Here is a 56005-nt window from a genome sequence, read left to right as displayed (position 1 = left end):
CCGCGGGAGCTTGCTCTCCATCAGGATGTACGTGGCGCCGGGGATCTGCTCGCCGAAGAGGATGCGGAAGAAATCCGGGATGGTGAACGTGTAAGTGCCGAGCAGGACGTAGACCGCGAAGAGGACCAGCACGGCAGCGCCCAGCAGCGACGGGACCAGGACACGGTGCCTGCGGGCGTGCTTGCGGGCGGCGCGGACGGCCTCGGCGGCGCCGGCGGGTGCGGTCCGCACGGCGCGGGTTTCGGCAGCAGTGTTCGTTTCGGCAGCGGTGTTCACAGTTCGGCCAGCTTCCGACGGCGGACCAGCCAGATGAAGACGGGGGCGCCGATGACGGCAGTAGTGATGCCTACCGGGATCTCCCCCGGCGGCAGCAGGACCCGTCCGATGACGTCCGCGATGACAAGCAGGGCGGGGGCGAGGAGCATGGAAAAGGGCAGGATCCAGCGGTAGTCGGGACCGGTGAAGCTGCGCACCACATGGGGAATGACCAGGCCAACGAAGGCAATGGGACCGGCGGCGGCGGTGGCGGCACCGCACAGCAGCACCACGCCCAGGGCAGTGATGCCGCGGCTGAGCCCCACGCGCTGTCCCAGCCCGCGCGCGACGTCGTCGCCCAGGCTCAGCCCGTTGAGGGCACGTCCGGAGAGCAGCGCAATCAGGGCGCCTGCGGCCAGGAAGGGCAGCACGGCGAGGATGGTGTCCCAGTCACGGCCGGAAACGCTGCCCACCCGCCAGAACCGGAAGGTATCCAGCGTCTGCTGGCTGGAGACCAGCACGGCGCTGAGCATGGACATCAGTCCGGCGCTCAGCGCGGCTCCGGCCAGGGCCAGCTTCACCGGGGTGGCGCCCTCGCGTCCAATGCTGGCCACCATGTACACCACGACGGCGGCAAGGGCGGCGCCGGCAAGGGCAAACCAGATGTAACCGGTGAGGTTGGTAATGCCGAAGATGTAGATGCCGAGCACCACGGCAAAGGCCGCTCCGGCATTAACGCCAAGGATGCCGGGATCAGCCAGCGGATTGCGGGCCACGCCCTGCATCGCGGCACCCGCGAGGCCCAGGGCTGCGCCGGTTACCAGGCCCAGGACGGTGCGGGGTACCCGGGACATCACCACGGCGTGGTCGCCGTTCGCGGGGTCGAAGGCGGTGAAGGCGTCCCACACCGTGCCGGGGGCTATCGGGCGGGCGCCGACGGCCACGGATGCGGCGCAGGCCAGCACCAGAACGGCGACCGTGAGAAGCAGCAGCATCATGCGGGTGCCGGGGCGCTTTCGCCCTGCGGGGGCGGGACGTCCCTCTGCTGCCCGGGTCTGTCCGGGTGCGCCGGAGGGAACGCCGGCGGGGCGTGCGGCAACGCTCACGTAGGCACCTCCCCGGGCAGTAGCAATGCGATTTGCTTAAGTAAGGCTAGCCTATGCTCAGGGTGTTTAAGAAACGTTTATGTTGCGTATTAGGACCCGGCGCGGATTCCTTTTCCGGCCGGGCCCTTCCGCCCGGCCCGCCCTAGTTTCCGCCGGCCCCGTGCCCGGGGGTCACGCGCTCGGATTCACGTACCGGTCCCGGCGCTGTTCCGTTCCCAAACGGCCTTCCGCCAAGGGCCTCCCGGCCGTGTTCCGAAAGCCAGTTGGAGGTATCCGGGCCCTTGGGGATGATGCCGGTGGGATTGATGTCCTCGTGCACCACGTAGTAATGCGCCTTGATCTGCTCGAAGTCCACGGTGTCACCGAAGCCGGGGGTCTGGAACAGGTCCCGGGCGTAGCCCCACAGAGCCGGCATTTCGGTGAGCTTGTTCCGGTTGCATTTGAAGTGGCCGTGGTAAACCGGGTCGAAGCGCACCAGCGTGGTGAAGAGCCGGACGTCAGCCTCGGTAATGGTGTCCCCGATGAGGTAGCGCTGCGTTGAGAGCCTGTCCTCCAGCCAGTCCATGGCAGTCCACAGCCGGTCATACGCGGCGTCGTAGGCTTCCTGCGATCCGGCGAACCCGCACCGGTACACGCCGTTGTTCACCTCGGTGAAGATCCGCTTGTTCACCGCCTCCATTTCCTCCATGTGCTCGGCAGGCAGCAGGTCCGGCGCACCCTCGCGGTGGAAGTCCTTCCACTCGGTGGAGAAGTCCAGGGTGATCTGGGGAAAGTTGTTGGTAACCACCGCGCCGGTGGGAACATCCACTATCGCGGGGACGGTAATGCCGCGCTGATAGTCGGGGACGCGCTTGAAAAAGGCTTCCTGCAGGCGTTCGATGCCCAGCACCGGGTCCTTGCCGTCCGGGTCCAGGTCGAAGGTCCAGCTGCGCGCGTCATGGGTGGGGCCGGGCAGCCCCAGGGAAATCGCGTCCTCGAGTCCCAGCAGCCGGCGGACAATGATGGTCCGGTTGGCCCACGGGCAGGCCCGCGCTGCGACCAGCCGGTAGCGGCCGGCTTCCACCGGATAGCCGTCCCGGCCGTCGCGGGTGATCCGGGTTTCTATGTAGTTGGTATCCCGGGTGTATTCGGTTCCGCCGGTAACGTAGGCACCCTTGGTGCTGTGGGAAGTCATGGCAATCAGACTACGCGCCCTGCCCCTCCCCTGCAGGCCTCTGCGTCCCTGAGGCTGCCGCAAACCGGAGGCACCGGTAGAGTCGGTTTCAACGCCGGCAGCAGTGCAACGGAAGGACCTTCACCATGCGAGTAGCCGTAATTGGAGCGACCGGGAATGTCGGGACTGCGGTGCTGCGCCGGCTGGCGGATGCCCGCCGGGAACGCGGCGGGGATTTGGAAGTCGTGGGCATTGCCCGCCGCATCCCCGACAAGCAGCAGCCGCCCTACAACGACGTCGAGTGGCACAGCATCGACATTGGCGACCGGGGGAACACGGCCGCCCTGACCGAAGCACTAAACGGTGCCGATGCAGTAATCCACCTGGCCTGGCTGATCCAGCCCAACCGCGACGAGGCCGAGCTGCACCGGGTCAACGTCGGGGGAACGGAAAACGCCCTCGCCGCAGCTGCCTCAGCCGGGGTACGCCAGTTTGTCTGCGCCTCCTCGGTGGGTGCCTACAGTCCCGCCCCCAAGGACCGGCTTACTGACGAGTCCTGGCCGGCCCGCGGCATTGCCAGCTCCCACTACAGCAGGCACAAGGGTGAACAGGAGGCCCTGCTGGACCGGTTTGAAACGGAGTATCCGGAGATTCCCGTGGCCCGCCTGCGGCCCGGGCTGATCTTCTCCTCGGATGCCGGCAGCGAAATCGGCGATTACTTCCTTGGCCGCCTGGTCCCGAAGTTCTTCCTGAACAGGCTTTCACTGCCGCTGATACCGCTGCCCTCCTCCTTTATCTTCCAGGCCGTGCATGCCGACGATATTGCCGATGCGTACTGGCGGGTGGTGGACCGGCGGGCCGAGGGAGCGTTTAACATTGCCGCGGATCCGATCATCACACCGGACCTGCTCGCCGGCGTGCTCGGTGCAAAGCGGATCCTGGACGTGCCGGTGAAGTTCATCCGCGCCGTCGTCGGCCTTACCTGGGCGGCCGGCCTGCAGGCCACCGATCCCGGCTGGGTGGACATGGCGGCCGGAGCGCCAGTGATGGACACTTCACGGGCCCGCGAAGTGCTGGGCTGGGAACCGCGCTGGACCTCGCTGGAATCCCTGCAGTTTGTCCTGAACGGGATGAGCGGGGGCGACGGCGTGGCCGGCTCGCCGCTGCTGGCCCCCCGCAACCGGCAGCGCTAGCCGGCAGCTGCCGGTCCGGGAAGGGTCAGACGGCTTCCCGGATCGCTGCTTCCTCGAGTCCGGCCGGCTCTTCCGGGCCGTCCTGCTCCCCAGCGCCGCCCTGCTCCCCTGCGCCGTCCTGCTCCCCTGCGCCGTCCGCAGCCGATGCCACGGCCAGCCCGAGGTCCTCTTCGAGCAGCTTTGCGTTGACCACCACGGCCAGCCGGTAGGCGTCTCCGGCTGCGGCGACCACCTGGGCCGAGGGGTCGGTGGCATTGCCGACGGCCCACACCCGCTCCTGGCTGGTGCGGCCGAGTTCGTCAGTAACTATGCAGCCGTCCCCATCGAGCTCAAGGTGTTCCGTCAGGCCCGGCTCGAGCTCAGCCTCGGGTTCAAGGAACAGCGCCTCGCAGGGGACCGTACGGCCGTCCGCAAGCACCAGTCCGGCCAGGGCGCCGCCTTCCGTTGCCAGACCGGCAACCTCTCCGCGAAGTGTCCGGATGCCCATGGCGGCAAGCCCGCCCGCGTCCTCCTCCCCCAGCTCAATGTCCCCGGGCAGCACCAGTGTCACGTCCTCGGAGAAGGTACGTACCAGCTGGGCCTGCTGGATGGATGTCCGGGCAGTGCCCAGTACGGCCAGCACCTTGCCCGCCACCTCGTACCCGTGGCAGTAGGGGCACTGCAGCACGTCCACTCCCCAGCGCCCATCAAGACCGTCAACGTCCGGCAGGACGTCGCGCAGCCCGGTGGCCAGAATCAGCTGCCGCCCGCGGAAGCTGCGTCCATCTGCGGTCCGCACCGCAGCCGGGGGTTCCAGGCCGGTGACGGTTGCGTCCACCAGATCGACGCCGTAGCCGGCCACCTCCGCCCGTGCCAGCTCCAGCAGTTCAGCCGGAGGAACCCCGTCCCGGGTCGGAAAGCCGTGGACGTGGCCGGCCGGCGCGTTGCGCGGGCTGCCCGCATCGATAACCAGCACGCGGCGGAGAGCACGGGCGAGGACCAGCGCGGCGGTGAGGCCCGCCATGCCTCCGCCGATAATAACGACGTCGTACTCTTCGGAGAGGGTTTGCGAAGTTGCCATAGGAAATTTTTACCGGACGCGGACGCGATCATCAGCATTCTTAGTAAATTCTTTACACTTTCCTTCATGGGAGAAATTACGCAGGAGAAGCCTGCATCCAAACTCAAGCAGGGCATCACCGGCCCCATGCTGTATCTGTTCATCCTTGGCGACGTTCTCGGCGCAGGCATCTATGCACTGGTGGGAGAGGTCTCTGGCGAAGTGGGGGGCGCCATCTGGGTGCCGCTCGTTGTTGCGCTGGTCCTCGCGCTGCTCACCGCGGCATCCTACGCGGAACTTGTGAGCAAGTATCCGCGCGCCGGAGGCGCGGCTGTTTTTGCCGAACGGGCGTTCAAGGTGCCGGCTATTTCCTTTCTGGTGGGCTTCGCGATGCTGGCCGCCGGAGTCACCAGCGCAGCCGGACTGGCACTGGCTTTCACCGGGGACTATCTGGCGCCCTTCCTGGATGTGCCGGCCGTTCCGGCCGCCATCGTGTTCCTGCTGCTGGTGGCTCTGTTGAACGCCCGCGGCATTTCCGAATCAGTGCGCAGCAATGTCGTGATGACCATCATCGAGGTCTCCGGGCTGGTCCTGGTGATTGTGCTGGTGGGCCTGATGCTGGGCAAGGGTGAGGGCTACACCGAGCAGATCACGCAGTTCCCCGCCGGCGTGAATCCGGGTACCGCCGTCCTGGCCGCTTCGGTGATTGCCTATTACTCATTTGTGGGATTCGAAGTGTCCGCCAATATCGCCGAGGAGGTTCGTGATGTCCGCCGGGTCTACCCGAAGGCCATCTTCGGCGCCATGCTTACCGCGGGCCTGGTCTACGTCCTGATTGGGCTGGCCGCGTCCGTGGCTCTGCCCACGGAAGACCTGGCCGGATCCTCCGGGCCGCTCCTTGATGTAGTCAGCGCCACCGGATTCGGTATCCCGGACTGGACCTTCAGCCTGATCGCGCTGGTGGCAGTGGCCAACGGTGCCCTGCTGACCATGATCATGTCCTCCCGCCTGACCTACGGAATGTCCGAGCAGGGGCTCCTGCCCAGTGTGTTCGGCAAGGTCCTGCCCAACCGCAGGACCCCGTGGGTGGCCATCGCCGCCACGACAGTGGTGGCCATGATCCTGACCACCACCGGCGGCCTGGCGTCCCTGGCCGAAACGGTGGTCCTGTTGCTGCTGTTCGTTTTCCTGAGCACCAACATTGCCGTGATTGTGCTGCGCAGGGACAAGGTGGAGGAAAAGCACTTCCGCACCCCCATTGTGGTTCCTTACCTCGCCATCGCCTCCTGCATCCTGCTGCTTACCCAGCAGGACGCCGCCGTCTGGCTGCGGGCCGGGATCCTGATGGCCATCGGCCTGGTGCTGTTCGCCGCCCGCCGGCTGACCAAGGGCAAGACCTTGGGCTCAAAACGCCCCGGAGCCAAGGAAGCCAAGGGGAAGGAATCCGCGGCGCAGCAGTAAGCCCCGCACATCGAGAAGGCACGACTTACCGTTTTCGAGCCGGAAAACGGTAAGTCGTGCCCTCTCGTTTGGCAGACCTGCACTTTGTGCCTTTTCGATTGAGGCCAGGCGCCCCCGCACCATGGAGAACGCCCCGGACCGCGTGGTCCGGGGCGTTCCCTATGCGTGGTTACTCATGCAGGTCGTCGTCGTAGTCCTTGCCGGCGTGCTCCTGGCGCAGCTTCCGGCCCTCCGCGATATCCTCTTCCTCCTGCTCCTGCCGCTTCTCCGTCTGGCGGGTGTCGCGCGGGGGCAGCTGCACGGATTCCTCGGCCTGGATCCCGGCCTGCAGTTCGCGGCCGCGCTCCACCTCGGCGTCGAACTCGGCACCGAAGAGCAGGGACAGGTTGGCCAGCCAAATCCACAGCAACAGGACAATCACGCCGCCGATGGCTCCGTAGGTAGCGTTGTAGTTGCCGAAGTTGCCGACGTAGAAGCTGAACCCGAGGGTGGCCACGGCCAGGATCAACAGTGCGATCAGCGACCCCATGCTCATCCAGCGGAACTTGGGCTGCTTCACGTTCGGCGTGGCGTAGTAAAGGATGGCGATGATCAGCACGGCGAAAAGCACCATGACCGGCCACTTGGCAATGTTCCAGACGGTCACGGCCTGGCTTCCCAGTCCGATCACGTTGCCGATCGCTTCGGCGATCGGACCGCTGATCACCAGCATCAGCAGCAGCGCCGCTGCCAGCAGGATCATGACCAGGGTGACCAGCAGCTGCGTGGGAAGCAGCTTCCAGATGGGCCGGCCCTCGTCGATTTCGTAGATGCGGTTCATGGACCGGCCGAACGCCTTCACATAGCCGGAGGCAGACCACAGGGCACCGAGAATACCGACAATCAGGGCGAGCCCGGCACCACTGGATGAGGTCAGCTGCTCAATCGGGCCCTGGATCACCTTCACGGCATCCTCCGGGGCGAACTGCCGCAGCAGGTCCAGCATCGCGTTGGTGGTGGCTTCGGCCTGCACCACCAGGCCCAGGATGGACACCATGGCCAGCAGGGCCGGGAAGATCGCCAGGACCGTGTAGTACGTCAGGGCCGCGGCCAGGTCGGTGCACTGATCCTTGGAGAATTCCCTGATGGTCTTCTTCAGGGTGTATTTCCAAGTGGGCTTGGAGACCTCGGTGGGATTGTCCGGTTTGCTCGCATGGTCCGGACTGGGAGCTGTCTCGGCCTTGCTGTTGCTGTCCTGCGCCACTACGGCCTCCTGGGTGGATCGGTGTTCAGACCCCCATCGTATTAGTAAGCGTCCTTAGCACCAACACGGTGCCCGCACCTGAAAGCCGGTTACCGGGCAGTGCGCAGGCCGTAATAGTCCATCAGGACCGCTTCCTCTTCGGCGCTCAGCGGGTTTTCCGGATTCGCGCCGGGGGAATCGGAAATCTGGTCCTTGGAGTAGTTCACGAAGATGTCCTGGCCGTCACGCCGGGCCGCAGCCAGGGGCACGTAGTGTTCGCCGGTGTCGAAGAGCCCCAGATCCACGGTGATCCACGCCGGCTGGCCCGTGGCACGGTCCAGGTGAACTTCGCCCACCAGGCCCAGCCGCTCGCCGTCGTTGGCCCAGACGTTTGATCCCTGGATCTGGTGGAGCACAAAAGCGTCCGTCATAACCCCTCCCTTCCCGGACCCGGCGGGGATGCCGGGCTATCCCATTGGTGCGCGCGGCACCGGCCGGTGTCAACAGCGGGAGGGTTCCACCGGTCCCCGACAACGGAAATCGGGATTAGCGCCGGGCGTCCTCCCCCGCGTTCTCCTCACGCTCGGCGAACACGTCCTCGCCGGGGCCGGAGAAGACCTGCCGGCGTTCCACGGCGTCGATACTGCCGGTGAAGAGCTGCGAATCGCTGGTGTCCGAACTGCGCGGCAAAGGGAGCTTTGGGGAAGCAGCACGGGTCTCCGGTGCAGGGTTGCTGATGCTGACTTCCTCCCACCGCTGGCGGGGCAGTGCATCCGGATGCCGCTCCTGCAGATAGGTCACCATGGTTTCCCGGATCAGGCAGCGCAGGTCAAACAGGGTGCCGCTGTCTGCAGCGCTGACCAGGATACGCACGCGCACCAGCCCGTTCACCGCCTCCGTCACCTGCAGCACGCTGGTGCGCCCGTCCCACAGCTCGGTGCCGGCCAGGGTCTCCTTCAGCTTGGCGCGCAGGTCACCGACGGGCACCCGCCAGTCCAGGTCCAGTTCCACGGTCCCCAGGATTGCAGACTGGCGGCGGGTCCAGTTCTGGAAGGGTGTGGTGGTGAAGTAGGTCGAGGGCAGGATCAGCCGGCGGTCATCCCAGATATGCACCACCACATAGGTCATGGTGATTTCCTCGATGGTGCCCCACTCGCCCTCCACCACCACGACGTCGTCGGCGCGGATGGCGTCGGTGAAGGCCAGCTGCAGTCCGGCGAAGACATTGCTCAGGGTGCCCTGCACGGCGAGGCCGGCCACAATGGAGAGCAGGCCGGCGGAGGCGAGGATACCGGCTCCGAGCGCGCGGACCTCCGGAATGGTCAGCAGCACAAAGGCCACGGCAATGGTGATCAGCACGGCAATGCCGATCCGCCGGCCCAGGATCACCTGGGTTTTCAGGCGCCGCAACCGGCGGTTATCCCGGGTGTCCGTGCTGTATTTGGTGAGGATCATGGCCTCGATGATCAGCAGCATCACGACGCCGAACCAGGCCACGGCGCCGATCAGCCCCACCACCAGCAGGTAGTCCAGGGTGGGCAGCCAGGAGGCACCCGGAGCCGTGGCTCCGAGAGCAATCCGGATGCCGATCAGGCTCAGCACCAGCCGCAGCGGATTGCGCGCGCGAACCGAAACATCCCGGATGCCGGGCACCTTCCGGAATGCCTTGTTGGCTGCCACACGGGCGGCAAAGGCAATGATCAGGGAGACACCTACCGCCACGAGTACGGCGAAGAGCGGTTTCAGTCGAACAGCAAGCTCAAGCAGGTCTTCCATGCAATCGATGATTGCAAACCCCGGTGGGGGGCTGTCCAATCCGCTGTTCGTTGCCGGCTGAAAACAAACGGACGCCCCGGGAGGTTCCCGGGGCGTCCGTTTCTGCTGCCGTGGCGCTGCTACTTGGCGTTGTCCGCGGCGGTGGCGGCGTCCGCGATCATCGGCACCACGTTGTCCAGGGCGTAGGGAATACTCAGGACGTTGATGGCCGAGGTGGAGAAGACACGCGTTGCATCGGCATCCGCCACGAGGCTTCCCTTCTTGGCAGCGGGGATCTGGCTGAGCAGCGGATCCGAGGCGATGCTCTCCGCCACCTCTTCGCTGGCGACCCAGCTGACAAAGATGTCGGAGTCCAGCTGGTTGAGGTTCTCGTCGGACCAGGCGATGTAGAACTCGTCGCCCTTGCTGTTCTCGGCCACCACCGGAGCCTGGGTCAGGCCCAGCGATTCCATGAACCGCGGCCGGTTATCGAGCGCGGTGTAGACGCCGTTCTCGGCGCCCGGAGCCAGGTTGCCGTAGATGAAGGTTTTCCCTTCGAGCTGCGGGTACTCGGCGGCCTTGTCGGTGATGCTCTTTTCAGTCTCGGCGACCAGTTCGTCCGCCTTGTCGCTCAGTCCCAGCGCCTGGCCCGTCATCCGGGCGGTGTCCTGCCAGGAGGTGCCCCAGGCAGCGTCCGGGTAGGCGACCACGGGAGCGATCTTGACCAGCTTGTCGTAGTCCTCCTGGGAGAGTCCGGAGTACGCGGCGAGGATGACATCGGGGTTGGTTGCGGCAACGTCGTCGAAGGCGATGCCGTCAGCCTCGGAGTACTGCGCCGGGGCATTGTCCGAGCCGATCGGCGCGTCCAGTTCTTCCAGCGCCTCGTCGATCCAGGGTGTGGTTCCCTGCTCATTGCCGCCGAACTCGATCAGCGGCATGCCCACCGGAACCACGCCGAGGGCCAGGGCCGTTTCAGCGTTGGCCCAGGACACAGCGGCTACCCGCTCCGGCGCCTCTTCAATGACGGTCTCACCGAAGGCATGTTCAATGGTGACGGGGAACTGATCGGCGGCGGCAGCGCTGCCGGTCGATTCGTTTTCCCCGGAGGCACCCGTGGAGCAGGCGGAGAGGGAGAGGACGGCGACGGCGGCCGCGGCAGCGGCGCGGCGCATCCGGGACAGGGCCATAGGGGGCTCCTTGTAATGAGAATTCACTGTTAACGGACGAAGCGGATCCGCTCAGGCGTGGACCCAAAAGTAAGGTTAGCCTAGGTTGAGCCCAATTACGCAACGCTAACGTTGCGTAATGTGCCACGCCCCCGAATGAGTCCCGATTCAGGGCCTCGCGCGGGCCATCCGCCGCAGGTCCGCTCCGGCATCCGCCAGTGCCGCAGGATCGACAGCCCGCCCCGACTCGATCAGCCTCCGGGCCGCACGGACGCTGGTTCCGGCGTCGACGGCGGCCACTCCGGCCAGCGTCCCGTCATCGGCCACACGGAACGTCATAAAACCGGGGCCGGGTGCCCCGCGCAATATTGTCCGGCCCGGCACTGAAAGGCTGCCTGCCACTTCAAGGTGCACGCCGTAACGGTCGGACCAGAACCAGTCCGCGCCGGGGGCGGGCGGTGTGTCTGCAAGGATTCCGGCCGCCGCTGCCTCGCCGGTCCGCCTGGCGGCATCCCAGTGCTCGAAGTGCCGTCCGGACAGGCTGCCGCCACCCCTCAGGCGTGCCGAGTCGCCGGCGGCGAAGACCCGGGGATGCGAAGTGCGGCCTGCCCGGTCCACCAGAATGCCGCCGTCCACCTCCAACCCGGCGTCCTCGGCAAGTGCGGTGACCGGCTCACCACCCACGGCCACAAGCACCGCTGTCGCCGTCAGCCTGCGGCCATCTTCCAGATCCACCGAAAGGGCACGGCCATCCGCCGCGATTCCCACTGCCCGGCCCCGGACATAGCCGGTGCCGTGCGCTGCGTGCAGACCGTGCAGGTATCCAGCCATCTCCGGCCCCACCGCCCGCTCAAAGGGGAGCTCCGCCGGGTCCACCAGTGTCACTTCGGCCCCCAGACCGCGCGCCGTCGCAGCGGTTTCGGCACCGATCAGCCCCGCTCCGAGGATAACCAGCCGGGCCTCCGGCCCCATCAGTGCACGCAATTGCCCGGCATCCCCTGCAGTGCGCAGCGTCAGGACGCCGGGAAGGTCCATGCCTGGCAGTGGCAGGCGGCGGGCACGCGCTCCGGTGGCCAGCAGCACCACGTCGGCCGCCTGCTCCTGGCCCGAGGAAAGTGTCAGGACAGATTCAGCGCTTCCGGGATTAAGCTTGCAGACGCTCTCCGCGAGCAGTTCAACGCCGTTGTCTGCATACCACCGCGCCGGCGCCAGCTGCAGCCGTTCCCGGTCCAGGCTGCCGGCGAGGAAGGCCTTGCTCAGCGGCGGGCGGTCGTATGGCAGTCCGTCCGGATCCACCAGCTGGAGCGTGCCGGCATACCCTCGGCGGCGAAGCTCACGGACCGCACTGAATCCGGCTATGCCGCCGCCTACCACCGCCACCGAGGCGGGGCCTGCCGCCTCGCTCAAGCGTCCTGCGGCGTCTCGTTGGGGTACAGCCATACTTGGTCTTCGCGTACTTCCACGCGGTGCGCCTTGGCATTCACCATCGCCGGCAGGCACAGTGCTTCACCGGTGCGCAGGCAGAACCGTGCCGAGTGGATGGGGCACTCCACCTCGTCGCCTTCGATCCAGCCTTCGGCCAGAGAGGCTTCTTCGTGCGTGCAGGTGTCATTGAGGGCGTAGAAGCGCCCGTTGTCGCTGTGGAACACTGCAATGTCATCAGCGGTGCCGGCCTTTTCGGCATCCACCACCAGGGCCTCGCCCTCGCTTATTTCATCGACATCGGCAACGCGGATACCCTCGCTCATGCCATTTCCTTCCCCGGCGCCATGCCACTAACGTGTTGTGCTGCTCTTACCTCAACACGTTACCCCGGTCCGGCCTGCTCCCCGGCGGGGACCGTCGGGGAGGATCCGTTCCCGACGCTTTCCGGCCGCAGTACTATGGCTTCCTGCGTTGTGGCCCCGGGCTCAAGGCTTCGAATCAGCGTGATCAGCTCCGCCCTCAGTTCCGGACCGATCCCGACGGTGGAATTATCCTGTTCGAGGTTCTCCGCGTCGGCCAGCAGCTTCTGCCCGCGCTCGGAGATGGCCATCAACCGGCCGCTTTTCCCCGCAGCGATGGCCACCTCTTCCACGAGGCCCTGCCCCGCCATACTCACCAGCGCCGTCCCCAGTGTCTGCGCCGTGACGCGCAGACGCCGGGCCAGCTCCGCCCGGCGCATGGGCCCGTCCACCAGCAGGACCCGCAGAACGGTGACCCGCTCCTGCGTCAGGCCCACGGCCCGCAGCTTGTTGTCCACTTGGCGCCTTACCAGCCGTGCGGCGGTTGAGAGCAGCCGCACGGGTTCCCAGTCCCCCTCGTTCTGCATCATCCTGCTTCCCTGATACGTCGTCGGTAAGCGATCCAGCTCGTCTGAAACAATCAGCGTGCTTACTATTTCAACGTGACCAGGGGTGTGCTTGTCAAGCCGGGTGGGGGTTACCGGGCCGCCCACTCGCGGAAGGCGCGCACGGCATCCCCGCCGCCTTCAATGCTCACATTCGCCGCTGCACGCCGGCCCATGGCATGAAGCGCCAGCTCCACCACGTCGGCAGAAACCAGCACCGAGGGCGATCCGGCCTTGACCCGGCGCCGCCCGAACCCGGGCAGGGCAAGCTCAACGCCGACCGGGCTGCTGCGATAGCCCATCCGGGCCATCATGCCCAGCTGCTTCCACAGCGCCTGCTGCTGCCCGGCCGGCAGCTGGCGTGCGGCGGCCGCCCCTGCCCCGCGCCGGATGTCCTCGTGATGGATGACGTATTCCACCAGGTTGGCTGCGTCTGTCCGGAAAGGTGACAACCGGCCCGGCCCCGCAGCGAACCTGTCCACCAGCGCTGCGTAGCCCTGCGGGGTGCCGGCGGCATTGGCCTCGGCCCCCAGGTTTTTCTCCTGTCCGGGTTTGGGCCGGCGGGCCACGTCGGCGGCAATCCGCCACGGAGCATGTTCCCGGAGCACCAGATGCGCCAGCAGCCTGCGAACGTCCCACCCTTCACACAGGGTTGGCGCGAAGGGGTCCGTCTCCCGCAGCGTCCGGACCAATTGCGCGCGTTCCGTTTCCACCCATGCCATGACTGTCTCCTTCGGATTGGTCTGCCGGGATACTCGCATCCGTTCCAGCGGATTTCCACGGCAATACGGTCTGCGCCCCACATTAGCCGCGAACCCCCTTTACCCTTACCTACCGCGGCGTAGCATGGTCCCCACAGCGAGCCGAGGCTGCGAGCACGGTGCGGCCCTGAACGAGGAGAAATCCCATGAGTGCCACCGATATCCAGGATGCCCAGGACGCCGGCCGAAACGGCAGTGCCCGCAAAATCAAGGACCGTGTCGTCACCGAGCAGGATGCACGCAATGCCACCGAAGCGGCCCGGGACACCGGTGAATCCCGGCCGAGTTTTGCCAAGGGCATTTATCTCGGCAACTACAACCTGGACCTGATCCGGTCCCTGCCCGACGCCGACCCGGACGAGGAAGCCCGCGCCGAGCTGTTTCTGGAAGCGCTCACCGAATACTGCCGGACCCTGGACGGCCGGCTGATCGAGCGCACGGGCGTCATTCCCGACGAGTACCTGCGCGGTCTGGCAGACCTGGGCGTTTTCGGCATCAAGATCCCCCGGCGCTACGGCGGACTCGGCCTGTCGCTGCTGCACTACGGCCGGGCACTGATGATCCTCGGCACGGTACACCCCAGCATGGGCGCACTGGTCTCCGCGCACCAATCCATCGGCGTGCCGGAACCGGTGAAGGTCTTCGGCAATGACGCGCAGAAAGAGGAGTACCTGCCCCGCTGCGCCGCCGGAGCGGTAACCGCCTTCCTGCTCACCGAGCCCGACGTCGGCTCCGACCCGGCACGGCTGCGGACCACGGCCATCCCGTCGGAGGACGGCAGCGAGTACATCATTGACGGCGTGAAGCTGTGGACCACCAACGGCGTGATCGCAGAACTGGTGGTGGTAATGGCCGCCGTCCCGCCGCACGGCGGGAACAAGGGCGGCATCAGCGCATTTGTCGTCGAGATGTCCTCCCCCGGGATCACCGTGGAAAACCGCAACAACTTCATGGGGCTGCGCGGCATTGAGAACGGGGTTACCCGCTTCACCAATGTGCGTGTCCCGGCGGCAAACCGGTTGGGCCGGGAGGGACAGGGGCTGAAGATCGCCCTCACCACGCTGAACACCGGCAGGCTGTCGATCCCTGCCATGTGCGCGGCGGCGGGCAAGTGGTCGCTGAAGATTGCCCGCGGCTGGGCCGGGGCACGTGAACAGTGGGGCCGGCCCATCGGCCGGCACGAGGCCGTTGCCAAGAAGCTCGCCTACATCGCGTCGACCAGCTTCGCCCTCGAAGCGGTCTTCGAACTCTCCGCCGAGCTGGCGGACGCCGGCACCAAGGACATTCGGATCGAAGCGGCCCTCGCCAAGCTCTGGGCCAGCGAGATGGCCTACAACATTGCCGATGAGCTGGTTCAGGTGCGCGGCGGCCGGGGGTTCGAGACGGCCGATTCCCTTGCAGCCCGGGGCGAGCGCGCCGTCCCGGCGGAACAGCAGCTGCGGGACCTGCGCATCAACCGGGTTTTCGAAGGGTCAACGGAAATCATGCACCTGTTCATCGCCCGCGAAGCGGTGGATGCCCACCTCACGGCCGCCGGGGATCTGGCGGTGGCCGACGCACCGCTGAGCGCCAAGGGCCGTGCCGCCGTAAAGGCCAGCGGCTTCTACGGCAAGTGGCTGCCCACGCTGGCCGTAGGAAAGGGCAGCGTGCCGACGTCGTACGCCGAGTTCGGTATCCTCGGCAAGCACCTGCGCTACGCCGAACGGGCCTCGCGCCGGCTCGCCCGGTCAACGTTCTACGGGATGGCCCGCTGGCAGGCGGGGCTGGAGCAGCACCAGGTGTTTTTGGGACGGATAGTGGACATCGGTGCGGAGATTTTCGCGATTTCCGCCTCCTGTGTCCGGGCCTTGGCTATCCGCCGGGAGGATCCGGCGGAGGGCCAGGGTGCCTTCGAGCTCGCGGATACATTCAGTGCCGAGTCCCGGGTGCGCATCGAATCGCTCTTTGACGAACTGTGGCGGAATTCGGACGACGCCGACCGGCAGCTCGCCAAGGGCGTCCTCGCCGGACGGTACACGTGGCTCGAGAAGGGTGTGCTTGACGCTTCCGAGGGCACCGGACCGTGGATCTCCGAAACGGCGCTCGGATCCGAGCCCAAGGAGAACCTGCACCGCTGGTACCGCTAAACCGCCGGTACCGCTGAGGTTCTGCCTGAGGTTCTGCCGGATGGTGGCCGGCAGGACGGCAGGCGGCGTGACAGGCGGGGACCGCTACCGCGCCTGGACCGTGCCCCGGCAGATCTGCACGTAGCGCGCCGCCAGTTCCTCCGGGCTGAGCGGACCGCCGGCCCGGTACCACTGGGCAACACCGGTGCACATGGTGGTGACCGCCCGGCTGGCGTCCTTGGGATACCGGGTAGCGAACCGGCCCAGCCGGGACCCTTCGGCCACGACGTCGTCCAGCAGCTTCTGCTGCCGGTCGCGGGCGGCAATGTGGCCGGCGCGGGCGGGGCCTTCCAGGCTGCGGATCTCGCTGGCGGCAATAAAGGCGTGCTCCCAGCGGTAGGCATGGACCAGCACCAGGCATTCGACCAGCAGTGCAAACCGAGCCTCCACGTCTTCCCCGGCCTCGCGGAGCGCCGCGCTGCTGCGGGCGTAGAGGTCCGCCATCGCGGATTCCGCAATGCCCACCAACAATGCCTGCTTGGACGGATAGTGATGGTAGAGACCCGGGACCGAGAGTCCGGCATGGGTAGCAACGGTGCGGATGGCGGTGCCGTGGTAACCGTGCTCGACAAAGCAGTCCAGGGCCGCGCCCAGCAGGGGCGGCAGGGCAGGAACGGAGAAATCGCGCCAGTTCGGCGGCGTCCCGGCGGCTGTCATGGCACCCTTTCGATGGATTCTCCGGCACTCTGTGACTCTTGACACAGCTGCGGTGTCTCCATCAGACTACCCATACCGAGCGGTCGCTCGGTAGTGGATGACGGAAGTTGGCGGAGCAGATGACGGAACAGACACCGGAGCAGCACATACCCGGAACCGGCGCACGGTTGGAAGGCAAAACCGCCATTGTCACCGGCGCCAGCCGCGGTATCGGACTCGCCATCGCCCGCCGTCTGGCCGCCGAAGGCGCCCGCGTCTGCATCACCGCCCGCAATATCGGCCCGCTCAAGGAAGCTGCCGCCGAGTTCCCGGAAGGCAGCGTGCTGGTGGTTGCCGGCAAGTCCGATGACCCGGACCACCGCGCCGAGGTACTGGAGACGGTAACCCGCGCCTGGGGGCAGCTGGACATCCTGGTTAACAACGCCGGCGTTAATCCGGTCTACGGTCCGCTGACCGAGCTGGATCCGGCCGCCGGCCGGCGGATCCTGGACGTCAATCTGCTCGGCACGCTGGGCTGGGTACAGGACGTCTGTGCCTACGCGGCCCTGGATTTCACCGGCCGCCGCGGGGCCATCCTGAACCTCTCCTCCGTCTCCGCCCAGACCCCGGCGCACGGCATCGGGTTTTACGGCATCAGCAAGGCCGCGGTTGAACAGCTCACCCGGACCCTCGCCGTGGAACTGGCCCCCAGCGTGCGCGTTAACGCTCTGGCGCCCGCCGTCGTCAAAACACAGTTTGCCCGCGCCCTGTACGAGGGCCGGGAGGAAAAAGTCAGCGCCTCCTATCCCCTCAAACGGCTCGGCACCCCCGAAGACATTGCCGGCGCTGCGGCCTTCCTGGTCTCCGAGGACGCCGCCTGGATCACCGGGCAGATCCTGAACCTCGACGGCGGCCTGCTCGCGGCCGGTGGCTCAGCCTAAACGCCGCTGGTTCCGCATTCTCCCCCGCTTCCTTCGCCGCGTTCCCGCCGCGTTCCCCGCCAAACCCAAAGGACCCGCCATGAGCCCCGCATCCCTGCCCCCGGAGATCGAAGACCTGCGCCTGCGCACCCGTGACTTCATCCGCGGCACGGTGATGCCCGCAGAGCCGCGTCCCGGCGAGGTGGTGCCGGAGCCGCTGCTGAAGGAACTTCGCGAAGCCGCGAAGGCGGCCGGCGTCTTCGCCCCGCATGCACCGCGCGACTACGGCGGCCAGGGAGTGCCGCTGGAACACTGGTCCCCCATCTTCCAGGAGGCAGGCTACTCGCTGATCGGACCGTCCGCATTGAACTGCATGGCACCCGATGAAGGGAACATGCACATGCTGCACCTGATCGGCAGCGAGGAGCAGAAGCGGCGCTATCTCGCCCCGCTGGTCGCCGGGGATGCCCGCTCCTGCTTCGGCATGACCGAGCCCCATCCCGGCGCCGGATCCGATCCGGCGGCCCTGCGCTCCCGTGCGGAGAAAGTCGACGGCGGCTGGCGGATCACCGGCCACAAACGCTTTACCAGCGGGGCCAACAACGCCACCTTCTGCATCGCCATGGTCCGCACCGATGCCGTGGACGGCGCACCGGCCGGAGCCACCATGCTGCTAGTGGATATGGACGCCCCCGGGGTACGGATCGGCGAGCAGCTGCACACCATGGACCGGGCCATCGGCGGCGGACATCCGCACGTGCATTTCGAGGACGTCTTTGTGCCCGACGGTGCCGTCCTCGGCGCGCCGGGCGAAGGCTTCCGCTACGCACAGGTACGCCTGGGCCCGGCACGGCTTACCCACTGCATGCGCTGGCTCGGCCTGGCCCGCCGCTCCCTGGACATAGCCCTGGACCGCACCAACCGGCGTGAAATTTTCGGCTCCGTCATGAACGAACTCGGCCTGGCGCAGGAAATGATCGCCCAGTCAGTCATTGACATTGAAACCTCCGACGCCATCATCACCAAGACCGCCGCCCTGCTGGAGGCCGATGCCAAGGCGGGCTCCGCCCTGTCCTCCGTGGCCAAGGCACACACCTCCGAGGCGGTCTACCGCGTGATCGACCGCAGCCTGCAGCTCTGCGGCGGCGACGGCGTCACCGACCGGCTGCCCCTGGCCTCCTACCTCAACGAGGTGCGGGCGTTCCGCATTTACGACGGCTCCAATGAAACCCACAAGTGGGCCATTGCCCGCCGGGCCTCGTCCGGCCGCCGCCGCGAGGTGGAGCACGGCGCCCCCTATCTTGCCGACGTCACGGACGCGGCCGGTCCCGCGGCCGGCAGCACACTGACCGACGACGCCGCGTTCCCCGCCGATGCGAAAGCCTGAACCCATGCACACCACCCCTGACGGCACCGAAGTAGTAGCCACCCGCGCCGAGGCAGAGGCTCTGGCATCCCCGCCGCTGCTGATCCTCGACGAAGTCACCGCGTTTTTCGACACCCACGGTCTTGGCGCCGGGCCACTGGCCTGGGCCTCCATTGGCGACGGGCAGTCCAACGTCACCTACCGGATCCGGCGCGGCAATGAAGACTTTGTGCTGCGCCGCGGCCCGCGTCCGCCGCTGCCGCGCTCCACCCATGACATGGTCCGCGAGGCACGGATCCAGCAGCTGCTGCGCGTGCAGGGCGTACCCGTGCCGGAAATCCTGGCCGTCTGCGAGGACGAGTCGGTGCTCGGCGTGCCCTTCTACGTTATGAACTACCTCGACGGGCTGGTCATCACCAACACCATTCCGCCCGCCCTCTCCTCGCCCGAGGACCGCCGGGCCACCAGCGCCGCCGTCGTCGACGCGCTGGTCCGCATCCACTCAGTGGACGTGAGCAGCGGGGATCTGGCCGGTTTCGGCAAACCCGAGGGATACCTCAGCCGCCAGGTGTCCCGGTTCTCTTCCCTCTGGGAGGTCAACACCATGCGCACCCTGCCCGACGTGGCACGCATCGGCGGCTGGCTGGCCGACAACGTGCCGGACAGCCAGGCCGCCGCGGTGCTGCACGGCGACTACCGGCCGGGAAACCTGATGTTTGCCCCGCAGTCCCCGGCCCGCGTCATCGCCATCCTGGACTGGGAGATGTCCGCCATCGGGGATCCGCTCGCGGATCTGGGGTACCTCACCGCCACGTATTCCGAGCCCGGCAGCGAATCCACCCCGCTGGAGCTCACCGGCGTGACCCGGCACCCCGGGTATTTCACCCGGGAGGATGTCATTAGCGCCTACCGGGAGCGGATGGACCTGGACCTGACCGCGCTGCCCTGGTACCAGGCGCTGGCGCTGTGGAAGGCATCCATCTTCTGCGAAGCCATCTACACCCGCTGGCTCAAGGGCGAGCGCCCGCATGACACCGTGTTCGGCCCCTCGCTGGAGGAAGGTGTGCCGCAGCTGCTGCGCACCGCAGCGCAGTTCGCCGGGCTGGACCGCGCTGCACTGTAGCCGCCACGCGGTCCGCGGCCCGGCGTTGGTCAGGGAACGACGACGGCGCGGCCCAGCAGCTGGCTGTTCTTCAGCTTCTCGTAGGCGGCCGGGGCATCATCCAGGCTGAAGGTCTCGGTGTGCACGTTGATTCCTTCGCTGCGGGCGAGATCCAAAACCTCAAACAACTCCGAGCGGGAGCCCCAGTAGGGGGCACGGATGGAGGTTTCCCAGGCAGAGGTCGCCGCCATGCCCACCGGCAGGGTGCCGGCACCGACACCCACCAGCACCTGATCCCCCTGCGCCGCAAGCATCCCCTGGCCCAGGTCCAGGGTGGCCTGGTTGGTCACGAAGTCAAAGACGGCGTCCACCCCCCGGCCGCCGGTCAGGTCCCGGACCAAGGCCACCGCCCCGGGCTCGGACGGGAAGGTGTAGTGCGCTCCGACGTCGGTGGCCAGGTTCAGCTTGGCCTCGTCAATGTCCAGTGCCACCACGGTGGCAGCCGTCATGGCCCGCAGGATCTGCACCCCCACGTGGCCCAGCCCGCCCACGCCGATCACTACGGCGGTGGAGCCTGAGGGCAGCTTATCCAGCGACCCTTTGATCGCGTGGTACGGAGTGAGGCCGGCGTCCGTCAGGGAGACATTCTGCACCGGGTCCAGGTCCCCCAGGGGCACCAGGTGCCGCGGGCTGTCCACAATCAGGTATTCCGCCATGGCCCCGGGGGCGCCCAGCCCGGGCGGGGCGATGCCAAGTGCCGCGGCGTTCCGGCAGTAGTTCTCCTTGCCGCTGGAGCATTCGTAACACATCCCGCAGCCCCAGGGACCGTAGACGGCCATGGAGGTGCCGACGTCGATGTTTTGCACGCCGTCGCCGATCCGGTCCACTACCCCGGCGGCCTCATGTCCCAGCGTCAGGGGCAGTCCGTAGATGTATTCGCCCTCCGGCAGGCTCATGATGAATTCATCCGAGTGGCAGACCCCGGCGGCGGTGATCTTCAGCCGCACCTGGCCCGGTCCCGGTTCGGGGGTTTCGATTTCCACCACTTCGGGCGGCGCGCCCAGGGTGCGGTATTGAAGAGCCTTCATGGCGTGCTCCTACTCTCCGCACCGGCGAAGCTCCGCCGCAGGTACGGGTGGATGGCTTTAGCACCTTAATCGTTGCACCCGGGCTCCGGTTGCACAGCCCCTACGCGGCCCCGGTACCGTGAGGGGCATGAAGAATCCGCCGCTTTCCCTTGCCCTTGCCGCTGTGTCTGCTGCCGGTACGCTCAGCCGGCCCGCCGACTGGTCCCCGTCCCTGCGCCGCCTTTACATCCTGGCACCGGGCGCAGCCATCGGCGCCATCAGCGTTGTGGCAGTGCAGAAGGGCACCCGCAAGGGCAGGGAACTGGCGGCCGCCTCAACGGTTGACCTGGTTACCCCGTTCACGGCCGCGGCTGAGGACGGCGCTGCGGGTGAGGCAACCGCGCCTTCCTATCTGCGTGCAGCCGGTTCCGCGCCGCGAACCCCGGCCATCGCACTGGCCGGCATGGCTGCGCTCGTGGGGGTCACCGTCAGCGGCGTTTTGGCACTGACCCTGGCACTGGATGAACAGGTTGAGAAATGGTTGGTCCGGCGCGGGGTGGCCCGTCCCCGGTGGGTGATGGCGGCGGCCGCCGCCGTCTCTTCCCTGCTTCTGGACCAGGCAACGGACTCCGGGGACTCCGGGAAGTCCAAGGGCTGACCGGCTCCCCCCTATCCGCACACCGGGCAGCCGTCAGCCGAACAGTGCCGCTGCCCGGCTGAGGGTCTGAAAGACGCCGTACGCCAGCGGAATTCCCACCAGCAGCCAGCTCACTGTGACCATCGCTTTGTTGCTCATGCGTGCTCTCCGTCCGGGGTTGGTGTCTGCGCCGGAGCCTCCGGCCCGGACTTCGGTTCGTGGTGGCGGGAGTGGACCGGTGTCACCAGCAGATTCGCGATGAACCCGACAATCAGCAGGCCCACCATGGTCAGCAGGGCGGGATAGTAGGCCCCCGCGGTCAGCTCGCCGGGAGTGCCCTGCGCGTCCAGGAATGAATTGACGATGAGCGGTCCGGCAATCCCGGCCGCGGACCAGGCGGTGAGCAGCCGGCCGTGGATGGCGCCCACTTGGAAGGTGCCGAACAGGTCCCGCAGATAGGCCGGAACCGTGGCGAATCCGCCGCCGTAGAAGGACAGGATCACGAAGGCCAGCGCTACGTAGAGGATGGTGGAGGTGTCTCCGAAGAAGGAGAGCAGGGCGTACAGGATGGCGCCGCCGCCGAGGTAGAGCATGTAGATGCGTTTGCGGCCGATCAGGTCCGAGGTGGCGGACCAGACAAAGCGGCCGCCCATGTTGCCGATCGAGAGCAGGCCCACGAATCCGCCGGCAACGGCGGCTGTGACCAGGGACGCGCCGTCGGGCTGGCGGAAGAAGTCCTGGATCATCGGCGCGGCCTGTTCCAGGATGCCGATACCGGCCGTCACGTTGCAGAAGAGCACAATCCAGACGAGCCAGAACTGCCTGGTCTTGATGGCGTTGGCTGCCGAGACGTGGTTGGTGGTGACCAGGGATTTGGCGGCGACGGCGGAGGGATCAAAGCCCGCCGGTTTCCAGTCCGCGGCCGGAACCCGGATGGTCGCGGCGCCGTACAGCATGTAGATCAGATAAATGGCCGCCAGGGTCAGGAACAGCTTGCCCACCGCGTCCCCGCTGGCCACCCATCCCGGGGTACCCGAGGCCGGATCGTAAAAGGCCAGCAGCGCTGAGGACAGCGGGCTGGCAATCAGTGCACCACCGCCGAATCCCATGATCGCCATGCCCGTGGCGAGCCCTGGCCGGTCCGGGAACCACTTGATCAGGGTGGACACCGGGGAGATGTAGCCGATGCCCAGGCCGATGCCGCCGATCACCCCGTATCCCAGATACAGCAGCCAAAGCTGGTGGGTGAAGATCCCCACCGCTCCCACCACGAAGCCGCCCACCCAGAACATGGCCGAGACAAACATCGCCTTGCGGGGTCCGTTGGCATCCACCCAGGTACCCATCACAGCTGCGGAAAGCCCCAGCATCACAATGGCAATCGAGAAGATCACGCCGATCTGCGTGAGGCTGGCATCGAAATAGTCCACCAGCGCCGTCTTGTAGACGCTGGTGGCGTAGACCTGGCCAATGCACAGATGGACGGCCAAAGCGGCCGGCGGGATGAGCCATCGGTTGAAACCGGGCGGGGCGATGGTGCGGTTGCGATCCAGCCAACTCATACGGACTCCCTTGTCAGGCTGCGTCGTGCTCAGACTGTGTGTAGGAGTCAGGATGCGCCCTGAAGAGCGCCGTGTCCCGGAATGACACGCGTTTTGCCATATCGCAGGAAAACATACCGTGCAACCTACTCACCGGTAACTAATTTCCCAAAACGCTTGCTTTGTTACCGCTGGGTAGCTTAGATGTAACAGACATCACACTCACCCGGGTCGGTTTCGTCATCTGCGGAAACGGACCGGACACCATGCATTCGCGAAGGCTGCGCCCACCGGCGTGCTGCACGCAGCTCAGTCAGTCTCGACCCGTATGAAGCAGAAAAAGGATATTCAATGACGAGTTCCACGTCCGGGCGCGCATCATCCCGCCCGCACACACTTTTAACCGCCCTTTTGGCGTTGTTCCTGATCCTCCTGCTGGCCTTCTTTGTGCTGTTTACCGGCAAGGTGGCCGACGGCGCGGTGCAGCTGAGCGATGGCGCTGAGCGTGCCTCCACCGGTGCAGGGGACCTAAAGGAAGGCGCAGCCAAGGCCAAGGACGGTGCAGACAAAGTTGCTGCCGGCTCCAAGAAGGTCGACGACGGCGCAAACACCCTGGCCAACGGCATCTCCTCCGCCAAGGCCGGCGTGACCACGCTGAAGGAAGGAGCCACCACCCTCGATGAGGGTGCACTGAAGCTCCTCACCGGTGCCGAGGCTGCCAACACCGGCGCCAACAAGCTTGCTGCCGGTGCCACCACTGCCAACAGCGGTGCCCAGCAGCTGGCCACGGGCGGCGCCGCACTGGGTGCAGGCGCGGGCGAGCTCTCGGCCGGCGGTGCAGCACTGCAGGACGGCGCTCTCCGTATTGAGGGCGGCACCAAGCAGCTCGCCGCCGGTACGGGTGAACTGAAGAAGGGGGCCGGAGACGCCAAGGCCGGCGCCGGAGACATCGCCGCGGGAGCTGACCAGCTCGCCGCTGGTGCCGCCCAGCTGAATGATCCGAAGACCGGCGTGCCGTTCCTGGATGCCGGTGCAAAGCAACTCGCGGCAGGCACAGACGAGGCCGTCAAGGGCACCGAGGACCTAGAAGCCGGCGCGCTCCGCCTCAAGAACGGTGCAGCAAAGCTGCAGAACGGTGTCAACCAGCTTGCAGCTCCGGAGGCTGCACCCAAGCTTGCTGCCGGCAGCCGCCAGCTTTCCGACGGGCTCAACACGATCATTGGTTCCCCCACCGCACTTACCGAGGGTTCTGCCAAGCTCGCTGTCGGTTGGGGACTGCTCCGTCCGGCTGCCGACGGACTCGCGGCCGGCGCCTCCACGCTGGCTCAGTCCAATACAGGCTCAGTTACCGCTTCCCAGGAAGTAGTTGACTCGCTGACTGCTCTCCAGGGCGTGGCAGGATCCATGACCGCAGAGGAACTGAACACCGCGCTGGCACAGGCCCTCGGAAAGGCACAGGTCGCCAAGGCAAATGTGGACGGGATCTCTGCCGGTGCTACCGGCTTCAGCAATAACTATGAGAGTTTCAAACCGAATCTGGACGCGATTGTTGCCGGAGCGAGCGAGTACTCTGCAGGTGCTACCGCCTACAGCACTGGCCTGCTGGTCCTCAAACAGGGTGGCCAGGACGTCGCCGACGGTGCCGCGACGGTCAACGGCGGCATCATGCAGCTGCAGGTCGGATTCAACGTCGGCGACGGGACAAACCCCGGCCTCGCAGAAGGTGCCGACAACCTCTATGCCGGAACCCAGAAGCTGTCCGCCGGGTCCAAGGACCTGCAGGCAGGCGCCAAGCAGATTGCTGGCGGGACCGCGAAGGTGAAGACCGGAGTCGGCCAGCTGGCTGCCGGCATCGACATCCTCAAGACCGGAGCGAAGGCACTGGAAGCAGGCAACGGCAAGATTGCCGCAGGTGCCACCCAGCTCGACGCCGGCGCCAACGAACTCGCTTCCAAGTCACCGGAGCTCACTGCCGGTGCAGGCAAGATCGCCTCCGGCGCTGGCGAGCTCAACGCCGGCGCACAGAAGCTGTCCACCGGCGCAGGCACCCTGGCCACCGGCCTGACCACCCTGGAGACCGGCGCGTACACGCTGGCCGATGGCAACTACAAGATCTACGACGGCACCATCAGCCTGGCTGACGGCACCGGCCGCCTCTCCACCGGCACCGAGTCCCTGGACGAGGGCGTCACCAAGCTCGACGACGGCGGCAAGACCCTGACCGCAGGCACCAAGGACCTGAAGAAGGGTGCAGCGGACCTGGCTGACGGCAATGCCAAGCTCGCCGAAGGCAGCGAGACGCTGGCCAACGGCAACGGGGACATCGCCGACGGCGCCGACACCATGCGGGCCAGCACCACGGCCCTGACTCCGGGCGAGATCCTCACCTCCCCGAAGATCCTCGCCGTGCTGATCCCGCTGCTGCTGCTGCTGGTTCCGATCGGTATGCTGGTCGCCGGTACCCGCCGCAACGCACAGCACTAGCGTTTCGGAGCACCACCGCATCACCTCGCACCACTAAAGGAAGGGCAGGAACCGCAGCCGCGGTTCCTGCCCTTCCCCGTTAACGGGAAATGTGATGCCTAGCGTGCGGCGAGGTTCAGCTCCGCGGAGATGCGTTCCGCCGCTCTGCGCAGGGCGGGGATGGCACGGCCGGCAAACCCTTTATCCACGCGCGACACAGGACCGGAGACGGAAACAGCGGCGGGTGTGGGTGCGTTCGGTACCGCCATCGCGAAACACCGCACGCCGAGTTCCTGCTCCTGCTCGTCGATGGAATAGCCGCGCTCCCGGATGCGCGCCAGGTCCGCCAGCAGCGCCTCGGTGCTGCCCAGGCTGTAAACGGTAGGGGTAGGCATGCCGGCCCGCTCCACCATGCTGCGCACCTTCGCATCGGGCAGCTGTGCCAGGATGGCCTTGCCGACGCCGGTGTCATGGGTGTGTGCGCGGCGCCCCACTTCAGTGAACATCCGCATGGAGTGCTGTGACGGGACCTGCGCAATGTAAACCACCATGTCGGCGTCGAGCACCGCCATGTTGGCAGTCTCGCCCAGCTCGTCCACCAGTTCCTTCAGATGCGGCAGCGCCACCGAGCCAAGCTGCTGGTTTGCCCCCTCGCCCAGCCTGATCAGCTTCGGGCCCAGGGCGTAGCGCCGGTTGGGCAGCTGCCGGGCGTAGCCCAGTGCCACGAGGGTGCGCAGCAACCGGTGAATGGTGGGAAGGGGCAGACTGGCGGACGCGGACAGTTCGCTCAGCGTCACTGCACCGCCCGCATCGGCAATCAGTTCCAGCAGTTCAAAGACACGTTCCACCGACTGCACGCCGGATCCGGCGGCTCGTTCAGCCATAGTTGACCCTCCCGATACTCTCCCCGGAGTTTATCGCATCGCGGAAAAGCGTTCTCGCTCTGAGGGAGCTATGTCCCCCTGCGCATCAGGGTGACCGCCAGTGCACCGGACTCGGTGGTTTCCTTTTGGGTCAGGGTGTATCCGCCCAAATCGGCCGGGCTGCTGAACAACCGCTTGCCCTCACCCACGGTTACCGGCAGCACCATCAGCCGGTAACCGTCCACCAGGCCGGCCTCATACAGGGAGCGGGCCAATTGGTAGCTTCCGTGCACCTGGATTTCGCCCGTGCCGTGGGACTTGATCTCCTCCACTTTGTGCATCACGTCGCCGCGGATCACGCGGGTGTTGTGCCAGCCCGGGTTCTCCAGCGTGGAGGAGACCAGGTACTTGGGCATGTGGTTGAGGTGGGTGGCCACGAAATCAAACGGATCGGTATCCGCTTCCCAGAATGGCCACAACATCTCGTAGGTGTTCCGGCCCAGGAGCAGGGCATCCCCGTGGCCGAACCACTCCCCGCCTATGCGGGCAACCTCGGCGTCCATGTGCGGAATCATCCAGCCGCCGTGGGTAAATCCGCCGGAGGTGTCCTCATCGACGCTGCCCGGGCCCTGCATCACGCCGTCCAGCGTCAGGAACGTATTGACAGTCAGTTTCACCGGACACCCCTGTTCCTCGCCCTCGTTCCAGCGTCGGTCCGGGGAAGGCAGGTGTCAACGGTCGGTGGGCAGCCTGGGCGCCGCCGTCGTCCTACCAGATGTGGGGAGCAGGACGGCGGGTGCTCGGCAGGGCCACATTGGCGCGCCATTCCTTGATCCATTCAGGGAGGACGAGGTCCGACGGCGGAACCGCGCCCACCTTCTTGAAGATCTCCTCGTTGGACAGCGGGCCGTTCTTGGAGAGGAAGCGGCAGCCGATGTGCGCGCTGGCGTAAATCTCGCCGTCGGCGACCATCCGCTGCTCCAGGTAGATCGCGCGGTCATCAAAACCGACAATCCGGGATTCGATGGTGTAGCGCTGATGCAGCTGCAGCGACTTGCGGAAGCTGATGGTCTCGTTGTTCACCACCGGGCTCCACTTGTGCTTTTTCATCAGATCCCACATGCCGCTGCGTACCAGCAGGTCGAACCGGCCCAGGTCCATCAGCGAGAGGTACATGCCGTTGTTCAGGTGCATCGCCACGTCAATGTCCGTGACCAGCACCCGCATGGGCACGGAGGAGGACTCAAAGAACCCCAGCTTGGGGCGGCGGCGGGCGCGGAAGAGGATCAGGATGGTGCGCAGAATCAGGTGCATGGCCGCTATATTACCGCTCAGTAACTTAGTCCGGTAGACGGCGCGGTTTCTTTTCCTCCCGCGTCGCCGCCGCTGCCAGGCACCCGCCCTTCCGTGAGTTCCCACACCACTCTGTCCCGCCGTCGTCGGCCGCGCTAGCCTGCCCGGCATGCATACCCTTGTTGTCCTGTACGGGCACCCGCTGGATCACGATGCGTTTCGGACGCACTTCACCACTGTGCACCTGCCTCTGGCCCGGAACATTCCCGGCATCCGCGGCTTCCGACACTCGCACCGGCTCACTGCACCGGAGGGTACGGCACCCTACTTCGCCCTGTTCGAGGCGGATTTCGACGACGAGCCCGCCATGCAGGAGGCCATGACCACCGCCGAGGGCCAGCTGGCCAACGCCGACATCCCCACCTTCGCCAGCGGCGGGGTGACCGTTTTCACCTACCGGCGCTAGCTGCGCGGGCACTGTCAGTCCTCCCCGGCCACATGCTTGTACCCGCGCCGGCGGCCGTCCATCCACAGGATGACATCCATGACCCGCAGGGTGGAGACCGGGGCGGGCAGGTCCGCGCGGCTTTGAACGGCTGCTAGCCGGCGGGCCAGGTCCCTGTCATCCATGGTCAGCAGGGAATGCCATTCCTCCCACTGCGTGAGTGAAGTGCCCAGACCGGCGCTTCTCGCCACCGTCGCATCCCAGATCGGGATCAGTTTGGGCCGCTTCCGTGCCAGCAGCTTGCTGGCCTTGCCGGCCCCCGTCTTCCACTGCCCGCCCTTGTAACCGCGGAAAAGATCCCAGAGCAGCCAGGCCGGGCTTTCCTTGCCCAGCACGTGGAAGTACTCCACGGGAGTGACATCCTCCATGGCAAGGTCCGCCGGGATGAGTTCCAGCAGCTCACCTATCTGGGCAGACTTGGTTTCGAGCAGGCCTACCACCGCCGGACCGGTAATTTCCTCACCCAGCAGGGCAAGGGCCACCAGGTCATCGGCGGTGATGCGGTTCGCGACACCCGGTGCGTCCCCTCCGCCGGCCCACGTATCGAACCGCGCGCCGGTCCGCACATGCCCGGAGGTGAGTTTCTGCCGGTAGTAGCGGTGCAGGAGGTCCGCGGCGTCGTCGATGTGCTTGGCATCCAGGATTGCTGGCAGGTCCACGGTGTCCACCTCACTCGGGAGCGGTAATCAGGCCCTTCGAAACCATCCAGTCATAGGCGACGTCGGCCGGCTCCTCGCCGTTCACGTCCACTGCCAGGTTCATTTTCCGCAGTTCTTCGTCCGTCAGCAACGGTGCGATCTGGGCGAAAACGGCTTCGAGTTCCGGATATTCCTCCAGTGCTTTCGTGTTGAAGACCGGTGCGGCGTTGTAGGCGGGGAAATACGCCAGATCATCCTCCAAGATGGTCAGCCCCAGCGAGTCGATCCGCCCGTCCGTGGCAAAGACCTCGCCGAAGTTGCATTCGCCGGTATCGGTGGCCGAATACACGGCGCCGGTGTCGTAAATGCCGATGTTGCCCTCCGGGACACCCTCAGGTGAGCCGCGGGGCAGGCCGTAGCGTTCCAGCATCGGGTTCATGCCGTCGGGTCGGGAATTGAATTCCGCCTCCAGACAGAACGTGCGTTCCTCCACCGGCAGGACGGCAATGTCTGAAATGCTCTCCACCCCCAGTTCCTCCGCGGCCTCATTGCGGATGGCAAACGCATAGGTGTTGTTCATGGGCGCGGGTGCCCCCCACGTCAGACCGTTGGCCAGATCCGCATCGTGTACCGCCTGCCACTGCTCCTGTTTGTCCGCTATGCCTTCGGTCATCCCCAGGTACGCAATCCAACCGGTGCCGGTGTACTCCCACGTCACAGCCGCCTGCCCGGAAACCATCAGTTCGCGGGCCGGTTGGCTGCCGGGAATGTTGGTCAGGTCGGTGACCGCGAACCCGGCGGCCCTGGTGGCCAGCACGGAGATTTTGCCCAGGATCAGCTGTTCGGTGAAGTTCTTCCCCGTGACGGTAAGTTTCGCGTCATCAGGCAGGCCTTCGAGCGGCTGGATCAACCCGGGTTCGGCGTCCGGAACGTAGGAATCTGCCGGCTGCAGGCCGCATCCGGTGAGCAGCAGGCCGACGGCGGCACCTGCTGCTGCGAACCGTAGACGGGCCGTTGACGGCGTCTTCATCAGAGTCCTTTCGGCCGGGCCACGTGTTCCACAACGCGCCCGATCCAATCCACGATCAGGGCGAGCAGGGCCACCAGCACGGCACCGGCCACCAACACGGTGGTGAGGTTCAGGTTCACTCCGGTGGTGATGAGGATGCCCAGCCCGCCGCCGTTGACGAAGGTCGCCAGGGTGGCGGTGCCTACCAGCAGCACCAGTGCGGTCCGCACCCCGGAGAGCATGATCGGCACGGCCAGCGGAAGCTCAAGTCTGAACAGCACGCCAGTCGAGCTCATTCCCACGCCGCGGCCGGCTTCTACGATGCGCGGGTCCACCTGCTGCAGCCCCACCATGGTGTTCCGCATAACGGGTAACAGGGCATACACCACCAGCGCAGTGACTGCGGCCCGGAATCCGAATCCGAGCCAGAAGGCCAGCAGTACCAGCAGCCCGATCGCCGGTGCCGCCTGCCCTATATTGGCCACGGCCATCACGGGCCCGGTAACCCGGTGCAGCCGGCCACGCGTCAGGACAATGCCCAGCGGGATCGCGATCACCAGCACAATTACCGCAGCAACACCGGTGAGGAGCAGGTGCTGCACGGTGTAGTCCCAGAGGGCAGCCGGGGCCAGGGTGGTGCGCTCGGTGGCGCTCAGCTCCGCGGTACGCAGCCACAGCATCAGCAGTGCAAAGGCCACCGCGATTCCTGCCAGCTGCAGGAGCAGCGGGCGCCACGACGCCGGGGCGGCGCCATTCTGCGCCTGGGTCTGGGCCGCCGCCTGCGAAGCCACCGCGCTCACTGCGGTGCTCCGGTGCCGGCAGGGGTTCCGTCCTGCACCGGGACCGGGTCCCCGGCACGCCGGATCATGCCGCTGTTGATGCCCACCGGCGCACTGGAGGAGCCCTGCTGCGCGGCGTCGTTCGCGGCCGTGATCGCCTCCATCACGGTCTGGACCGTGACCATGCCCAGGAAACTCTCGCGCGGCCCGGTGACCAGTGCCGCGCCGGTGCTGGAAACCAGCATGGTGTCCAGGGCGTCGTTCAAAGTTGCCTGGTTACCGATCACCGGAAGCCGCGGATCAACGGCGTCGGTGTGCCGGTCCAGGCGGCTGAGCTGGCGGCGGGAAAGCCATTGGATGGGCCGGCCGCGTTCATCGAGCACCACAGCATTCTGTTCGCCGGCTCCCTGCAGGCGCGAGAGGGTGTCGCTGGTGAGGTCCCCGACAGATGCCGTCACGGGCGTCACCAGATCCACTTCGTTGACGCGGGTCAGGGTCAGCTGCTTCAGCCCGGCACCGGAGCCGATGAAGTTCTCCACGAATTCGTTGGCCGGACTGGCCAGGATGCGTTCCGGGGAGTCGTACTGCACCAGCTGGGCGCCCTCGTCAAAGATGGCGATCCAGTCGCCCAGCTTCACCGCCTCGTCGAAGTCATGGGTGACGCAGACAATCGTCTTGTGCAGCTCGGACTGGATGTGCAGGAGTTCGTCCTGCAGCCGCTGGCGGGTGATCGGGTCCACGGCGCCGAACGGTTCATCCATCAGCAGTACCGGCGGGTCGGCCGCCAGGGCACGGGCCACACCCACCCGCTGCTGCTGTCCGCCGGACAGCTCCTTGGGATACCGGTCCCGGTACAACGCCGGGTCCAGGGACACCAGTTCCAGCAGTTCGTCCACCCGTGACCGGATACGTTCCTTGTCCCAGTTCAGCATTTTCGGAACCACGGCGATGTTCGCGGCCACGGTCATATGCGGAAACAGCCCGCCTGCCTGGATCACGTAGCCAATGCCGCGGCGCAGCTGGTCGCCGTCGATTCCGGTGACGTCTTCGCCGTTGAGGATGATCCGGCCGCTGGTGGGTTCAATGAGCCGGTTGATCATTTTCAGTGTGGTGGTTTTCCCGCAGCCCGAAGGGCCGACCAGCATCACAATGCTGCCCTGCGGGATCTCCATGGTCAGTCCGCCGACCGCCGGTTTCTCCTGCCCCGGGAATCGCTTAGTGACATCTTCGAGCAGGATGCCGGCACCGGCGGCCCTACCGCCGTTTGAGGGGATTTCAGTCTCAGACACGGATACCTCGCGGGGTTGTGAGCCGGCCGAGGCCGACCAGGAGCAGGTCCAGGATCAGAGCCAGCAGGATTACGCCGACGACGCCGACCACCACCGATTGGAGGGAGTTGGCACCGCCCAGCCGGGACAGGCCCGAGAAGATGAATCCGCCCAGGCCGGGGCCCAGGGCATAGGCCGCGATGGCGGCAATGCCCATGACCATTTGTGCAGAAACCCGCACCCCGGCCAGAATGACCGGCCAGGCCAGGGGCAGTTCAATCCGCAGCAGGGTACGCAGCCGGCTCATGCCGATTCCGCGTGCGGATTCCACGACGGCGGGTGATATCCCGGACAGGCCCACCACCGCATTGCGGAGGATCGGAAGCGTCGCGTAGAACGCCACCACAATCACCGCCGGTGTGGCCCCGAATCCGACCGGAGCTATCAGCAGGCCGATCAGGGCAAAGGACGGCAGTGTCAGGCCTACGGCCGAGACGGCGTTGGCCACGCCGGTAAGGGTCTTATTACGGTAGACCAAGGCCCCGATGAGCACGGCAATGACGGTGGCCAGGATCAGGCACTGCACCACCAGGCTGAAGTGCTGCCATCCGGCGAAGAGGATCTGCTGATACCGGTCCGCCACGAATTCCCACACATCAAGACCTCTTCGCTCTGGCTAGGAGATTTCCCGGGATCCGTTCTGCCTGCTGAACGGTTCCCTTGCACGCGGCCGGGCCGCTGCTTTTCCAGTTGCTCCTACCCATTAAGCGCTGATCGGCCCGGAACCGGAACCACCCGGTCCCCGTACTGCAGGTTTGGCGGGGGTTTCCGGCCCGGGCGTTATGGCGCGGCTTCGGGTTCATGAGTCCGGGTGGGGCCGGTGTGGGTGCAGCACCACTGGGTCGGAATCCATGCTTTCCGACGCGCTCCGCCCGGTTCATAGCGCCACAGCACAGGCGGGTTTACCCGGTCTGCGGAAATCGACCGGTTTGGGAAGTAACTGCCACTTCGCGGCGGAGGGATTTCCCAAACTGGCAGGGAAACACACAAACCGGAGCGAAACCGCTGTGCTGACGTCGGCACGACGAACCATCCCTTGCGCGGTTCCGGGACGCCTTCGCGCTACGCAGTCGCGTGCTCGCTGAACCCTTTGGGGCGGCCCTGCAGCTAGTCTTCGCGGGGCTGCACGATCTCGATGACCACGTTGGTTCCACTGTCGGGATGGAAGCTCCACGAGGCAGAGAATTCTCCCCATTCGGCGCTTTGCCGGCCGTCCATGGCCCGGGTGTTGCCCAATCGGCTGTCCACTGCATCGGGTATGTCCAATGCACGCAGGACACAGTCGACCTGGGCATCATCCGCTTCATCGCCGCCGAGGTAATCGTCGTAGCCTTCGGTGTCCATGGTCAGGCTCTGGCCTTCATCCCCCAGCTCGATACCGGCCTGGTCGGTTAGGCCGCAGCCGCGTACAGCCTCGGTCAGGGCCATCGATGGCTCCGGCTCAGATGAGAGATCGATCTGGGCGAACAGGAGCCCCGCACCCAGGCCCACCACGAGTCCAGCACCAGCGAACAGGGCATAGTTCCGCCGGTGGGATACCGGTTCGGGCGCTGTCCGGTAGGGTTCCGGCCTGTACGGTGCCGTCTGTGCGGAGGAAGAGTTCAGCGGTTCGGCGCGCGGAGGCGGCGGTACTGCCATGCCGCCGGCGGCGGGAGGAGGCGGTACCGCACTGCCACTGTCGGCGTTGGCTGGTGCAGGGGTCTGCGGGTCCGGCGTCATATTGTTTTCCTGCATTACTGCTTCTCCCATTTGCCGCAGCGGCTGGACTTGAAGTCCTGGCCCTCCGAGATTGTCACTGACGGCCGGCCGCCGCCGGGAATGTCGTTTTCGATGATGTCGTCGCCGTTCGAACCGCTGCGGTAAATGCCCCAGTAACAGCTGGACCCAACGTCCGTCGTCGTGGTGTAGGTGCCGGCACTGATGGACTTACCCACCGTCCAGGTCCCGTCGGTGATGGTGTTGGCGGCCTTTTTGGCTTCGGCGGAGGTCACGGCCGTTTCACGCGCCTTCACTGCGGTTTCCGCGGCGGCAACTGCGTCCTCCCGCTCGCCGACCTTCTTCTCCCGGTCATAGATCCCGGCGGAGAGCTTGTTGTAGTCCGTCTTCATTGCGTTGTAGTCGCTCTGGGACTTCTCCAGCTGGGCCTGGCGCTGTGCGGACTCCTCACTCAGCGCCGCGTATTCGTCGCTCCGGGTCGGATCGGTCAGGAAATGACCGCCCACGGCACCGCCTGCCAGCAGCACGACGCCGGCCACTGCCAGCCAGATCCGCTTGCCTTTCCGTGCGCCTGGGGCATCGGGGCCGACCTGCTTCGCCGCCTTTGCCGCTTTGCGGCGCTTGCCCGCCTTGGCTTCCTTGCCGGCCTCGCTGACGGGGGTATCCGAGGCGGGCGGAGCGGGCGGCGGCGGCATCGCAAGTGAAGGGATCTGGTCGGGGCTGCGTTCTTGCATGGTGCTGTTCATTTCTGGGAAAGGCCACAAAGCGGGATCCGCTCAGGCACCTTAGGTGCCGTCCTCCATTACTGTCGGCACCGGCCGCTCCGTGGTGCACACCATACACAGTGACGATGGTCACGGCAGGTCCTCCACGCGCAGCCAGCCAGGCCGAAAGGGCCGCCGCAAGGCTCCATACTGCCCGTGATTATCCCCGGATATGTCCCCGGCGTCCCCTAGAGTGTCTGTCCATGGACTCCCCGCCGCCGATCGCCTACATCGTCTTCGGCGTCGGCCTTGTGGTTCTTGGGCCTGTGTCCCTCGTGATGGGCATCCGGGCCTACACCGGACGCTATACGTCATGGCTTGCGCTGAGGGTGGCGACAGGCTCCACCGCCAAGCACTCCCGTCTGGGATTCGTTTGCTTTTGGGGAGGGTTGATGTTCACCGGGGCCCTGGCGGCGATCAGCCTGGGCCTGGTGGGCATGCCGGAAACCCTCGTCCGGGTGATTGCCGTGCTTTCATGGTCCATTGGCTTGCCGATCGCCATGATGCACCAGTATTTCCTGCCGAAATTCCTCCGGCCCGTGCTGCTGCCGCAGTGGTACCGGGAGTGGGAAGCCGCCCAGTTTGAGCGCGAGGAACGCGAGGATCAACGACGCCGTGCCCGGCGCCAACGCCGCCGGGAGAAACGCCGGAAGGAAAAAGACGCCGCCAGGCGTTAGCGCCGGCGGCCTTCCTGGCCCCGCAGCGCCTTCCAGGCACCGGTGGACCACATCGCCCAGATAACCAGCAGCGGCTGGAAGAAGAGCCGGACCAGCCGCGCGCGGTCCGAGTCCAGCCCGAAGGCGTCAGTATGCGTGACGTATTGGGAGATGTTGCCCGGGAAAATGGCAATAAAGAACGCGGCAGCAGCCAGTCCCACAGGTACCCGGCGTTTGCGCAGCAGGATCAGTGCGGCCCCGAGGCTGAGTTCGGCGACGCCGGAGAGCAGCACCACGGCGTCCTCGTCCAACGGCACCCAGTCCGGAACCTGGGCCTGGAATTCCTGCCGGGCAAAGGTCAGGTGCGAGGTCCCGGCAAAAGCCAGGAACGCACCGAGGGCGACGGCGCCGGCCCGCCGGGGTTTCGACGTCGGCGGGGCAGGGCGGACAGCAACGGCACGAAGCTTGGAAAGTGCAGACATGCCCCGACGCTAGCATCCGCTGCGCGGCCCCACACCCGCACCCGGCCCCTCGCGCATGCCGGAAGCCCGGCACAGATCACGCCATGTGCCGGCCTAGGTCAGCCGGTTATAGGCCAGCTGCGCCAGTGCCGCGGCCTGGTCCCCCAGCACCGAATCGTCGAATACCACCCGCGGCGAGTGGTTCCAGGCCGCGGTCACGGGATTGACCTCCGGCGGGGTGGCGCCCAGGAAGAGGAAGGTGCCGGGTACTTCGTTCAGGATGAGGGAAAAGTCCTCCGAGCCCATCAGCGGGTCCCGTGATTCAATCACCCGGTCCTCGCCGAAGATCTCCCGCAGCCCGATCATGGCTTCGCTGGTCCGCCCGGCGTCATTGGTGGTGACCGGATACCGGATGGTGAAGTCCACGTCGACGCTGCAGCCGTGGGCGGTGGCGATGCCTTCGGCGAGCGCCTTGGACTCCACAATGACCCGGTCCAGGGATTCCTCCGAGAGGGTCCGCACGGAGGCGCCCAGCCGCGCGGTGTCCGGGATGACGTTGATGGCTTCACCGGCGGAGAGCTGGGTAACGGTCAGCACGATCGGGTCAAAGGCGGAGAACCGCCGGGTGGCCATGGTCTGCAGTGCGGTGGCAATCTCGGTCAGCGCGGGCACCGGGTCAACGGCGGTCTGCGGCTGGGAGCTGTGCCCGCCGGATCCCTTCACAGTGATGCGCAGTTCGTTTGCTCCGGCCATCAAAGTGCCGGGCTTGGTCCGGAAGACACCCAGCGGGCCGGGCCGGACGTGGATCCCGTAGGCCGCGACGGGACGTTCACCGGCGGCGTCGAGCACTCCTTCATCAATCATCAGGCTGGCCCCGTCATGGCCTTCCTCCCCGGGCTGGAACATAAAGATGACACTGCCGGAAAGGTCTTCCTGCTGTGCGCACAGCAGCCGGGCGGCACCCACCAGGCCGGCGACGTGCAGGTCATGGCCGCAGGCGTGCATATTGCCATTGCCGGAGGCATAGTCCAGGTCGGTCAGCTCGGCGACAGGCAGGGCATCCATATCCCCGCGCAGCAGCACCACCGGTCCGGGCTCTGCGCCCCGCAGCACGGCAATCACCGAGGTGGACTTCACTCCCAGCGTGATCTCCAGGTCAAGGCCCTCCAACGCTGCCAGGACCTTCGCCTGCGTCAGGGGCAGGTCCAGGCCGGTCTCCGGTTCGCGGTGCAGGGACCGCCGCAGCGCCACGAGCTCCGGGAGGATCGCCTGTGCTTCTTCTACAAACATGCTTCTAGTCCTGTCATCCGCGCTGATGCCCGGCTCCGGGGTCTCCGGCTGCCGTTACTTACGCAGTAAATCACTCCTTTCCCGCAGGCACAGCCTTCGAGACGGTCCGCTACCGTCCCGGACGGTAATCCAGCGGCCAATCCCATCGAGTGGTACTGATGTCCCCCTGGGGGAACCACTCGCCCCACCAGCACCACTGGATGGGAAATGCTGCCGACCGGCGGGCCCCAAGCCCGCGACGTTCATCCCTGCGGCGGAGCCTGCGGCACCGGCCCGGATCCTAGACTGGTCAGCATGATGGAGACTTTGGCCTTCGAGACAGCCGGCCCGGAGGCCGGGCACCGCGGCTCAGACCGCCCGCGCCGTCGGCCCCTGCTGCCCTGGCGAACCGGCGAGGACTGGGAACGCCCGGGCCCCACTGAGGAGCAGCAGCGCAATGACGTGATCGGCACGCTGATCCTGCTCCTGGTGGCTGCCGTCATTCTGGAGGTCAGCCGCGGGATCGGCGCCGCAGCCGGTGAAACCCGCCCCATCTGGGCGCAGCACGCCTCGCTGGCACTGATGATCCTGCCGCTGGTGGTGCGGCGCCGCTACCCCGTCCTGGTGATGCTCGTCAGCAGCGCCGCGTTCCTGTCCCTGTCCCTGCTGGTGCCAAGCATTGCCGGGCAGGCAGCGTTCCAGGCCGCCTACTTTGCCTCCCTCTACACCGCCGTGGCGTGGGCCCGTGACCGCAGGATCCTCTGGCTCGGCACCGTGGTGGTCATAGCCGTGATGGCGTTGTGGGTACTGCTGTCCTTCACCGTCTCCTCCTCCTATGACGGCATGCTCGAACGGCTGAACGAAGGCGATGAGACCTACCGGGGCTTCCTGCCCCCGCTCACCTCGCTGGCCATCTACAACCTCGCCATCAACGGGGCCTACTTCGGCGGGGCGATCATGTTCGGCATGAGTTCCTGGCGCAGCGCGCACCAGCGCGAGCTGCTGGTGAAGCAATCCGCCCAGCTGGAGGCCCAATCCGCGGAGCTGGCACGCCAGGCGGTGCTGGATGAACGGCTGCGCATCGCACGTGAACTGCACGACGTCGTGGCGCACCATATCGCCGTCATCGGTGTGCAGGCCGGTGCCGCACGCCGTGTGCTGGAGAAAAAACCCGATGCCGCGGCCGGTGCCCTGCAGACCATTGAAGCGTCCTCCCGTGAGGCGGTGGCCGAAATGCGCGCACTGCTGGGGGTGCTGCGCGCCGAGGACCAGCCGGCGGCGGAGTCCGACGGCGGTGCGCGGTGCACCCCGGAACCCGGCCTCGCCGATCTGCCCGCCCTGGTGGCCGAACACGAACAGCTGGGCCTGCGGGTGGCCTACCACCGCTCCGAGGAGGAGCCCGGTGCCCTGGACCGCATCCCGGCGCCGCTGGCGCTGTCCATTTACCGCACGGTGCAGGAATCCCTGGCCAACGTCCGCCGGCACTCCACGGCGTCAGCCGCCGTCGTCGCCCTGCGCACCGGCTCCACCGGGGCGACCGGTTCCACCGGTGCCGCTAAATGGGTGGAGGTGGAAACCGTGGATGACGGCCGTCCGCGCAGCGGCAGTACCGCCGGCTCCGGGTTCGGTATCCGCGGGATCCGGGAACGGGCGGCCCTGCACCGTGGCCACACTGAGATCGGTCCGCGGGAAGGCGGCGGCTGGCGCGTCCGGGTCCGCTTTCCGCTGTCCTGACCGGCGCGGAGGACGGGGGCTGGGGACACAACGCTGGGGACCCAACGCTGAGAACCCGGCACGTATGACCCGGCGCGTATGACACAGTCCTGTCACATCCCCGCCCCGGCCCCCGGTCCTCCCCGGGTACGGCCGCCCGTGCCGCTACCGTGGTGGTACGCGGTCTGTGCAGGCATGGTCCGCGCTGTGGGGGGGGTAATCCCGTGGAAAGGGAGGATAAACAGATGGAACCGATCCGTGTCCTGCTGGCAGATGACCAGGCACTGGTGCGGGCCGGCTTCGCCATGATGCTCTCCGTCGAGGAGGAAATCGAGGTGGTGGGCCAAGTGGCCAACGGCCGCGACGCCGTGGGGTTTGCCGCCGCGCATCCGGTGGACGTCATCCTGATGGACGTGCAGATGCCGGTTCTGGACGGGATCCGCGCTACGGAACAGGTGGTGGCGGCAGGGACCGCGAAGGTCATCATCCTGACCACCTTTGAGCGCGATGACTACCTCTTTGACGCCCTGCGTGCAGGTGCCAGCGGTTTCCTGCTCAAAAACGCGGACCCGGATGACCTGGTGGCTGCGGTGCACGCCGTGGCCTGCGGGCATGCCCTGCTGGCGCCGGAGATGACGGTGCGTGTCATTGAACGTTTCGCCAGCCAGCAGCGGGACGAAACCGCCGCGACGGATGCCGCCGGGCCGGCGTCGCCCGTCCCGTCCCCGGCCGCCAGGGAGACGCAGAAACTTCTCGATTCCCTGACCTCCCGCGAACGCGAGGTCCTGGTAAATGTGGCCGCCGGGCGCAGCAACGCCGAGATTGCCGCCGGCATGTTCGTGGCCGAGGCAACCGTCAAAACGCACGTGTCCAACCTGCTCGCCAAGATCCAGGTCCGGGACCGGGTACAGGCCGTGGTCTTCGCTTACGAATCCGGGCTCATCCTCGCGGGGGACAAACCCGCCGCGGACTAACCCGCACGGCTCTCCCCCGGACGGCCGATCCTCCGCTGCGGTGCCCTGACTAGGCTTAATGGAAACGATTCCCCATTGAGCCCGGCCTGCCGGGAAAAGGAGCGGCCACCATGCTGCAGGTACGCAGCCTCACCCGGCGGTTCGGCGACAAAACCGCCGTGGACAACGTCAGCTTCGACGTCCCCTCCGGCAAAATGACCGGGTTCGTGGGCGCCAACGGTGCCGGCAAAACCACCACCATGCGGATGATCATGGGGGTGCTCACCCCCAGTGACGGCGAAGTCCTGATGGATGACGTGCCGCTGACCGCGAAGATGCGCTCACGTTTCGGGTACATGCCCGAAGAACGCGGCCTGTATCCCAAGCAGCCGATCCTGGACCAGCTGGTTTACCTGGGCCAGCTGCACGGCATGAGCCAGAATGATGCGCGCAGTGCGGCCAAGGACATGCTGGAACGGTTCACCCTGGCGGACCGGGCCAAGGACAAACTCGAATCCCTGTCCCTGGGCAACCAGCAGCGAGTGCAGATCATCGCGTCCCTGATGCACCGGCCCACCGCCCTGATCCTGGATGAACCGTTCTCCGGCCTGGACCCGGTGGCCGTGGATTCCATGGTGGAACTGCTGCGGGACTACACCGCGCAGGGCGTGCCGGTGCTCTTCTCCAGCCACCAGCTGGACCTGGTGGACCGGCTCTGCGACAACCTGGTGGTCCTGCAGCAGGGCCGGATGATTGCTTCCGGCACCGGCGAGGACCTGCGGGCCCGCGCCGCCAACCGGCACCGGCTTACCGTCCATCCCGACGCCGGCTGGATCCGTGAAGAGCCCGGCGTGCGCGTGCTCGACGTCGCCGGCCCGGACGCCGTCGTCGAGTTCGACGACGACGCCGCCGGGCAGCGCCTGCTCGCCGCCGCCCTCCGCCGCGGCAGCGTTGAACAGTTCTCCCCCATCCGTCCGTCCCTGAGCGAGATCTACCGCGAGGTCACAGCATGAGCACCGAACGCAGCACCGCCCCCTGGGCCATCGTCACCCTCCGCGAGGTGATGGTGAAGGCCCGGGACCGCAGCTACCTCATCTCCACCCTGGTCACTCTGCTGATCATTGTGGGCACGGTCCTGTTCAACGCGTTTATGAGTTCCCGCGGCGAGGAATACACCGTTGCTGTCACCGGCACCGAAGGCCAGTCGGTGGTAGCCCTCGCGGATGAGGCAGGCCAGGCCGACGGCGGCAACACCGCCTTCGAAGCCGTCACCGCGGATTCGCCCGACGCCGCCCTGCAGCTGGTCCGGGAGGATGAGGCGGACGCCGCCCTGGTGCGCGAGGACGGCACCTGGACCCTCACCGGGCTCACCGAAATCGGCAACGGCCTGCAGGGCGGCCTGGCGGAGGCGCTGCGCAGCTACGCACTGGAGAGCAATGCGGCTGCCGCCGGCACCACCTCCGCGGAACTGCTGGCCGGCTCCGAACTGGAATCCGAGCTGCTGGAAGGCAGTGCGGAGAACCAGCTGCTGGCCACCATTGTCGGCTTTGTCTTCGCCTTCCTTTTCTACATGGCAGCAATTGTGTTTGGCATGGCCATTGCCACCTCCGTGCTGGAGGAAAAGCAGAACCGGGTGGTGGAAATCCTGGCTACCGCCATTCCCATCCGCCAGCTGCTGTACGGCAAGGTCGCCGGCAACACCATCCTGGCCATGGTCCAGCTGGCCCTCTATGCCGGTGCCGCCCTGCTGGCCCTGAACCTCACCGGCACCGCGGAAACCGTGGGGGCCATTGTGCCGGCGTCGGGCTGGTTCCTGGTCTTCTTCCTGGCCGGGTTCCTGATCCTCGCCTCTGCCTGGGCCATGATCGGTTCCATGGCCAGCCGCAGCGAGGACCTGAACAACAGCTCGGCCCCCGTGCTTACCGTGATCATCGTGGCCCTGTTCGCCGGGCTGTTCGCCAAGGGGCAGCTGCTGATCGCCGCGTCCTTTGTTCCGGTGGTCTCCTCCGTGGCCATGCCGGTGCGGATGCTCAACGGCGACGTGCCGCTCTGGCAGACCCTGGTGTCCCTGGTTATTGCCCTGGCCGCCGCCTACGGCCTGCTGCGCTTCGGCGAGCGGATCTACCGCCGGGCAGTGATGCAGAGCGGCGGTTCGCTGACGCTGCGCAAGGCCATGAAGCTGGAGCAGTAGGGCTTAGAGGCCTTCCTGCATCAGGGCCGCCAGCGAACGGAACCGTTCGTTGTGCTCCAGGTCCTCGAGCAGCACCGCTTCACCATCGGGGCCGCTGAGGGGTATCCGCCAGTTCGGATACTCATCGGCGGTCCCGGGCTGGTTCTGGGTCTTTTTCTCCCCCACCAGATCCGCCAGCGCCACTCCCAGGAGCACCGACGGGGTCTGCAGCACAAACCGGTGCAACGCCTCCACGGTCCGCTGCACTTCCTCCCCTTCGAGTTGTCCCGCCGTCTGCCCGGAGGCATCCGCGGGCAGCAGCCCGCGTTCACGCAGGACGGCCAGCACGGCTTCCTGCGCCTCGCTGTCCGCCCGGCGTTCTTCTTCCACCAGCCGGTTGAGCAGGCCCAGGGATTCGCGCAGGTTCACGTGTTCGCCCGCCAGGTACCCCGCGGTGGGCGGCAGGTCGTGGGTGTTCACGCTGGTCAGCGCACCCACCCGGTACTCCTCGGGGGCACGCGGGCCGTCTTCGGTCTGCTCGAACCACAGGATGGAGGTGCCCAGCACCCCGCGCTCGGCCAGGTACTCCTGCACCCACGGTTCAAAGACGCCCAGGTCCTCGCCGATAACGACGGCGCCGGCCCGCTGCGCTTCCAACGCCAGGATGCCGATGAGCGCCTCGTGGTCGTAGTACACGTAGGCACCTTCGCCGGGGGACTCCGCGTCCTGCGGAATCCACCAGAGCCGGAACAGGCCCAGGATGTGGTCCACCCGGATGCCGCCGGCGTGGCGGAGGATGGTGCGGATCATGTCCCGGTAGGCGGCGTAGCCGGATTCGGCCAGCCGGCCCGGGTGCCATGGCGGCTGGCTCCAGTCCTGCCCGCGCTGGTTGAACATGTCCGGCGGGGCGCCCACGGAGATGCCCTGCGTCAGTACGTCGCGCAGCATCCACGCATCGGCACCGCCGGGGTGCACGCCCACGGCCAGGTCGTGGATGATGCCGATGCCCATGCCCGCCTTTTTGGCGGCCCGCTGCACGTTCTCCAGCTGCTCGTCACAGATCCACTGCAGCCACTTAAAGAACTCGATCCGGTCCTGCAGCCGCGGCAGCTGCGCCAGCACGTACTCGCTGTCCGGGCCGGTGGCCTCGTTCCATTCCGGGGCTCCGGGCTTCAGGTCTTCGGCCAGGGCGCACCAGCGGGCGAAGTTTTCCAGGCCCTGCCCGGCGTCGGCCTTGAATGCCTCGAACTGGCGCTGCCGTCCCGGCGTGCGCTCCACAGCGAACACGTCGCGGAGCACCGCCAGCTTGGCGGCGTAGGTGGCATCGCGGTTCAGCTCCTCGGCGGAGGAGTTGGCCGGGTAGAGGGCACGGGCGGCCTCCCCTGCAGCTTTCCGCTGCGCGTCACCGAGGTAGGCGAATTCCGGTACCGCCTCCACCCGGATGTAGAGCGGGTTGAAGAACCGGCGGGTGGTGGGCAGATAGGGGGAGGGTTCAATGGGGGGAACGGGTTCCGCGGCGTGCAGCGGGTTGATCAGCACAAACCCGGCGTTGTAGTCGGCGCCGACGACGGCGGCGAGGTCCGCCAGATCCGTCAGATCGCCAATGCCCCAGGAGCGGCGGGAGCGCAGCGAGTACAGCTGGGCCTGTGGCCCCCACGCCGGTTGCTCCTGCAGGGCGTCCGCGGTGTCCAGCCGGTCCGGGGTCACTACCAAGGTCGAGGCGGCACGGGTCTCGCCGGCTTCCAGCTCCAGCCGGTGCCATCCCAGCGGCAGGCCGCTCGGCAGGGGAACCTGTGTGCGGGCCAGGACCGCGCCCTCCACGTCGAGTTCCGCGTCGGCCTCCGCAGGCCAGTCCAGGCTGAGTTCGCTGCCGTCCTCCAGCCGGATGCGCAGCTTCGCTGCGGTGTCCCGGGGCAGGTGTACGGGCACGGCGCCGGGCCGGCCGCGGCGGACGACGGCGGTGGGCGGCAGCGGACGCTTCCAGGCGGCCGTCTCCGACTCGGCAAGGGACCGGAGCAGGTCCTGCTCTGTGTCCACGGCGAGCCCGAGTGCGGTGAGGACACTGCGCAGGGTCTTCTCCGAAACCTGCTGCTCGGCCCCGTCCCATCCGGTGAACGTGGTCGCAACTTTGTGCAGGCCGGCAAGCCGGTGGAGCGGGTCGCCGGTTGTGGGGGCGGGCTGGGTGTTTGGCGTTTCACTCATGCACCCAATCTATGGCCCCTGTCCGGCCGCCGCATCCGCAGCTTCCGGCTGCGGGCGTGCCGGAACCGGCTAGGGACTCCCCTGCGTGAGCCGCCAGCCGTCCTGGAAATCCGGATGGTCCTCGTGGACGGCTGCCAGTGCGGAGAGTGCCAGGCGGGTCCATTCCAGTTCCTCGCGGAACCGTGGGTCCTCGTCGTCGTCCTCTTCCAGAACCATGCGCGAGAGGGCATGGCGGCGGGCGCCCCCGATGATCTCGATGAGCATGAGCTTGGTTTCGCATTCCTTCAACAGACGCTCTTCGTACCAGCGGTCGGAGAGGGAAACATTGGAAGATGCGAGTAGTTTGCGGGCCTCGGAGATGTCCTCCTGGAAGCGTGTGACCAGGAAATCCACGATATCCATGGCCGAAGCTTACCGGCCGGGGGCGCCCCAGCGAGAGGGTCCTATGCGTGATCGGGAATATTTTATGGGTATACGTCTGTTGGCATAAATATCAACAATCTCAGGAGGCGCCTTTTGCCGGTAGCTAACGCTCCCACTCCGCCCACGACTGCCCGCGCCAAGCGCGTGCGCAGCATCCGTACCCTTCGCCGCGGGGACACCATAGAAGCCCGCAGCGGTGGCGAAACCTATTTCCACGGTGAGGTCCAGGACACGGCCCCCGGTCTGTCCACGGTCTGGATCCGGGATGAATCCAGCGGCCTGCGGACCGCACTCAGCATGGATGATTTCACCCTCTGGAAGATCCCTGCCTAGGGTCCTTCCGGTCCCCTGCGTGCCCGGATGCGTCAGTCGATGAGGCTTCCGGCACTTATGTTCAAAGTTGCAGCTGTCATGCTGGCAGCCCGGTCGGAAGCGGCAAACGCCGCTGCATAGCCGACCTCGTCCAAGGTGGCGGCGCGGCCCAGCATGGTGGCGGTGGTGATGGCGTCGGCGATTTCGCCGGCGCCTTCCATGTTTTCCGGCAGGCTTTCCGGGATGCCGCCGGAGCGCAGTGTCACCACCCTGATACCGAACGGGCCCAGCTCACTGGAGAGCTGGCGGCGCATGGACTCCATGGCTTCGAACGCCGTCTGGAGTCCGCCCAGGTACATCCCGGGCACCGGGTTCCCGGAGCCGCCGAACACCAGGATCACCCCCGAACGCTGGCGCATCATGTGCCGGGCCGCTGCCTGGGCGGTCAGGAACAGGGTTTGCACGGCGGTAGAGACCGGACGCAGATAATCCGCCAGGGCCATCTCCGCCATGGGGGTGCCCTGCACATCCCCGTGCTGGATAACGTTCACGGAGATGTCCAGGCTGCCCGCCGCGGCGGCCACATCATCGGCATGCCGGTTGACGGCGCTCTCATTGGTGGCGTCCAGCAATGCCGTCTGAACCTCTCCCCCGGCCCGGCGGATGCGCTCCGCAACTGCCTCGAGCGGTTCCGCCGTGCGGCCGGCAAGGAAAACGCAGGCACCTTCCCGGGCAAAGGCCTGCGCCATGGCACCGCCAATGGCCCCGCCTCCGCCGTAAATGACCGCGTTCCTGCCGATGAGCATGGGCTCCATGGGGACCTCCCGGGGTTGGCCTGCGACAGCCATCATGAACCGGGCAGTGGAGGAAACACAATGTCCGCTTCAAAAGCTCCCTCACCTAGCATGGACACCATGGCCGTGGAGTGATCCATGGCACACCTGATGGAACGGAGCTGCTTTTATGTCCTTTTCCCGTACTGTCCCGGGGCCGGTGGCCCCTGCCGTCCTGCTGTGCGACCGCCACCCGGCGGACGCGGTGGCCTTTACCGTTATTGATCCGGATCTCACGTCTGTGGACCTGACCTACGGCGAACTGCGGGAAGGCTCCGAACGGGCCGCTGCCGCCTTCGCCCGGCTCGGGGTACGCCGGGGAGACCGGGTGGCCACCCTGATGGGCAAGAGTGCCGAGTTGGTAACCGCCCTGCTGGGCCTGTGGCGCCTGGGCGCCGTCCACGTGCCGCTGTTTACCGCCTTTGCCACCCCCGCCATTCAAGTCCGGCTGGCGGCCAGCGGCGCCGCGGTAGTACTGGCCGACGCCGGGCAGCTGGACAAGGTGACGCCCCTGGTACAGGACCTGGGGCTGACGGTGCTGGCCTCGGGTGGCGACGGCGGTAATGCCGCCGGTCGGGGAACTACCGGCCCGGTGGAGGCACGGGACTGGGACGAGCTGCTGCTCGCCGAGCAGCCGGGACTGGCGCCCGCCGTGCTTGACCCGGCTGAGCTGCTGGTGGAAATCTTCACCTCCGGCACCACGGGGGACCCCAAGGGCGTGCCCGTACCGCTCAAGGCGCTGGACGCCTTTTCCGCCTATTTCCACTACGGACTGGACGTGCGGGAGGATGACGTGTTCTGGAACGCCGCCGATCCCGGCTGGGCCTACGGGCTCTATTACGGGATCCTGGCACCGCTGGCGGCAGGGCGGCGCAACCTGCTGCTGTGCGGAGGTTTCAACGCGAAGCTCTGCTGGGACATCCTGGACCGCTTCGCCGTGACCAACTTCGCCGCCGCGCCCACCATTTTCCGCTCGCTGCGCGCGGAGGCGCCCGACGGCGTCGGGCAGCTGTCCCTGCAGCGTGCCTCCAGTGCGGGTGAACCGCTCGACGCCGAGACCATCGGCTGGGCCGGGCGCACCCTGGGCACCGTGATCCGGGACCATTACGGGCAGACCGAAATGGGCATGTGCATTGTTAACGGCTGGGAGGAATCGGTGAACCGGGAGATCCGGCCCGGCTCCATGGGCCACGCGTTGCCGGGCTATCGCACCGAGGTCCTCAATCTCGAGGACGAGGAAACCGCAGCGGCGGGCGCGAAGGGCCGGGTGGCCATCGACGTGCCCGCCAGTCCGCTGATGTGGTTCAGCGGTTACACGGACAATCCGGACAAGAGCGCCGAGCGGTACAGCAGCGACGGGCGCTGGTATTTCACCGGGGACACCGGTTCCCGGGATGAGCAGGGCTACACCTATTTCTCCGCCCGGGACGATGACGTGATCATTATGGCCGGCTACCGGATTGGGCCGTTTGAAGTGGAATCGGTTCTGGCTACCCACCCCGACGTCGCGGAAAGCGCGGTGGTCGGCGTACCGGACGAACTGCGCGGGGAACGCCTGGAGGCATACGTGGTGCTGCGGTCCGGTTCCGGCTCGCCGGAGCTGGCCTCGGAGCTGCAGCAGCTGGTGAAGACGCAGTACGCCGCGCATGCCTATCCTCGGACGGTGCATTTTGTTGCCGAACTGCCAAAAACGCCGAGTGGAAAGCTGCAGCGTTTCCTGCTGCGTGCTTCCCACCCGGCGTCCGGTTCCTGAGGTTGGCCGGTCTGCCGGGCAACCTCAGGCGGAGCTAGATCAGCGCGTCCGAAAGGTGGTTCGGCGTGCCGAAGCGGTGCGCGGTGATGCTGACGGCCTGTTCGTGCAGGAACGGCAGCAGCTCCACCCGGCCCGCTTCGGTAACCGGCTGGGCGTACACGGCGATATCCGGGGTACCGCCGGTGGCTTCGGCCAGCGCCAGCGGGGATCCACCGATCAGCCGGACCCGGCCGGAGGTCAGCGCGGCGGCTGAGGCCAGCCACGCGGCGTCGTTCTCCACGGTGAACCCGATGCCGAGTTCGGTGAGTACGGCGCGGACACCGGCGGGCAGGTCGAGGGCGGAGGAGACCGTCACTGCCGATCCTGCGGTCACGCCAGCGGCCAGGACCCGAACCAGTTCAGCTGCGGACCCGCCCTCGGAGAGGCGGACCGTCACCGGCACCGGCACGTAGCGGAAGACGTTGCGCTCGGCGGACAGTGCCGAAACGTCCTTCGCGGTGCCGAACTCCGCTGCCCAGGCACCGGCGTCACTGTGGGCGGCGCGGCGCAGGAACGCGGCGTCGGCGGCGTCGAAGACCGTACCGGCCGATTCCGCAGCCGAGAACAGGCGTGCGGCGGTGCTTTCCGTGCCCAGCTCCGGGGCCCCGGTGCCTGCCGCAGTTTCCCAGTTGCCCAGACCGATCAGGTAGTTCGGGCCGCCGGCCTTGGTGCCGGCGCCCACGGCGGACTTCTTCCAGCCGCCGAACGGCTGGCGGCGGACAATGGCGCCGGTGATTCCGCGGTTCACGTACAGGTTGCCCGCCTGGATGCGGTTGAGCCAGACATCCATTTCCGCCGGGTCCAGCGAGTGCAGTCCCGCGGTGAGGCCGTAGTCAATGTCATTGGCCATGTCGATGGCCTCTTCCAGCGTCGCGGCGGTCATCACGCCCAGGATCGGGCCGAAGTACTCCGTGAGGTGGTATTCCGAGCCGCGGCGGACACCGGTGCGGATGCCCGGGCTCCACAGCCGGCCGCTGTCATCGAGCTGTTCGGGCTGCAGCAGCCAGGTCTCACCCTCGCTGAGCTCGGTGAGGCCGCGCAGCAGCTTGCCGGCGGCCGGTTCAATGACCGGGCCCATCTGCGTGGTGGGATCCTCCGGGTAGCCGACCTTCAGGGACTGCACTGCGTCCACCAGCTGGTTGCGGAAGCGCGGGGACTTCGCCACGGAACCCACCAGGATCACGAGTGACGCGGCCGAGCACTTCTGCCCGGCGTGGCCGAAGGCGGATGCGGCGACGTCGCGGGCGGCGAGGTCGAAGTCCGCGCTGGGGGTGACGATCACGGTGTTCTTGCCGGATGTCTCTGCCAGCAGCGGCAGGTCCGGGCGGAAGGAACGGAACAGTTCGGCGGTCTCGTAACCGCCGGTGAGGATCACGCGGTCCACGGCGGGGTTGGAGATCAGCTGGCGGCCCAGTTCCTGCTCGCCCAGCTGCACCATCTGCAGCACGTCGCGGGGCACACCTGCTTCCCACAGCGCCTCGACCATGACGGCGCCGCAGCGGGCGGACTGGCGGGCGGGCTTGATGACGACGGCGGATCCGGCGGCCAGCGCGGCCAGGGTGGAGCCGGCAGGGATGGCGACCGGGAAGTTCCACGGCGGGGTGACCACGGTCAGCCGGGACGGCACAAAGGTGGCGCCTTCGACCGTGTCCAGCTCACGGGCCAGTTCGGCGTAGTAGTGCGCGAAGTCGATGGCTTCGGATACCTCGGGGTCCGACTGGTCCAGGGTCTTGCCGGTCTCGGCAGCCATAACCTCCATCAGATCCGCGCGGCGGGCCTCCAGGACCTCACCGGCACGGTGCAGCACTTCGGCGCGCTCGGCACCGCTGAGCGCACCCCAGGCCTTGCCCCTGGTTACCGCTGTATCGATGACGGTTTCCAGTTCGGCTTCGGTGCCGACGGCGGCGGCAGCCACGGCGGCCTTGCCCAGCTCGGAGCCGGGCACCCGGGAGAGGATGTTCCGACCCCAGGCCTGGTTGGCGGGAAGCGACGGGTCGCTGTCCGGGGTGTTGTCGAAGCTGTCCGTGGCGGCTGCTGCGGCGGGCAGAGTGCGGTCCTGCACGCGGTGCGGAGCCGGCACCGTGGTGTCCAGGTTCTCCACCGAGGCCAGGAAGCGCAGCTTTTCGCGCTCGAAGAGTGCTTCATTCTCCGCCAGTTCGAAGACGGCGGACATAAAGTTCTCGGAGCTGGCTCCTTCTTCGAGCCGGCGGATGAGGTAGGCGATGGCAACGTCGAATTCCGCCGGGTGCACCACCGGGGTGTAGAGCAGCAGGCTGCCGACGTCGCGGCGTACCACCTCGGCCTGGCCGGCGGCCATGCCCAGCAGCATTTCGAATTCAATGCCGTCCCGCACGCCGCGTTCCCCGGCGAGCAGCCAGGCGAAGGCGACGTCGAAGAGGTTGTGTCCGGCCACGCCGATCCGCACGTTGCCGATCCGGTCCGGGTGCAGGGCGTAGTTGATCACGCGCTTGTAGTTGGTATCGCTGTCTGCCTTGGTGTGCCAGGTGGCCAGCGGCCAGCCGTGCAGGGAGGCTTCGACCTGCTCCATGGGCAGATTGGCACCCTTGACCACGCGCACCTTGATGGCGGCGCCGCCATCGGCACGGCGGGCGGCGGCGAATTCCTGCAGCCGGATCATGGCCGAGAGGGCGTCCGGCAGGTAGGCCTGGAGCACAATGCCGGCTTCCAGGTCCTTGAATTCGGGGTTGGAGAGGATGCCGGTGAAGACCGCCATGGTCATCTCCAGATCCTTGTACTCTTCCATGTCCAGGTTGATGAACTTCTTCACCGGTGACTGCGCGGCACGGCGGAAGAGCGGGGTCAGGGACTCGATCACGTGTTCCACCGCTTCGGTGAAGGCCCAGGGGGAATGCGGGGCCACCGTGGCGGAAACCTTGATGGAGACGTAGTCGACGTCGTCGCGGGCCAGCAGGGCGTGGGTGCCCTCGAGCCGGCGGGCTGCCTCGTGCTGGCCCAGGACGGCCTCGCCCAGCAGGTTCATGTTCAGCCGGATGTTCTCCTTGCGGATGCCGGCGATGGCCTTGCCGAGCTTGGCATCGGTGGCGTCCACAATCAGGTGGCCCACCATTTCGCGCAGCACCTTGCGGGCGGCAGGGATAACCACCTGCGGCATGACCGGGCCGAGGATGCCGCCGGCGCGCACGGCAGCGCGCATGTACCAGGGCAGGAAGCCGGGTACGCGGGGGGCCAGGGCCGCGAGGTTGCGGGCGGCCACGCGGATGTCTTCGGGACGGACCACGCCGTCCACAAAACCCACGGTGAAACCGAGGCCGTCAGGGTCCTTCAGGACACCGGCCAGCTGTGCTGCCGAGGCATCCACGGGGACGGCTGCAGCCTCGGTAAGCCAGCGGCGCACAAGTGCCACGGACTGCTCTGCGAGCTGCGGATTGGGGACTGCGCCGGCGACGTCGCGGTCCTCAAAGATTTCGGTCATAAGCTGGTGCTCTTTTCGTCTAACAAGTGGCTATCCCCCCGGGGTACTGACCAATCATCCGCTTGTAGTTCAATTAGATAAAGCGATCTTTTCCCACCAATACCGGTTAGGTCTTCCGAACAATCGAAGGGGTGCTCTGCATGCTCGATATCCGCCGCCTGCGGCTGCTGCGCGAGCTGAAGGTCCGGGGCACTTTGGCCTCGGTTGCCACCGCCCTGAACTTCAGCCCGTCCTCGGTTTCACAGCAGCTGGCGCTGCTGGAAAAAGAGGTGGGCGTTGAGTTGCTGCGCAAAACCGGACGGCGGGTCACACTGACCCCACAGGCCGAGATCCTGGTGGATCATGCCGCGCAGATCCTGGACTCAATGGAACGTGCGGAGGCGGATCTGGCGGAGTCCCTGACCACGGTCACCGGTACGGTGCGGCTAGCGGTTTTCCAGTCCGCGGCACTGGCCCTGGTTCCAGATGCTCTCACCATCCTGGGGCGGGACTACCCCGAAGTGCGGATCGAAATGACCCAGCGCGAACCGGAAACGGCGCTGTACGAAACCTGGGCACGGGATTTTGATCTGGTGATCGCGGAACAGTATCCCGGACATGCTGCTCCCCGGTATCCGGGGCTGGACAGGATGCAGCTCACTACTGACGCCATCCAGCTCGCCGTACCCGAGGACCGGCTGGGCGGAGCGGATATCCGGTCCATTGCCGACACCGCCTCCTGCGCCTGGGTGATGGAACCCCGCGGAGCGGCCTCCCGGCACTGGGCGGAGCAGGCCTGCCGCCAGGCCGGCTTCGAACCGGATGTCCGCTATGAAACGGCAGACCTGCAGGCGCAGATCCGGCTGATTGAGTCCGGCAACGCCGTCGGCCTGATGCCCGAACTGGTGTGGACCGGCCGCACCCCCACCGTGCGGCTGCTGGACCTGCCCGGCATGCCCCGGCGGACCATCTTCACGTCGGTCCGGGAAGCCGGCAGCCGCCGCCCCGCCATCCGGGCCTGCCGCGAGGTCCTAGAGCGGACGGCCCGGCTGGTGGCGTAAGGCCCGGTGCGGTTCGTCTGCTCATGGGGGTTTGGGCGCGTCCGTCTGCCGGTGGGGGTTTGGGCGCCTCCGTCTGCCGGTGGGGGTTTGGGCGCCTCCGTCTGCCGGTGGGGGTTTGGGCGCCTCCGTCTGCCGGTGGGGGTTTGGGCGCCTCCGTCTGCCGGGATGGGGTTTTCCGCACGGTTCGGGTTTCTGCTGCCGGTTTGGGACATCGCTCCTCCGCAAACCGGCAGGAATTTCCCAAACGGGCAGGGAAACCACAAAGCGGCAGGGAGGGTTTCCGGTGGTTTGTCTCCCCGATTCCCCGGGAGGACTGAGGTTATTGCCGGACGGACTCAGCCTGCCCTTTAGAGCCCACACGTTGCCTGAATGTCGGCAATGGTGCTTTGCCACGCAAACATATCGAATCCCGACGCGGCATCCGGGCTTTCAGCAGCACTAATGGCCGTACCCAAGGACAAAATGAACTCCTCCAACTGCACGTTCAAGCCCTCCGGCGCGGTGGCGGCGATGCTGCGGATCTGCATCGCCACTGTGCGGGCGCTCTCCGGTGGCGCATTGAATCCGTAGGTGCCCTCCTGGATTCTGACAAAATAGATGGCCTGGGAAAGCGGCGCTTTGCTCTCCGGTCCGGCGAGCTTGCGGCAGGATTCCTCCAATGGATCCTTCGCTGAGGCTACCGGGGTTACAGGAGGGGCGGCCGGGGAGGAATCCGACGGCGCTGCAGCGGGTAAGGCTTCTTCCGTTGCCGAACTGCACCCGGTCAGCAGCATCAGGGCAAGGGCCATGTTGACAGCGGTTTTTCGCATAGGTTCCCCCGGGCTCCGTGGACAGTTGCCCCAGCCTAACCCAGAACCAGTTAGGCCCGAGCTTGGACTCCAGCCGTGCGCTGTGCCGATTGGACCTGCAGTCGCTGATCGCGGAACTGGTTGCCTGAGGCACGATGCGGGTTCGCCTGCCCGGCCTGTTTTCCGCACGGTTCAGATTTTTTCGCACTGTTTGGGCTTATCCGCACGGTTCAAACCGTCCGGAAACCACCAAACCGGTCGATTTTTCCCTCCGCACGGAGGGGAACGCAGCAAACGGCGGGCCCCGGGAAACCCAGGACCCGCCGCTGTGGTTCTGCGCTGTTGCGGTTCTACGCCGCTGTGGTTCTACGCCGCTGTGGCTGCACGCCGCTGTGGCTGCACCCGGTGAAACCGATAACTACACGCGGTGAAACCGATACCTAGCGGCTGCCGCCGGAGCTGCCCGAGCTGCCGGAGTCCGAGCCACCGGAACCCGAACCGCCTGAGCCGCCGGAGCCGGACCCGCCCGATGTGCCTCGCCGAATGTTGGCCTCGTCAACATCCGTGTCGATCTGCTCCTTGCGCACCTCTTCGGAAATGCTCTCCGTGTCCGTCACGGTCTCTGTCTCCAGCCGCACCCGCTCCACCGGTTCAGTGTGCTTGGAGATCACAGGTTCCTCGGCATGCAGGGTGACCTCGTGCTCATCCTCGGTCAGCTCGGCACCGGAAAGGGCGTCACCCGCGTTGGCATCCGTGATGGGCTCGCGCTCAATCCGGACCTCCTCGTGGCTGACCGGAACCTGCTGGGTCACCGTTTCCGTCACGATGTATTTGCGCAGCCGAGCCTTGCCCACGGAACGGTTTTCAGTGCCAACGTTCAGGCGCTCCTCGGACCGGGTCATGGCGTCATCGATGTTGGCTCCGGACCGGGACTGATCCGAAAGGTCTGACGTGCCCGCGCCACTCGAGGTGCCGGCAGTACGCTCGTCAGAGACCAGCCCGGCGTCCGCATCGCTGCCGGACATACCGCCTAAGCTACGGCTGGAGGTGGTGCCGCCGTCGGTCAGCGTTCCGCTGTCGGCGGAAATCGTTTCCGTTTCAGTGATGGACTCGCTCGAACCGTCGTCGTAGGCGAACCCGTAGTACCGGTAGAGGGTCACTTCCTCTTCCGGACTGATGGAGCCGTCACTGTCGATGTGCGGCGCGTTCCTGACCTCTTCCTTGGAATACGGCACCAGGACGTCAACACCGTCAACGCTTGCTTCGGTGAGGGGAATGAACGTTTCCGACGTACCGAAAAGACCGGTGTTCACCGTGACCCAGGCCGGCTCGTCCGTTTGGTCATCCAGGTAGAACGTGCCGACCGAGCCGATCCTGTCACCGTTGGGGCCCAGCACATTGCCGGACCCGGCCATAAGCCCTTCGACCTGCTGATTCGTGATCATCGTGTTCTCCTCGCGACAGCGAATCCGCCGAGTCGGTTGACCGGCGGCGGTTCACCACAGACCGCAGGAGGAGGACGCTGGCTTGTCCACGTGCATCCCGGCGGCCAGTTGGTTTGGAAGGGACCTGGCAGATACCAAGCCCACTTACAATTCCAACCCGCTGCCGGGACCCCGTCAATAGGTACCGGCAGCCCGAAGAGCCAGAGTGCCCGTCCGGGGGACGGGCACTCTGCAGGACAGGCAGGACGGCACGTGCAACCGCACAGGCAACCAGGCGCGGCCAACCGCACAGGCAACCAGGCACGGACAACCGCACAGGCAGGAGGGGCACAGACAGTCAGGCGACCCGTCCGCCCGGGAGAAGAAAGCCTATGCGTCCTTCAGCAGGCTGTCGCGGACCTGCCGGCGCAGCACCTTGCCGAGCATGGACTTGGGCAGCTCCTCGATGGCAAGGATCTTCCGCGGCACCTTGTAGGGGGTAAGCCGTTCCCGGCAGTAGGCGCGCAGGGCGGCCTCGTCCAGTTCCGCACCTTCCTGGAGCACGACGGCGGCCACCACCTGCTCGCCTCCGTCGGCGCGGGGCAGTCCCACGACGGCGGCGTCGAGGATGAGCTGGTGGGTGCGCAGCACTTCCTCCACCTCCGTCGGGGAAACGTTGAACCCGCCGGTGATGATCAATTCCTTGCGCCGGTCCACCACCTTCACAAACCCGTCCTCATCAACGGTGACGATGTCCCCGGTCCGCAGCCAGCCGCCGTCGAGCAGTACCTCTGCGCTGCCTTCGGGGTTGTTCCAGTATCCGGCGAACACCTGGGGTCCCCGGATCAGCAGCTCGCCGGGGGTGCCGGGATCCACATCGTTCTCCGGAGCTTCCGGATCCACCACACGCATCTCGGTGCTGGGGAACGGAACGCCGATGGTGCCGTTGCGCCGGGAAGGGGCAAAGGGGTTGCCCAGTGCCACGGGCGAGGATTCGGTCAGGCCGTAGCCCTCCACCAGCAGCCCGCCGGAAACCTCTTCCCAAAGCTGGACGGTAGCTGCCGGCAGGGTCATGGCACCGGAAATGGCGTAGCGGATGGTGGAGAGGTCCACACCGCGCTTCTTGGACTCCAGCGCGGTCTTTTCATAGATGGGCGGCACGGCGCAGAAGACCGTGGGCTTGGACTTCTTCGCCGCGGTCATCACCAGATCCACATCGAACTTGGGGAAAAGCACCAGCCGCGAGCCGGTGAGCACGGAGAAGGTCAGGTACAGGGTGAGGCCGAAGGCGTGGAACATCGGCAGGACACCGTAGATGACTTCCTTGCCCTCCTGCGCTCCGTGCATCCAGGCCTTGCCCTGCAGGGCATTCGAGCGCAGGTTGAAGTGCGTGAGCATTACCCCCTTGGGCACACCGGTGGTGCCAGAGGTGTACTGCAGTGCCGCCAGGTCGGTGACCTTGGGGCGCGGATGGTCCTTCGCCAGCGGCGCGGTGTCCAGCAGCTCCTCCCAGGCCAGGGTGTTTTCCGTCTTCGCCGTCAGTCCCTGGCGGGTCCGCCGTACCGACGGCAGCGGCAGGGTCAGCGCCATCCGCTTCAGCCGGGGCATGGCCTTGGTGATGTTCACGGCCACGATGGTGTCCACAGCGACGTCGTCCGGGAAGTCCTGGACCTTTTCCACCACCTTGTCCCACACGATGGCGACCTTGGCACCGTGGTTTTCGAACTGGTGGCGCAGTTCCCGCTCGGTGTACAGCGGGTTGTGGCCGACGACGACGGCGCCCAGGCGGAGCACGGCGTAGAACGCAATGAGGTACTGCGGGCAGTTGGGCAGGATGACGGCTACGCGGTGGCCCTTGCGCACACCCAGGCGGCGCAGGCCTTCGGCGGCCCGGTTGATCCGGTCGCCCAGCTCCTTGTAAGTGGTCTCAGCGCCGAAGAATTCCAGTGCCACCTTGCTGCCGAAACGGTCCACCGCGTCTTCCATCATGGCGGTGAGGGATTCCGTGGGCAGGTCAATCTGCGCCGGAACACCGCTCTGATAGTTCTTCACCCACAGCGGTTCAGACACAGATTCGGCAGCAGCGGACATGGATAGGCTCCTTAGTTTGGCTAACAACGACTATATCGAGGCACCGCTTCCGGAGATAAAAAACGAGGCCGGGGCCACCCTGGTGCCCGCTTCCGGCGCAGATCACACCTGCTGTGGCGGAGAAGTGGCGCAGAAGCGCCGGGCTGGCGGCGCCGGGAGCCGGGCGGCTAGGCGTCCTGGCCGGCTAGGCCG

52 protein-coding genes (1 of these 52 cut by a window edge) are annotated in these 56005 nt (G+C 66.6%); 17 read left to right on the top strand and 35 right to left on the bottom strand.

Annotated features, from left to right (window positions below; all coding sequences use genetic code 11):
* The 3 genes from AC5RVB_RS04895 to AC5RVB_RS04885 form a co-directional block, all read right to left on the bottom strand.
* A protein-coding gene (locus AC5RVB_RS04895) for a FecCD family ABC transporter permease (protein WP_494142115.1) crosses the window boundary here: on the bottom strand, positions 1–276 show its start. Its footprint begins 813 nt before the window's first position; only the first 276 of its 1089 coding nucleotides appear in the window; its start codon is at positions 274–276; its stop codon lies off the left edge, out of view.
* Positions 273–1361, bottom strand: coding sequence for a FecCD family ABC transporter permease (locus AC5RVB_RS04890; protein ID WP_494142114.1), 1089 nt, complete (start codon positions 1359–1361; stop codon positions 273–275). Before AC5RVB_RS04890 ends, AC5RVB_RS04895 begins: the two co-directional genes overlap by 4 nt.
* 142 nt (positions 1362–1503) lie before the next feature.
* The gene (locus AC5RVB_RS04885; RefSeq protein WP_290244009.1) at positions 1504–2535 is read right to left on the bottom strand and encodes a glutathione S-transferase family protein; all 1032 of its coding nucleotides are present in this window, start codon (positions 2533–2535) and stop codon (positions 1504–1506) included.
* Between the two features lie 125 nt (positions 2536–2660).
* Between AC5RVB_RS04885 and AC5RVB_RS04880 the strand changes: the two genes are divergently transcribed.
* Positions 2661–3707, top strand: a complete 1047-nt coding sequence (locus tag AC5RVB_RS04880) for an NAD-dependent epimerase/dehydratase family protein (protein WP_494142113.1) — start codon at positions 2661–2663, stop codon at positions 3705–3707.
* A 25-nt stretch (positions 3708–3732) separates the two neighbouring features.
* Here the strand turns inward: AC5RVB_RS04880 and AC5RVB_RS04875 are convergent, their stop codons facing one another.
* Positions 3733–4767, bottom strand: a complete 1035-nt coding sequence (locus AC5RVB_RS04875) for an NAD(P)/FAD-dependent oxidoreductase (protein ID WP_494142112.1) — start codon at positions 4765–4767, stop codon at positions 3733–3735.
* Between the two features lie 66 nt (positions 4768–4833).
* On the opposite strand from AC5RVB_RS04875, the gene AC5RVB_RS04870 reads away from it, so the two are divergent.
* Positions 4834–6207 (top strand): APC family permease, encoded by a 1374-nt coding sequence (locus tag AC5RVB_RS04870; protein ID WP_494142111.1) that lies wholly within the window; start codon positions 4834–4836, stop codon positions 6205–6207.
* Between the two features lie 169 nt (positions 6208–6376).
* On the opposite strand, the gene AC5RVB_RS04865 is transcribed toward AC5RVB_RS04870, so the two are convergent.
* From AC5RVB_RS04865 to AC5RVB_RS04830, 8 genes are all read right to left on the bottom strand, one after another.
* The gene (locus AC5RVB_RS04865; RefSeq protein WP_494142110.1) at positions 6377–7450 is read right to left on the bottom strand and encodes a YihY/virulence factor BrkB family protein; all 1074 of its coding nucleotides are present in this window, start codon (positions 7448–7450) and stop codon (positions 6377–6379) included.
* 89 nt (positions 7451–7539) lie between these two features.
* Positions 7540–7860: a PRC-barrel domain-containing protein gene (locus AC5RVB_RS04860; RefSeq protein WP_494142109.1), complete on the bottom strand. Its 321-nt coding sequence runs from the start codon at positions 7858–7860 to the stop codon at positions 7540–7542.
* 115 nt (positions 7861–7975) lie between these two features.
* Positions 7976–9205: a mechanosensitive ion channel family protein gene (locus AC5RVB_RS04855; protein ID WP_494142108.1), complete on the bottom strand. Its 1230-nt coding sequence runs from the start codon at positions 9203–9205 to the stop codon at positions 7976–7978.
* A gap of 119 nt (positions 9206–9324) precedes the next feature.
* Positions 9325–10371: an iron-siderophore ABC transporter substrate-binding protein gene (locus AC5RVB_RS04850; protein WP_494142107.1), complete on the bottom strand. Its 1047-nt coding sequence runs from the start codon at positions 10369–10371 to the stop codon at positions 9325–9327.
* Between the two features lie 147 nt (positions 10372–10518).
* Positions 10519–11757, bottom strand: coding sequence for an NAD(P)/FAD-dependent oxidoreductase (locus AC5RVB_RS04845; protein WP_494142106.1), 1239 nt, complete (start codon positions 11755–11757; stop codon positions 10519–10521).
* Positions 11754–12098 (bottom strand): bifunctional 3-phenylpropionate/cinnamic acid dioxygenase ferredoxin subunit, encoded by a 345-nt coding sequence (locus AC5RVB_RS04840; RefSeq protein ID WP_227902724.1) that lies wholly within the window; start codon positions 12096–12098, stop codon positions 11754–11756. The genes AC5RVB_RS04845 and AC5RVB_RS04840 overlap by 4 nt, the downstream gene beginning before the upstream one ends.
* 59 nt (positions 12099–12157) lie before the next feature.
* On the bottom strand, positions 12158–12664 hold the full coding sequence (locus AC5RVB_RS04835; protein ID WP_494142105.1) for a hypothetical protein: 507 nt from the start codon (positions 12662–12664) through the stop codon (positions 12158–12160).
* A 107-nt stretch (positions 12665–12771) separates the two neighbouring features.
* Positions 12772–13401, bottom strand: coding sequence for a TIGR03085 family metal-binding protein (locus AC5RVB_RS04830; protein ID WP_227928478.1), 630 nt, complete (start codon positions 13399–13401; stop codon positions 12772–12774).
* Between the two features lie 185 nt (positions 13402–13586).
* On the opposite strand from AC5RVB_RS04830, the gene AC5RVB_RS04825 reads away from it, so the two are divergent.
* On the top strand, positions 13587–15566 hold the full coding sequence (locus tag AC5RVB_RS04825) for an acyl-CoA dehydrogenase family protein (protein WP_227928477.1): 1980 nt from the start codon (positions 13587–13589) through the stop codon (positions 15564–15566).
* Between the two features lie 84 nt (positions 15567–15650).
* Here AC5RVB_RS04825 and AC5RVB_RS04820 read toward each other — a convergent pair whose 3' ends face one another.
* Entirely contained in the window at positions 15651–16262 is a 612-nt protein-coding gene (locus AC5RVB_RS04820; RefSeq protein WP_227902731.1) for a TetR/AcrR family transcriptional regulator, read from the bottom strand.
* A gap of 119 nt (positions 16263–16381) precedes the next feature.
* Between AC5RVB_RS04820 and AC5RVB_RS04815 the strand changes: the two genes are divergently transcribed.
* The 3 genes from AC5RVB_RS04815 to AC5RVB_RS04805 all read left to right on the top strand — a co-directional run bounded on the left by AC5RVB_RS04815 (position 16382) and on the right by AC5RVB_RS04805 (position 19650).
* On the top strand, positions 16382–17182 hold the full coding sequence (locus AC5RVB_RS04815; protein ID WP_494142104.1) for an SDR family oxidoreductase: 801 nt from the start codon (positions 16382–16384) through the stop codon (positions 17180–17182).
* A gap of 79 nt (positions 17183–17261) precedes the next feature.
* On the top strand, positions 17262–18548 hold the full coding sequence (locus AC5RVB_RS04810; RefSeq protein WP_227902735.1) for an acyl-CoA dehydrogenase family protein: 1287 nt from the start codon (positions 17262–17264) through the stop codon (positions 18546–18548).
* Between the two features lie 4 nt (positions 18549–18552).
* The gene (locus tag AC5RVB_RS04805) at positions 18553–19650 is read left to right on the top strand and encodes a phosphotransferase family protein (RefSeq protein WP_227928475.1); all 1098 of its coding nucleotides are present in this window, start codon (positions 18553–18555) and stop codon (positions 19648–19650) included.
* Positions 19651–19679: 29 nt separating this feature from the next.
* On the opposite strand, the gene AC5RVB_RS04800 is transcribed toward AC5RVB_RS04805, so the two are convergent.
* On the bottom strand, positions 19680–20717 hold the full coding sequence (locus tag AC5RVB_RS04800) for an NAD(P)-dependent alcohol dehydrogenase (protein WP_494142103.1): 1038 nt from the start codon (positions 20715–20717) through the stop codon (positions 19680–19682).
* Positions 20718–20844: 127 nt separating this feature from the next.
* On the opposite strand from AC5RVB_RS04800, the gene AC5RVB_RS04795 reads away from it, so the two are divergent.
* The gene (locus tag AC5RVB_RS04795; RefSeq protein WP_494142102.1) at positions 20845–21354 is read left to right on the top strand and encodes a hypothetical protein; all 510 of its coding nucleotides are present in this window, start codon (positions 20845–20847) and stop codon (positions 21352–21354) included.
* Positions 21355–21387: 33 nt separating this feature from the next.
* Here AC5RVB_RS04795 and AC5RVB_RS04790 read toward each other — a convergent pair whose 3' ends face one another.
* The gene (locus tag AC5RVB_RS04790) at positions 21388–21492 is read right to left on the bottom strand and encodes an MFS transporter small subunit (protein WP_423723643.1); all 105 of its coding nucleotides are present in this window, start codon (positions 21490–21492) and stop codon (positions 21388–21390) included.
* Positions 21489–22895, bottom strand: a complete 1407-nt coding sequence (locus AC5RVB_RS04785) for an OFA family MFS transporter (RefSeq protein WP_493992469.1) — start codon at positions 22893–22895, stop codon at positions 21489–21491. Before AC5RVB_RS04785 ends, AC5RVB_RS04790 begins: the two co-directional genes overlap by 4 nt.
* A 330-nt stretch (positions 22896–23225) precedes the next feature.
* On the opposite strand from AC5RVB_RS04785, the gene AC5RVB_RS04780 reads away from it, so the two are divergent.
* Positions 23226–25358 (top strand): hypothetical protein, encoded by a 2133-nt coding sequence (locus AC5RVB_RS04780; RefSeq protein ID WP_494142101.1) that lies wholly within the window; start codon positions 23226–23228, stop codon positions 25356–25358.
* Between the two features lie 98 nt (positions 25359–25456).
* Here AC5RVB_RS04780 and AC5RVB_RS04775 read toward each other — a convergent pair whose 3' ends face one another.
* The 3 genes from AC5RVB_RS04775 to AC5RVB_RS04765 form a co-directional block, all read right to left on the bottom strand.
* The gene (locus tag AC5RVB_RS04775) at positions 25457–26221 is read right to left on the bottom strand and encodes an IclR family transcriptional regulator (protein WP_494142100.1); all 765 of its coding nucleotides are present in this window, start codon (positions 26219–26221) and stop codon (positions 25457–25459) included.
* Between the two features lie 68 nt (positions 26222–26289).
* Positions 26290–26877 carry a dihydrofolate reductase family protein gene (locus AC5RVB_RS04770; protein ID WP_494142099.1) on the bottom strand — a complete coding sequence of 196 codons (588 nt, stop codon included), beginning with the start codon at positions 26875–26877 and terminating at the stop codon, positions 26290–26292.
* A gap of 91 nt (positions 26878–26968) precedes the next feature.
* Complete coding sequence (locus tag AC5RVB_RS04765) at positions 26969–27514, bottom strand: thioesterase family protein (RefSeq protein ID WP_227902745.1); 546 nt, start codon at positions 27512–27514, stop codon at positions 26969–26971.
* 148 nt (positions 27515–27662) lie between these two features.
* On the opposite strand from AC5RVB_RS04765, the gene AC5RVB_RS04760 reads away from it, so the two are divergent.
* Positions 27663–27959, top strand: a complete 297-nt coding sequence (locus tag AC5RVB_RS04760) for an EthD family reductase (RefSeq protein WP_227902748.1) — start codon at positions 27663–27665, stop codon at positions 27957–27959.
* Between the two features lie 14 nt (positions 27960–27973).
* Here AC5RVB_RS04760 and AC5RVB_RS04755 read toward each other — a convergent pair whose 3' ends face one another.
* The 7 genes from AC5RVB_RS04755 to AC5RVB_RS04725 form a co-directional block, all read right to left on the bottom strand.
* Entirely contained in the window at positions 27974–28657 is a 684-nt protein-coding gene (locus tag AC5RVB_RS04755) for a DUF6308 family protein (protein ID WP_494142098.1), read from the bottom strand.
* A 10-nt stretch (positions 28658–28667) separates the two neighbouring features.
* Complete coding sequence (locus AC5RVB_RS04750; protein ID WP_494142097.1) at positions 28668–29666, bottom strand: glycine betaine ABC transporter substrate-binding protein; 999 nt, start codon at positions 29664–29666, stop codon at positions 28668–28670.
* Positions 29666–30436: an ABC transporter permease gene (locus AC5RVB_RS04745; RefSeq protein ID WP_494142149.1), complete on the bottom strand. Its 771-nt coding sequence runs from the start codon at positions 30434–30436 to the stop codon at positions 29666–29668. Before AC5RVB_RS04745 ends, AC5RVB_RS04750 begins: the two co-directional genes overlap by 1 nt.
* A 5-nt stretch (positions 30437–30441) precedes the next feature.
* Positions 30442–31713: an ABC transporter ATP-binding protein gene (locus tag AC5RVB_RS04740; RefSeq protein ID WP_494142096.1), complete on the bottom strand. Its 1272-nt coding sequence runs from the start codon at positions 31711–31713 to the stop codon at positions 30442–30444.
* Positions 31706–32347 (bottom strand): ABC transporter permease, encoded by a 642-nt coding sequence (locus tag AC5RVB_RS04735; protein WP_227902756.1) that lies wholly within the window; start codon positions 32345–32347, stop codon positions 31706–31708. The genes AC5RVB_RS04740 and AC5RVB_RS04735 overlap by 8 nt, the downstream gene beginning before the upstream one ends.
* 512 nt (positions 32348–32859) lie before the next feature.
* Positions 32860–33486, bottom strand: coding sequence for a hypothetical protein (locus AC5RVB_RS04730; protein WP_494142095.1), 627 nt, complete (start codon positions 33484–33486; stop codon positions 32860–32862).
* On the bottom strand, positions 33486–34202 hold the full coding sequence (locus tag AC5RVB_RS04725) for an Rv1352/Rv1906c domain-containing protein (RefSeq protein WP_227902759.1): 717 nt from the start codon (positions 34200–34202) through the stop codon (positions 33486–33488). Before AC5RVB_RS04725 ends, AC5RVB_RS04730 begins: the two co-directional genes overlap by 1 nt.
* A gap of 233 nt (positions 34203–34435) precedes the next feature.
* On the opposite strand from AC5RVB_RS04725, the gene AC5RVB_RS04720 reads away from it, so the two are divergent.
* Complete coding sequence (locus AC5RVB_RS04720) at positions 34436–34909, top strand: hypothetical protein (RefSeq protein ID WP_227902761.1); 474 nt, start codon at positions 34436–34438, stop codon at positions 34907–34909.
* On the opposite strand, the gene AC5RVB_RS04715 is transcribed toward AC5RVB_RS04720, so the two are convergent.
* Both AC5RVB_RS04715 and AC5RVB_RS04710 read right to left on the bottom strand, forming a co-directional pair.
* Positions 34906–35370 carry a DoxX family protein gene (locus AC5RVB_RS04715; protein WP_494142094.1) on the bottom strand — a complete coding sequence of 155 codons (465 nt, stop codon included), beginning with the start codon at positions 35368–35370 and terminating at the stop codon, positions 34906–34908. The two genes, AC5RVB_RS04720 and AC5RVB_RS04715, sit on opposite strands and share 4 nt — an antisense overlap.
* A gap of 93 nt (positions 35371–35463) precedes the next feature.
* Positions 35464–36639 carry a M20 metallopeptidase family protein gene (locus AC5RVB_RS04710; protein WP_227902764.1) on the bottom strand — a complete coding sequence of 392 codons (1176 nt, stop codon included), beginning with the start codon at positions 36637–36639 and terminating at the stop codon, positions 35464–35466.
* A gap of 294 nt (positions 36640–36933) precedes the next feature.
* Here AC5RVB_RS04710 and AC5RVB_RS04705 point away from each other — a divergent pair, with 294 nt between their 5' ends.
* The 4 genes from AC5RVB_RS04705 (at position 36934) to AC5RVB_RS04690 (ending at position 41475) form a co-directional block, all read left to right on the top strand.
* A complete protein-coding gene (locus AC5RVB_RS04705) occupies positions 36934–38352 on the top strand; it encodes a sensor histidine kinase (protein ID WP_494142093.1) in 1419 nt (472 codons plus the stop codon).
* A 224-nt stretch (positions 38353–38576) separates the two neighbouring features.
* Complete coding sequence (locus tag AC5RVB_RS04700) at positions 38577–39305, top strand: response regulator (protein WP_494142092.1); 729 nt, start codon at positions 38577–38579, stop codon at positions 39303–39305.
* 110 nt (positions 39306–39415) lie between these two features.
* Positions 39416–40297, top strand: coding sequence for an ABC transporter ATP-binding protein (locus AC5RVB_RS04695; protein WP_227902773.1), 882 nt, complete (start codon positions 39416–39418; stop codon positions 40295–40297).
* Positions 40294–41475, top strand: a complete 1182-nt coding sequence (locus AC5RVB_RS04690) for an ABC transporter permease (protein ID WP_227902778.1) — start codon at positions 40294–40296, stop codon at positions 41473–41475. Before AC5RVB_RS04695 ends, AC5RVB_RS04690 begins: the two co-directional genes overlap by 4 nt.
* 3 nt (positions 41476–41478) lie before the next feature.
* Here the strand turns inward: AC5RVB_RS04690 and malQ are convergent, their stop codons facing one another.
* Both malQ and AC5RVB_RS04680 read right to left on the bottom strand, forming a co-directional pair.
* Positions 41479–43656 (bottom strand): 4-alpha-glucanotransferase, encoded by a 2178-nt coding sequence (gene malQ, locus AC5RVB_RS04685; RefSeq protein ID WP_494142091.1) that lies wholly within the window; start codon positions 43654–43656, stop codon positions 41479–41481.
* A gap of 69 nt (positions 43657–43725) precedes the next feature.
* Positions 43726–44058, bottom strand: coding sequence for a DUF6221 family protein (locus AC5RVB_RS04680; RefSeq protein WP_494142090.1), 333 nt, complete (start codon positions 44056–44058; stop codon positions 43726–43728).
* A gap of 114 nt (positions 44059–44172) precedes the next feature.
* Here AC5RVB_RS04680 and AC5RVB_RS04675 point away from each other — a divergent pair, with 114 nt between their 5' ends.
* Positions 44173–44412, top strand: a complete 240-nt coding sequence (locus AC5RVB_RS04675; RefSeq protein WP_227902784.1) for a hypothetical protein — start codon at positions 44173–44175, stop codon at positions 44410–44412.
* A 32-nt stretch (positions 44413–44444) separates the two neighbouring features.
* Here the strand turns inward: AC5RVB_RS04675 and AC5RVB_RS04670 are convergent, their stop codons facing one another.
* A complete protein-coding gene (locus AC5RVB_RS04670) occupies positions 44445–45206 on the bottom strand; it encodes an SDR family NAD(P)-dependent oxidoreductase (RefSeq protein ID WP_494142089.1) in 762 nt (253 codons plus the stop codon).
* A gap of 148 nt (positions 45207–45354) precedes the next feature.
* On the opposite strand from AC5RVB_RS04670, the gene AC5RVB_RS04665 reads away from it, so the two are divergent.
* Positions 45355–46977, top strand: a complete 1623-nt coding sequence (locus AC5RVB_RS04665) for an AMP-binding protein (RefSeq protein WP_494142088.1) — start codon at positions 45355–45357, stop codon at positions 46975–46977.
* 34 nt (positions 46978–47011) lie between these two features.
* Here the strand turns inward: AC5RVB_RS04665 and AC5RVB_RS04660 are convergent, their stop codons facing one another.
* Positions 47012–50470 carry a bifunctional proline dehydrogenase/L-glutamate gamma-semialdehyde dehydrogenase gene (locus tag AC5RVB_RS04660; RefSeq protein WP_494142087.1) on the bottom strand — a complete coding sequence of 1153 codons (3459 nt, stop codon included), beginning with the start codon at positions 50468–50470 and terminating at the stop codon, positions 47012–47014.
* 140 nt (positions 50471–50610) lie between these two features.
* Here AC5RVB_RS04660 and AC5RVB_RS04655 point away from each other — a divergent pair, with 140 nt between their 5' ends.
* The gene (locus tag AC5RVB_RS04655) at positions 50611–51510 is read left to right on the top strand and encodes a LysR substrate-binding domain-containing protein (protein WP_227902792.1); all 900 of its coding nucleotides are present in this window, start codon (positions 50611–50613) and stop codon (positions 51508–51510) included.
* 347 nt (positions 51511–51857) lie between these two features.
* On the opposite strand, the gene AC5RVB_RS04650 is transcribed toward AC5RVB_RS04655, so the two are convergent.
* From AC5RVB_RS04650 to AC5RVB_RS04640, 3 genes are all read right to left on the bottom strand, one after another.
* The gene (locus tag AC5RVB_RS04650; RefSeq protein ID WP_494142086.1) at positions 51858–52298 is read right to left on the bottom strand and encodes a hypothetical protein; all 441 of its coding nucleotides are present in this window, start codon (positions 52296–52298) and stop codon (positions 51858–51860) included.
* Between the two features lie 440 nt (positions 52299–52738).
* On the bottom strand, positions 52739–53743 hold the full coding sequence (locus tag AC5RVB_RS04645) for a DUF2382 domain-containing protein (protein ID WP_494142085.1): 1005 nt from the start codon (positions 53741–53743) through the stop codon (positions 52739–52741).
* 369 nt (positions 53744–54112) lie between these two features.
* Entirely contained in the window at positions 54113–55813 is a 1701-nt protein-coding gene (locus AC5RVB_RS04640; RefSeq protein WP_227902795.1) for a long-chain-fatty-acid--CoA ligase, read from the bottom strand.
* Between the last annotated feature and the right edge of the window lie 192 nt (positions 55814–56005).

The sequence above is a fragment of the Arthrobacter sp. Y3225209 genome (genome assembly GCF_059090685.1).
The sequence above is the reverse complement of the archived record's forward strand: the minus strand, read 5'-3'. Positions and strand labels throughout refer to the sequence as shown.

Bases quoted from the DNA above. Each gene is read 5' to 3' on its own strand.
- AC5RVB_RS04780 (WP_494142101.1), top strand. From the start codon at position 23,226: ATGACGAGTTCCACGTCCGGGCGCGCATCATCCCGCCCGCACACACTT.
- AC5RVB_RS04840 (WP_227902724.1), bottom strand. From the start codon at position 12,098: ATGAGCGAGGGTATCCGCGTTGCCGATGTCGATGAAATAAGCGAGGGC.
- AC5RVB_RS04655 (WP_227902792.1), top strand. From the start codon at position 50,611: ATGCTCGATATCCGCCGCCTGCGGCTGCTGCGCGAGCTGAAGGTCCGG.
- AC5RVB_RS04815 (WP_494142104.1), top strand. From the start codon at position 16,382: ATGACGGAACAGACACCGGAGCAGCACATACCCGGAACCGGCGCACGG.
- AC5RVB_RS04775 (WP_494142100.1), bottom strand. From the start codon at position 26,221: ATGGCTGAACGAGCCGCCGGATCCGGCGTGCAGTCGGTGGAACGTGTC.
- AC5RVB_RS04870 (WP_494142111.1), top strand. From the start codon at position 4,834: ATGGGAGAAATTACGCAGGAGAAGCCTGCATCCAAACTCAAGCAGGGC.
- AC5RVB_RS04875 (WP_494142112.1), bottom strand. From the start codon at position 4,767: ATGGCAACTTCGCAAACCCTCTCCGAAGAGTACGACGTCGTTATTATC.
- AC5RVB_RS04835 (WP_494142105.1), bottom strand. From the start codon at position 12,664: ATGATGCAGAACGAGGGGGACTGGGAACCCGTGCGGCTGCTCTCAACC.
- AC5RVB_RS04800 (WP_494142103.1), bottom strand. From the start codon at position 20,717: ATGAAGGCTCTTCAATACCGCACCCTGGGCGCGCCGCCCGAAGTGGTG.
- AC5RVB_RS04785 (WP_493992469.1), bottom strand. From the start codon at position 22,895: ATGAGTTGGCTGGATCGCAACCGCACCATCGCCCCGCCCGGTTTCAAC.
- AC5RVB_RS04695 (WP_227902773.1), top strand. From the start codon at position 39,416: ATGCTGCAGGTACGCAGCCTCACCCGGCGGTTCGGCGACAAAACCGCC.
- AC5RVB_RS04730 (WP_494142095.1), bottom strand. From the start codon at position 33,486: ATGCAGGAAAACAATATGACGCCGGACCCGCAGACCCCTGCACCAGCC.
- AC5RVB_RS04850 (WP_494142107.1), bottom strand. From the start codon at position 10,371: ATGGCCCTGTCCCGGATGCGCCGCGCCGCTGCCGCGGCCGCCGTCGCC.
- malQ (WP_494142091.1), bottom strand. From the start codon at position 43,656: ATGAGTGAAACGCCAAACACCCAGCCCGCCCCCACAACCGGCGACCCG.
- AC5RVB_RS04720 (WP_227902761.1), top strand. From the start codon at position 34,436: ATGGACTCCCCGCCGCCGATCGCCTACATCGTCTTCGGCGTCGGCCTT.
- AC5RVB_RS04715 (WP_494142094.1), bottom strand. From the start codon at position 35,370: ATGTCTGCACTTTCCAAGCTTCGTGCCGTTGCTGTCCGCCCTGCCCCG.
- AC5RVB_RS04710 (WP_227902764.1), bottom strand. From the start codon at position 36,639: ATGTTTGTAGAAGAAGCACAGGCGATCCTCCCGGAGCTCGTGGCGCTG.
- AC5RVB_RS04690 (WP_227902778.1), top strand. From the start codon at position 40,294: ATGAGCACCGAACGCAGCACCGCCCCCTGGGCCATCGTCACCCTCCGC.
- AC5RVB_RS04810 (WP_227902735.1), top strand. From the start codon at position 17,262: ATGAGCCCCGCATCCCTGCCCCCGGAGATCGAAGACCTGCGCCTGCGC.
- AC5RVB_RS04645 (WP_494142085.1), bottom strand. From the start codon at position 53,743: ATGATCACGAATCAGCAGGTCGAAGGGCTTATGGCCGGGTCCGGCAAT.
- AC5RVB_RS04700 (WP_494142092.1), top strand. From the start codon at position 38,577: ATGGAACCGATCCGTGTCCTGCTGGCAGATGACCAGGCACTGGTGCGG.
- AC5RVB_RS04705 (WP_494142093.1), top strand. From the start codon at position 36,934: ATGATGGAGACTTTGGCCTTCGAGACAGCCGGCCCGGAGGCCGGGCAC.
- AC5RVB_RS04820 (WP_227902731.1), bottom strand. From the start codon at position 16,262: ATGACAGCCGCCGGGACGCCGCCGAACTGGCGCGATTTCTCCGTTCCT.
- AC5RVB_RS04790 (WP_423723643.1), bottom strand. From the start codon at position 21,492: ATGAGCAACAAAGCGATGGTCACAGTGAGCTGGCTGCTGGTGGGAATT.
- AC5RVB_RS04650 (WP_494142086.1), bottom strand. From the start codon at position 52,298: ATGGCCCTTGCCCTGATGCTGCTGACCGGGTGCAGTTCGGCAACGGAA.
- AC5RVB_RS04885 (WP_290244009.1), bottom strand. From the start codon at position 2,535: ATGACTTCCCACAGCACCAAGGGTGCCTACGTTACCGGCGGAACCGAA.
- AC5RVB_RS04665 (WP_494142088.1), top strand. From the start codon at position 45,355: ATGTCCTTTTCCCGTACTGTCCCGGGGCCGGTGGCCCCTGCCGTCCTG.
- AC5RVB_RS04750 (WP_494142097.1), bottom strand. From the start codon at position 29,666: ATGAAGACGCCGTCAACGGCCCGTCTACGGTTCGCAGCAGCAGGTGCC.
- AC5RVB_RS04765 (WP_227902745.1), bottom strand. From the start codon at position 27,514: ATGCACCTGATTCTGCGCACCATCCTGATCCTCTTCCGCGCCCGCCGC.
- AC5RVB_RS04805 (WP_227928475.1), top strand. From the start codon at position 18,553: ATGCACACCACCCCTGACGGCACCGAAGTAGTAGCCACCCGCGCCGAG.
- AC5RVB_RS04830 (WP_227928478.1), bottom strand. From the start codon at position 13,401: ATGGCATGGGTGGAAACGGAACGCGCGCAATTGGTCCGGACGCTGCGG.
- AC5RVB_RS04825 (WP_227928477.1), top strand. From the start codon at position 13,587: ATGAGTGCCACCGATATCCAGGATGCCCAGGACGCCGGCCGAAACGGC.
- AC5RVB_RS04640 (WP_227902795.1), bottom strand. From the start codon at position 55,813: ATGTCCGCTGCTGCCGAATCTGTGTCTGAACCGCTGTGGGTGAAGAAC.
- AC5RVB_RS04680 (WP_494142090.1), bottom strand. From the start codon at position 44,058: ATGGATATCGTGGATTTCCTGGTCACACGCTTCCAGGAGGACATCTCC.
- AC5RVB_RS04880 (WP_494142113.1), top strand. From the start codon at position 2,661: ATGCGAGTAGCCGTAATTGGAGCGACCGGGAATGTCGGGACTGCGGTG.
- AC5RVB_RS04670 (WP_494142089.1), bottom strand. From the start codon at position 45,206: ATGGAGCCCATGCTCATCGGCAGGAACGCGGTCATTTACGGCGGAGGC.
- AC5RVB_RS04855 (WP_494142108.1), bottom strand. From the start codon at position 9,205: ATGGAAGACCTGCTTGAGCTTGCTGTTCGACTGAAACCGCTCTTCGCC.
- AC5RVB_RS04660 (WP_494142087.1), bottom strand. From the start codon at position 50,470: ATGACCGAAATCTTTGAGGACCGCGACGTCGCCGGCGCAGTCCCCAAT.
- AC5RVB_RS04860 (WP_494142109.1), bottom strand. From the start codon at position 7,860: ATGACGGACGCTTTTGTGCTCCACCAGATCCAGGGATCAAACGTCTGG.
- AC5RVB_RS04725 (WP_227902759.1), bottom strand. From the start codon at position 34,202: ATGCAAGAACGCAGCCCCGACCAGATCCCTTCACTTGCGATGCCGCCG.
- AC5RVB_RS04795 (WP_494142102.1), top strand. From the start codon at position 20,845: ATGAAGAATCCGCCGCTTTCCCTTGCCCTTGCCGCTGTGTCTGCTGCC.
- AC5RVB_RS04760 (WP_227902748.1), top strand. From the start codon at position 27,663: ATGCATACCCTTGTTGTCCTGTACGGGCACCCGCTGGATCACGATGCG.